Origin of the sequence: Acinetobacter sp. NIPH 817, from assembly GCF_000368405.1 — a bacterium.
In the GTDB taxonomy this organism is placed as follows: domain Bacteria; phylum Pseudomonadota; class Gammaproteobacteria; order Pseudomonadales; family Moraxellaceae; genus Acinetobacter.
Map to the genome: position 1 here is coordinate 3,129,845 of NZ_KB849420.1, position 57,671 is coordinate 3,187,515.

A 57,671-nucleotide genomic window follows, 5' to 3' on the forward strand; every position below is an offset into this window, starting at 1 on the left:
TCCAGAACACAAAACAACAATAATAGGTTCATGCACTAGGAGCGTGAGATACGACAGGAGTCATATCTAGCAACCAAATACGAAAAAGCCCGACAGGATGTCGGGCTTTTTTTATAAGAAATACCTACATTCAGACTCTTAATTATCACTTACATTTAATTCACTTTCTTTATTAGCATTTTAAGCTCATGAATTTCTAATAATGGTTGACCTTTATGTAGCATTCTATGGCAATTTGAACAAACTACAGCCAAATCCTCTAATTTGGTTTTAACTATACTTTCTGCTTGGCTTAATGGAATCAAATGATGAACTTCACAAAATTCTTTACCAATTTCTCCATAGTTCTTTTCAAAATCAAAATGACAAACTTCACATTCTAATTTTCCAAAATCAGCTAATATTTTCTGCTTTTTTTGTTTAATGATACTTAAATTTCTTTCTCGAACTAAGTGCTTCCTGATTTTAAGATTTCCTTCACGGACTCCTAAGTCATCAATATCAGGTAAAGCGTTAAATAGACAGTATTTTTCAATGTACTTTTTTACTTTTTCAACTAAAGGTTTTGCTTCTTCTCCCTTTGCATACCAAACATTACTTTGCCCTATACCACCTTTTACTCCACGAGGAATTCCAAACTCTCTTTCATCAATAGGTAGCAAATATGCATCTTCAAAATCAGCTTTTATTCGATAGAATTTAACACAGTTCTGCTTATGTAATTTTGAAGAAAATTCACAGTAGACTTCCTCTTTGTATACAGTAGCATTCTTATACCACCCAACAATAACTGTTCCGCCACTCTTAGAACTTGCTGTCCAGACAACTGTTACTCCATCAATATATTGATCATCCTGATTAGCTCCTAACTTTGTTATATTAATCTTTCCCGAAGAACGCACATATCCAAAAACAGAGCCATCCATATTCGTGAAATTACATACTTCATGACCAATCTGATTATCATTATATGACCCTCCTCTTTCTAAAATATCTCCATCCATTCCATTATATTTTCTCATCCAGCCAATGTTACAAAATAATATTCTCACTTTTATCTCCCCCTAAAATTGAAAAACCCCGTCATCAAGATAGGGCTATTTTGAATAAATTTCAATCAGTTGTAGACTAAATATTAAGCCACTTGGTCTTTTAAAAAGTCTTCCTCAATCTCACTTTGTACGTTTTAACCTACAAGCTTTTAGGGATTTTGCGGATTGGCGACTTCCCGCTTTTTTCCTATGATGAGTTCATACAGGAACAGGATGTTCCGGAACACAAAACAACAATAATAGGTTCATACACNAGGAGCGTGAGATACGACAGGAGTCATATCTAGCAACCAAATACGAAAAAGCCCGACAGGATGTCGGGCTTTTTTTATATTCTTATTTTTCTGCTAAATAACTTCTTACACGTGCATCATTGAGTAAAGTCATTACCCCTTCTGCAATACATCCATTTAAATCTTGTACTAACACACCACTTGTATGAGGAACGGTAAATGGAATAGTTTGTCCATTTCCTAAAGTTGCTTCGAATTTAATTTTACTGCGCCAGAAAAGCAGATTGGTGTAGGTACTACGTAATGAATTTACTTTAATCGCAATCGATTTCGATCCATTACCATCAACAGGTTGACCATTTTTCAATAGTTCCTTTTGAGTCTGTTGTACCATCGTTTCTGTAATTGCCTTAATGCTAGAGTCCAGTTTTGTGCCCATATAAGAATATACAATCACTCGTTCATCTGAAGTTTGAGCATTGGTCACATCTGCTTTGCCAATGACCTTCACAGGTTGAATTAAACCTGCACGCAGAGGGTACTCAGTACTTACATAAGGCATCGTCCCACAAGCAGTTAATATAAGAGAGCATATTGAAATAATGAATAAGTTACGCATTGATATTTTCCAAGAAATCTATTGTGATTTATATTTAAGTGTAAGCGCCGCGTATCTTAATGTAAGTTAAAGAGAATTTGATGACAAAAATAAAATAATTTTTAAAAATATAATATATTCAGTCCTTTTTTATAATTAATTATCTATATATAAACAAGTAAAAGCCCCACTCTAAAGTGGGGCTTTTAAAACCGTATCAATTATTTTTAACTCAATATTAAGCCACTTGGCCTTCTAAAAAGTCTTGTGCAAAACGCTGTAATACACCGCCCGCTTCATATACAGAAACTTCTTCTTCTGTATCTAAACGGCAAGTCACTGGCACTTCAAGAATCTCTTCTTTACCATCCGCTGTAGCACGTTCAATCACTAAAGTTAAAGTCGAACGCGGCGCGATATTACCAATCACGCTATAAAGCTCAGTACCATCTAGTTTTAAAGTCTTGCGGTTTACACCTACTTTAAACTCAAGTGGTAACACGCCCATACCCACCAAGTTAGTACGGTGAATACGCTCAAAACCTTCTGCCACAATCGCTTCAACACCTGCAAGGCGTACACCTTTCGCAGCCCAGTCACGGCTTGAGCCCTGACCATAGTCAGCACCCGCAACAATGATTAATGGCTGTTTACGGTTCATGTAGGTTTCAATTGCTTCCCACATACGCATCACTTCGCCTTCTGGCTCTACACGCGCTTTTGAACCTTGCTTAATCGTACCGTCTGAGCGAACCACCATTTCGTTATAGAGTTTCGGGTTGGCAAATGTTGCACGTTGTGCAGTCAAGTGGTCACCACGGTGCGTTGCATATGAGTTGAAGTCTTCTTCTGGTACGCCCATTTTGTGAAGATATTCACCCGCAGCCGAGTCCATCAAAATCGCATTTGAAGGCGATAAGTGGTCGGTGGTGATGTTGTCACCCAAAATTGCAAGCGGACGCATGTTCGCCAAAGTACGTGGTGCAGCCAATGCCCCCTCCCAATATGGCGGACGGCGGATGTAAGTACTTTGCGGACGCCAGTCGTAAAGTGGGCTTTCAGCTTCTTCAGTTACACCCAAGTCAAACATTGGAATGTAGACTTTACGGAACTGTTCAGGCTTCACGGCTTCTTTTACTAAGGCATCAATTTCAGCGTCAGATGGCCAAATGTCTTTCAGGTAAATCGGGTTACCTTCTTTGTCATGACCTAAAGCGTCTTTTTCGATGTCAAAACGGATCGTACCTGCAATCGCATACGCCACAACAAGCGGTGGAGATGCCAAGAATGCTTGTTTTGCATAAGGATGGATACGGCCATCGAAGTTACGGTTACCAGACAGTACTGCTGTTGCGTACAAGTCACGGTCAATAATTTCTTGTTGGATGACTGGATCTAACGCGCCCGACATACCGTTACAGGTCGTACAAGCGTAAGCCACAATACCAAAACCAAGTTGCTCTAAGTCTTTTAGAACGCCCGCTTCTTCAAGGTAAAGTGCAGCCGCTTTTGAACCCGGTGCAAATGATGATTTCACCCAAGGTTTACGAACTAAACCAAGTTCATTTGCTTTACGTGCCAACAAGCCTGCCGCCACAGTGTTACGTGGGTTAGAAGTATTGGTACATGAAGTAATTGCCGCAATAATGATCGCGCCATCTGGCATTAAACCGTCAGAGCGGTTTTCAACAACACCCGCAATGCCTTTTTCTTTTAGGTCGGCAGTTGAAACACGTGCATGTGGGTTCGATGGACCAGCAATGTTACGCGTTACTTTTGATAGGTCAAAACGAAGTACGCGTGGGTACTCTGCTTTGGTCATATCAGTCGCCCAAAGGCCGATTTCTTTTGCGTACTGTTCAACCAATGCCACTTGAGTATCTTCACGGCCTGTGAGGCGTAAGTAATCAATCGTGTTTTGGTCGATGTAGAACATTGCAGCCGTAGCGCCATATTCTGGTGTCATGTTCGAAATGGTTGCACGGTCGCCCACAGACATGCTGTCAGCACCTTCACCAAAGAACTCAAGGTAAGCACCAACCACACGCTCTTTACGCAAGAACTCGGTTAAAGCAAGTACGATATCTGTTGCAGTAATGCCTGCCTGACGCTGACCTACAAACTCAACACCAATAATGTCTGGCAGACGCATCCAAGATGCGCGGCCCAACATCACGTTTTCAGCTTCTAAACCACCCACACCCACAGAAATTACGCCCAAAGCGTCTGTATGTGGTGTATGTGAGTCTGTACCAACGCAAGTGTCTGGGAATGCCACGCCATCACGCGCCTGAATCACCGGAGACATTTTCTCTAGATTAATCTGGTGCATAATGCCGTTCCCCGCAGGGATCACATCGACATTTTTAAATGCTGTTTTAGTCCACTCAATAAAGTGGAAACGGTCTTCGTTACGACGGTCTTCAACAGCACGGTTTTTTGCAAAAGCGTCTGGGTCAGCACCACCGTATTCCACTGCTAAAGAGTGGTCGACAATGAGCTGAGTCGGCACAACTGGGTTAACTTTAGATGGGTCGCCGCCTTTGTCAGCAATCGCATCACGTAAGCCTGCAAGGTCAACCAAAGCTGTTTGACCCAAGATGTCATGACACACCACGCGCGCAGGATACCAAGGAAAGTCCAAGTCCTGACGGCGTTCAATTAACTGCGTTAAATAAGCAGTTAAGTTCTCGGCATCGGCACGACGTACCAATTGCTCTGCGAGTACTTTTGAGGTGTAAGGCAGTTTTTCGTATGCGCCTGGCTGAATATCTTCAACGGCTTGACGCACGTCGTAATATTCAAGCTGGGTACCTGCCAGCGGTTTACGGTATTTTGTATTCATTAACCACGCTCCGCCAATGGTTTAAATTCGAGGTTTTCAGGGCCTGTGTAGTTCGCGCTTGGACGAATGATTTTGCCGTCTTGGCGTTGTTCAATCACGTGTGCTGACCAGCCTGCTGTACGTGCAATCACGAATAACGGTGTGAACATTGCAGTTGGAACGCCCATTAAGTGATAGCTTACTGCACTGAACCAGTCGAGGTTCGGGAACATGTTTTTCACTTCTTTCATCACTGCTTCTAAACGCTCAGCGATAAGGTACATTTTGGTGTTCTCTTGCGCTTCAGCCAAGTCATGCGCCACTTTCTTGATCACTTCGTTACGTGGGTCAGAAACTGTATAGACAGGGTGACCAAAACCAATCACGACTTCTTTATTTTCAACACGTTTACGGATGTCAGCCTCTGCTTCGTCTGCGTTGTCGTAACGTTGTTGAATCACGAATGCAACTTCGTTCGCACCACCATGTTTAGGTCCGCGAAGCGCGCCAATACCGCCAGTAATTGCCGAGTACATGTCAGAGCCTGTACCTGCAACTACACGTGAGGTGAATGTAGATGCGTTGAACTCGTGCTCAGCATACAAAATAAGAGATGTATGCATTGCTTGAATCCATTCTTCAGATGGCTTTTCGCCATGAAGCAAATGTAAGAAATGCGCTGCAATTGAGTCGTCATCAGTTTCAACTTCAATACGACGACCGTTGTTGCTGAAGTGATACCAATAAAGCAGCATTGAACCTAAGCTTGCCATTAATTTGTCAGCAATGTCTTTTGCGCCAGCTTCGTTGTGATCTTCATGTTCTGGCGTTAAACAACCAAGAACTGAAACACCAGTACGCATTACGTCCATTGGGTGTGCAGACGGAGGAAGTTGTTCAAGTGCAGTTTTAAGTGCAGCTGGTAAGCCACGAAGTGCTTTTAATTTTGCTTTATACGCTTTAAGTTCAGCTTTGTTTGGTAGTTTGCCATGTACGAGCAAGTGAGCAACTTCTTCAAACTGGCTACCTGCTGCAAGATCAAGAATGTCATAGCCACGATAGTGTAAGTCGTTACCGCTACGTCCTACGGTACACAGTGCTGTATTGCCTGCAACTTGTCCACTAAGTGCAACTGATTTTTTTGGTTTGAAGCCTGTTGTTGTTTCATTTGAGCTCATAAGATTGTCCTTTCCTATCTATCTGAATTTATTTATTAAGCACGACGGAGTCGTACCATTTTCACTTCTTATTTCAGGATTAACCACTTCGTCTTGCGTCTCGACAAAGCTTTAATCGCTTTGACTTGCTCAGGTTCGACCTACCTTACGAAACGATGTTTCTCATTTCGGGAAAAGTAGGCAAAACCATTGTCATCTGCAAAACTCGTCCACAACCATCGAATATCCTATCTATCGCAGAACCAATTTTAAAAAATGTAGCCCTGTCTCAAACAGTTGCAGATGACGCCTCCGAGTATCAGATTCCAATTAATCAACTTTTTAATTTATTACTTCTTTTTAGCAAATGCGTTGTCTAAGTAGTCTTCAAACGCATAGTAATTAATGCGTTCATATAACTCTTTACGCGTTTGCATAATATCAACCACGTTCTTTTGAGTACCTTCTTTACGCAAGGTTTCATACACAGTTTCGGCTGCTTTGTTCATGGCACGGAAAGCAGAAAGCGGATAAAGCGCAAGGCTTACATCGGCAGATGCTAACTCTTCAGTGGTAAACAGTGGCGTAGAACCGAACTCGGTGATGTTTGCCAAAATTGGGGCACCAGTTGTCTGAGCAAATTGCTTGTACATATCAAGCTCGGTAATTGCTTCAGGGAATAACATGTCTGCACCCGCTTCAATGTAAGCACCCGCACGGTCAATTGCAGCTTGTAAGCCATCTACTGCCAATGCATCGGTACGTGCCATAATCACGAAGCTGTCATCACCACGTGCATCAACCGCAGCTTTAATACGGTCAACCATTTCTTCTTGAGTTACAATGGCTTTGTTCGGGCGGTGACCACAACGTTTTGCGCCCACTTGGTCTTCAATGTGCATTGCCGCAGCACCAAACTTGATCAGTGCTTTTGTAGTACGAGCAATGTTAAATGCAGAAGCACCAAAACCTGTGTCGGCATCAACCAATAATGGAAGATCACATACATCGGTAATACGGCGTACGTCGGTCAACACATCATCAAGGTTACTAATTCCCAAATCAGGTAAGCCTAAAGAACCAGCGGCTACACCACCACCTGATAAGTAAATCGCTTTATAACCTGCACGTTTTGCCAAAAGTGCATGATTGGCGTTGATGGTTCCAACCACTTGTAATGGCTTTTCTTGGGCTACTGCATCGCGAAATAGCTGACCTGCGGATTGTTTAGCCATTGTTATGTTCTCCTTGTGCTTGTAGCAGTGTTTGCTCAATAATTTTGTAAGAAGCATTGATATGTCGATGCATCAACAGCTCGGCAAGTTCACCATCGCCTTCTGCAATTGCATCTAAAATACGGATGTGTTCGTCCCAAGCTTTGCTCGGTCGATCGGGTGTGTTTGAAAACTGAATTCGGTACATGCGGATGAGGTGATAAAGCTCATCACATAGCATTTTTTCTAGGGTTTTATTGCCACTACTTTTGATAATGCAGTAGTGAAAATCGTCCTGCCCTTCTTGCAAGTAATATCCCTTACCTGCTTTAAAGTTTTCATCTTCAGCGTGCATACGCAAAACATCACGTAGAGCCAAGATTTGCTTTTTATCAATATGCTGTGCAGCAAGTTTGCAAGCCAAACCCTCTAAAGACGCACGAATTTGGTAAAGCTCTTTGAACTGTTGCAGTGAGAGCGAAACCACGCGCGCGCCCACATGTGCAGTTCGCTCAACCAAACGTTGCCCTTCAAGGCGATGAATCGCTTCACGCAAAGGCCCACGGCTAATCCCATAAGTGCGCGCCAGTTCAGGCTCAGAAATTTTGCTACCCGCCGGAATTTGACCCAAAACAATCGCCGTCTGTATTTGTTTAAATACATTCTCGGTCAGTGTTCTTCCCTGACTTTGTAATGGCTCTGGTGCGAAGGTCAAATCTTGCATATTGTCGACAATTTTTAATCAATTATGGCTTTTATAGCGGTATGAATGAAAAAAATCAAGGTGATTGTTGACACTTCAGAGAACCCATCAGGTCAATTTTTATCGTTTGACCGCTTATATCACCTTATATTTAAACCACTAAATCACTTGCTAATTAGTAGTTATAAAACAGATATTTAATATTATTTTACCTATAGATTTATGGCACTTTTTTAGCTGCTTTTCGACCTCTAATCTTTTGTTTCAAACTTTAGTCTACAACCAATGTATTACAGCAAGATTGTAGACAATCTGCTTGAATGAAAGCATGAGTTATAAATTAGTATCTATTTACCGTAATTTCTTTTAAATCTTTTTATCATTTTCATCCAGAAAATATCGATATTAGTGAAATTATCAGGTGCTTCACGGTAGCTTTATTGATACATTATTGAACATCGACATAGTTGTGGCGTATTTTTCGAGACAGAAAAAACCCAGCACTATGCATATTGTTGAATGAAAGGACTTTTTTGATGTTTCAACATATCCCCCCATACGCAGGCGACCCAATTTTATCTTTAATGGAACAGTTCAACGCTGATACTCGTTCTGGAAAAGTGAACTTGAGTATTGGTCTTTATTATAACGAAGACAGTATTGTTCCTCAGTTAGAGACCATTATTGAAGCGCAAAAGCGTATCGAGCCTAAAAACGGTAAAACCAAACTTTATTTGCCAATGGAAGGCTTCAAACCTTACCGTGAAGCAATTCAAGCACTTTTATTTGGTGCAAACAGCCCAGCAGTTAAAGCTGGCCGTGCTGTAACCATCCAAACACTTGGTGGTTCAGGTGCATTGAAAGTTGGTGCGGATTTCTTAAAAACTTATTTCCCAAATTCCGACGTTTGGGTAAGCCAACCAACTTGGGACAACCACGTTGCGATTTTCAATGGCGCTGGCATCAAGACTCATTTCTACCCATACTTCGATAACGAAACACGTGGTGTAGATTTTGACGGTATGCTTTCTACACTTAAAACTTTGCCTGAGCAAAGCATTGTGTTATTGCACCCATGCTGCCACAACCCAACGGGTGCTGACTTAAATCCAGCACAATGGGACCAAGTGATTGTAGTATTAAAAGATCGTAACCTTATTCCATTCCTAGACATCGCTTACCAAGGTTTCGGTGATGGTATGGAAGAAGATGCGTATGCAATTCGTGCTTTAGACCAAGCGGGTCTAAACTTCATCGTGAGCAACTCGTTCTCTAAAATCTTCTCTTTATATGGCGAGCGCGTTGGCGGTTTAACTTTCGTATGTGACGATGCAGAAGCTGCTCAGTGCACATTCGGTCAGTTAAAAGCGACTGTACGCCGTATTTACTCTAGCCCTCCTACAACAGGTGCTTGGTTAGTTGATGAAGTGTTAAATGACGCTGAACTTAACCAACAATGGCAAGGTGAAGTGAAAGAGATGCGTGAGCGTATTATTAAAATGCGTAGCATCTTGAAAGACGAACTTACTAAAGCATTACCAGACCGTGACTTTAGCTACCTTGTAAACCAAAAAGGTATGTTCAGCTACACAGGTCTAACTGCTGAGCAAGTTGATATCTTACGTGAAGAATATGCAATCTACTTAGTACGTAGTGGTCGTATTTGTGTTGCTGGTTTAAACATGAACAATGTTTACACCGTTGCTAAAGCAGTTGCAGAAGTGCTTGCTAAATCAACAGAAGCTGCATAAGACATTTATTAAAAAAGGCGCTTCGGCGCCTTTTTTTGTTTCTCGATATTAAGATTTAGCTTTGCCCCAATATTTCAGTTTTGAGGTGTGTCCAATACCCACATTAAAGCTATTGGTTGGGTCGAGTTTTTGATAGAAGTTCGCTAAGGCAGGTTTGGCAATGTAAAGATGCCCAACATTATGCTCTGCTGGATATTCAGCACGGCGCGTGTCTAGCAACTTCCACATTTGATGTTCCATTTCTAATGGGTCATGGCCCTTTTTAAGAATATAGTCCTGATGGAAAACATGACAAAAGAAATGCCCATAATAGAGTTTATGGAGAATTTTGTTTTCCATCTCGGCTGGCAGTTGCTCTACCCATTCGCGGTCATTACGACGTAACGCAATATCAAGCGCCACAATATCTTCAACTTCACTACGGTGCGTATCGCGGTAACGAATTGCCGCCCCTGCAATCGCAAAACGGTGTAAGAAAGCCTTTCGCCCTTCTTCTTCGCTACATACGAAATAGCTACCTGACGGATGCACTACAAAATATTCTTTTAAAAACTGCTCGGTTTGTGCTTTTGAATTATTTTCAACACGTAGCACTAAATGGTGCTCATAACGATCTCGATACTCGGTCATACGCTTAGGTAAATGACTCGGTAAAAAGAACGTAATCGCCTGTAAAATATGATCCGTTAAGCCTTTAATTTTAAATCTTTCTAAGAAACCATCGACTTTATCTTTCATCGCAAAAGCTTTGGGAACATTGGCTGTGCCAAATTTTTCAATAAATAAGAACGTATCTTTTCCGTACTTTTCACCAATCGAGTAAGCATCTCGGTGGATATATTCACCTGCAATCGGCAAGCTTGGTAGTGAGGTCAGTAAATAACGGCGAATTGCTGTTAAATCATCGGCATCATTAGTACCAATATAGAAGACATTACTTTCTACTTTTTCATAGGTATCTAGGCGTACAGCAAACACACAGACTTTACCGGCCGAACCCGATGCTTCAAACAGACGTGATGGGTCTGCATTAAAACGGGCAGGCGTATCTTCATCGACTTGAGTCACATCGTGCGCATAGCGATGATCCGACGCCTGCTTTTCGCCATCATCTAAAATATCTATGGCTTGATATTTCTGTTTCTCTAAACGAGTCAAAATTTCTTCAGGAGTCGAGCCTAAATTCACCCCTAAATGATTCACCAGTTCTAATTGACCGGCAGCATTCACTTGAGCATATAACGCCAGTTCAGTATACGCAGGACCACGGCGTACCAATGCACCACCAGAGTTATTACATACACCGCCAAGTACCGATGCACCAATACAGGATGAACCAATTACTGAATGCGGCTCACGGTCATAGCCTTTTAAAATTTGTTCTAAATTATCTAAAGTCGCGCCGGGTAAACAAATCACTTGCTTACCGTCATGAATGACTTGAATGCCCTTTAAACGACGCGTACTCATGACTAAAACAGGACGGTCATAGTCATCGCCATACGGAGTTGAACCACCAGTGAGTCCCGTATTGGCCGCCTGCATAATCACAATACAATCTGCATCAATGGCAGCTTGAAGCACCTGCCATTGCTCTAGTAAAGTGCCCGGCACCACCACAGCCAGCACTTTCCCCTCACCAAAACGGCGGCCTTGACGGTACTGACGCGTGCTTTGATCATCAGTTAAAACATGCGAACGCCCTACAATATTCTGTAAACGTTCGATCACTGCTTGAGGAGAAAATGTTTGCATGATGGTTTCCTTTTGGTCATCCCTACCACATAGTTTTTTTTAAATTTAGAGCAACACGACGGAGTCTTACAGGGAAAAATTCGATGTAAGCAGCTCATTCTGTTACTTTGGTTTTGCCCAAAGTAACCAAAGGCACTGTCACTTACAGAACCTGTTCGCTATATCCATTTTTCAATTTATATTGCAAAAACAAATTCTTGCTCATACCACGCAGGCTATAAGTGACGCTTAGCACCAGTAGCTAATTTCTTAAACCAATTGGCGACGCGTTGGCGGCAGGGATGCCGCCTGTTGAGCAACCGCACAAGGAAGTGCGGTTTGCTCAACAAAAGGTTTTTGGTTACTTTTGACCTTTCAAAAGTGACAAATGCCTATACATAAAACATTAGCAAATCATCAAATTTTGAGGCTGTGCTTACTGCTTCACTTAAAAATTATTTCTTAAAAACCTTGCTTCATCGCCTGTACTAAACAATCCGCATTAATATCCGAAATCGACTTAGCACCCGTAAGCGTCATCGCAACACGCATTTCTTTATCAATCAAATCAAGCAAGTTCGACACCCCTTGCCCACCTGCTGCTGCCAAGGCATACACAAACGCACGGCCAAGTAAAACCGTATCAGCGCCGAGCGCCAACATACGCACCACATCAAGGCCATTACGAATGCCTGAGTCAGCCAAAATCGCTAAATCACCTTTAACAGCATCGGCAATTGCAGGCAATGCGCGAGCAGATGACATCACGCCATCTAACTGACGACCACCGTGATTCGATACCACAATGCCATCCGCACCAAAACGTACAGCATCTTTGGCATCTTCAGGGTCTAAAATGCCCTTAATCACCATTGGGCCATCCCAAAACTCACGAATCCACTCCAGGTCTTTCCATGAAATTGATGGGTCAAAGTTCGAGCCTAACCAGCCAATATAGTCTTCAAGCCCAGTCGGTTTACCTAAATATTTAGAGATATTACCCAAGTCGTGCGGACGGCCCATTAAGCCGACATTCCACGACCAATGTGGATGGAATACAGACTGCATATAACGACGCATCGCAGCATTTGGCCCACTCATACCCGAATGAGCATCACGGTAACGCGCCCCTGGCACAGGCATATCTACGGTAAATACCAGTGTTGAACAACCTGCCGCTTTTGCACGTTCCAAAGCATTACGCATAAAACCACGGTCGCGTAATACATAAAGCTGGAACCACATAGGACGATTAATTGCAGGTGCGACTTCTTCAATTGGACATACAGAAACCGTTGAAAGCGTAAATGGAATGCCCTTTTTGTCGGCTGCCATCGCCGCCTGAACTTCACCACGGCGCGCATACATACCAGTTAAACCTACAGGCGCTAACGCAACCGGCATCGACAATGTTTCATTAAACAGTTTTGTCTCTAAACTTAACGCTGACATGTCATTCAGCACACGTTGACGCAATGCAATTTCTGACAAATCTTGTACGTTACGCTTTAAGGTATATTCCGAATACGCCCCACCATCAATGTAATGAAATAAAAATGGCGGTAAGCGACGTTGTGCCGCCGCACGATAATCATTGCCAGAAGAAATAATCATTTTGAATCAACTCTATTTAAACGATTTGCACGTTTCTGGCGAGCTTCGTCTTCATCCAGAGAACGCACATGATTAATCACAAATTCAATATGACCGCAGACAGCTTGGCGTGCGGCCTCAGGATCTTTACGATCAATAGCATCCATGACCTGAAAATGCTGCTCGCTCAGCAAGTCACCATTTACGGGGTCGTTATAAACTTTTTTACGTCCCAACAAGACGTTGTATTGCAACAAATCAAACAAGCTGCGCATCATCTGAATCAGCACCACATTGTGAGATGCTTCAGCAATTGCTAAGTGAAATTCAGCATCTGCCACCGCGGCCTGTGCTGAGTCACCCACATTTTGGTGGCGACTAATTTCATTAAAATAATGATGGATTTTGGCGCGATCTTCAGGCGTTGAGCGCAATGCGGCATACCATGCCGTGCCACCTTCAAGTAGTAACCGCGCCTCTTGCACATCAAAACGGTACAGCGGATCTTCTTCAATCAGGTTACTAATTGGGTTCACAATGAGTTGCTGTGGCCACTGTTCAGGTAACTGCTGAATATAAGTCCCATCGCCACGGCGGCTACTGAGCACACCTTGACTATTAAGCTGCTGAATCGCTTCACGCAAAGACGGACGAGAAACTCCTAAGCTTGTTGCAAGCTGGCGTTCGGCAGGCAAACGGTCACCTTTTTTCATGTGACGCTCTTCAATTAATGCCTGCAATTTCATGACCACTTGATCGGAGATTCTCATCGCGTTTCCTTCAATGGAGTTATGGAATCATCCACGGAACCAGATAAGCCTGAACCGTAATAATGATGCCAACAAAGACAGTGAATATGATGCTATGTTTTACCGTGAAACGGAACAAGTCAGACTCTTTTCCAACTAAGCCTACTGCTGCGCACGCAATCGCAATTGATTGCGGAGAAATCATCTTACCTGTCACACCACCGCTGGTATTGGCAGCAACCAATAATACTTCTGGAATACCAATCTGCTGCGCCGTAGTCGCCTGTAGTGCCGAGAACAAAGCATTTGAAGATGTATCTGAACCCGTAAGGAATACACCCAGCCAACCCAAAAATGGCGAGAAGAAAGTAAACGCATGACCCGTATGTGAAAGAGCCAAAGCCAAAGTTGCAGACAAACCTGAATAGTTCGCAATAAAAGCAAAAGCCAACACCATACCAATCGAGTAAATCGGTGTTTTTAACTCATTTACTGTTTCACCAAAAGTCGTTACTGCCTCACTCGCTTTCATTTTCAAGAAAATAGCGGTGATGATTGCAGCAATAAAAATTGCTGTCCCCGTTGCAGAGAACCAATCGAACTTATAAATCGCTTCGTATGGTTTTATCTCTGACACAATCGGTGGCATTTTTTCGACCAATTTATGTAAATACGGAACTTCAATTTTAAAAATTAAATGTTCCAGTGGACCGTCTTTTGCAAATAGTGCTTTAAATGGCTTAACACTCCAGATTGTGACCATGACAGTTAAGATCGCAAATGGAGACCATGCCTTAGCAATTTTTCCAATGCTATAACGCTGAATCGTTGTTGGTTGCTGAGTCAAAGTTTGCCCAGCTTCAGGCTCAAAACGGAAAATATGTTTTGGTTTCCAGAAACGGAACAACACAGTCAAGCTCACCAATGAAGCAATTGCAGCGGTAATATCTGGTAATTCAGGGCCAATAAAGTTAGATGTAAGATATTGGGCAATCGCAAAAGAACCACCACCAACCAATACAGCAGGCCAAGTTTCTTTAACACCACGCCAGCCGTCCATAATCGCCATAATCCAGAACAGTACAATCAGCGTTAAAAATGGCAACTGACGCCCAACCATCTGGCTGATTTCCATGGTATCTACACCAGAAACCTGCCCTGCTACAATAATTGGAATACCCATTGCACCGAATGCCACTGGCGCCGTATTTACAATCAAGCACAGACCCGCTGCGTAAAGTGGCTTAAAGCCTAAACCAACAAGGAGTGCAGCGGTAATTGCGACAGGAGCACCAAAGCCTGCTGCTCCTTCTAAGAAAGTACCAAAGGCAAAACCAACCAATAACATTTGTAGACGTTGGTCTTCGGTAATCGACAAAATACTTGAGCGAATAACTTCAAACTGGCCTGTTTTTACCGAAATTTTGTATAGAAAAACTGCCCCAATAATGATCCATGAAATTGGCCATAGACCGTAGAAGAAACCGTAAATAATAGATGCAAAGGCCATTTGACCAGGCATTTGATAGAAAAAGAGAGCAATCAATAATGCAATAATGACTGTGCCTGTACCCGCGATACTGCCTTTTAAACGAAAAACAGCCAATGCTAAAAAGAAGAAAATAATCGGGATTAATGCAACCGCGCTGGACAGCCAAATATTATTTAAAGGGTCATAAAGTTGTTGCCACATATTGAGCATTGTCATCTCCTTGAAATGCCGGGGCGAATTTTTGTACCTTAAATTCTTAAACATTTAACACAATTGGTATGACCAATTAAAATTTAAGTGCAAATGTTATTCCTTAAACCGCAGATCGCATCATAAACACAGTTATTTGTAAGATCAATCATTAAATAACCATAATAATTGGTAAGACCAATAGTACTGAATAAAATCAAGCTATTTCGAACTTCCAGTTTTATTTATTAGACTAAAGTCGTAAAAAGTATTCTTATAAATTTAAATCTGAGCTACACAAATGAAGCGTAAAAATTGAATATAAAAACTATAAACATAACCATTTATTAAGAAATGTATAATAATGCTCAAAACTCAAATCATTTGTATTGAACTGAATAATGACTACTTTAACGTGTTTTAAAGCCTATGATATCCGAGGCAAACTCGGCACCGAATTGAATGAAGAAATTGCCTATAAAATTGGCCGCGCTTACGGACAAATCTATAAACCAAAGACTGTAGTAGTCGGTTGTGATATTCGTCTAAGCAGTGAAGGTTTAAAACAAGCGACCATCCGTGGTTTAAATGATGCGGGTGTGAATGTTCTTGATTTGGGCATGACAGGTACTGAAGAAGTTTACTTCGCTGCTTTCCACTTAGATGTACAAGGTGGAATTGAAGTTACCGCTAGTCATAACCCAATGGACTATAACGGTATGAAATTAGTTCGAGAAAATGCTCGTCCAATTAGTGCAGATACCGGTTTAAAAGAGATTCAGGCTTTAGCAGAAACCAATAACTTTGAAGAAGTTAGCCAAAAAGGTACAACTCAAACCTATAACATTTTGCCCGAGTTCATTGATCACTTAATCACCTACATTGAACCTGCAAAAATCCGCCCACTTAAGTTAGTGGTAAACGCGGGTAATGGTGCAGCTGGCCATGTGATTGATGCGATTGAAGAAAAATTTAAAGTGCTTAACGTACCAATTGAATTTATTAAAATCCACCATGAAGCAGATGGTACTTTCCCAAACGGAATTCCTAACCCAATTTTAATTGAAAACCGTGACAGTACTCGAAATGCTGTAATTGAGCATAAAGCAGATATGGGAATCGCATGGGATGGCGACTTTGACCGCTGTTTCTTATTTGACGAAAAGGGACAGTTCATTGAAGGTTACTATATTGTTGGTTTATTGGCTCAAGCTTTCTTGATTAAACAGTCAGGCGAGAAAATTGTTCATGACCCACGTTTAGTCTGGAACACATTTGATATCGTGGATGAATATAAAGGTATTGCTGTCCAGTCAAAATCTGGTCATGCATTTATTAAAGATGTCATGCGCGAACACAATGCCATATATGGCGGAGAAATGAGTGCACACCACTATTTCCGTGACTTTGCTTACTGCGACAGCGGGATGATTCCATGGTTACTCACCGTTGCCCTACTTTCTGAAACAGGAAAATCTCTTTCAACGCTGGTTGAAAATATGATTACCAAGTTCCCTTGCAGTGGTGAAATCAACTTTAAAGTGGCTGACACACAAATCACCATTCAAAAGATTTTCGATTTTTATGCCCAGCAAAACCCAGAAATTGACCGTACCGATGGTGTAAGTCTAGACTTTGGTGCATGGCGCTTTAATGTACGCGCTTCAAATACTGAACCGTTATTACGTCTCAACATTGAAAGCCGTGCAGATCGCCAAGCTCAGCCAATGCAGCATTATGTAGATGAATTGACTGGGTTGATTCAGAACTAATTCATAATAAAAAAGGAGCTATAAGCTCCTTTTTTATTGCTATTTAATTATATCCATTAGGATTCTGCTTCTGCCAATTCCAGCTATCAGCAAGCATATCTTCTAAGCCATATTGAGGCTGCCAACCTAACTCAGCAACTGCACGGCTATTGTCTGCAAAAGAAGTCGCAACATCACCAGCTCGACGTGCTACAAACTCAAATGCTACAGGTATGCCATTAACTTGTTCAAAGGTGTCTTTAACTTGCAAAACAGATGAACCATTACCTGTACCAATATTCCATGCTCGACAACCTTTCGACTGTAAACGGTTATTCAAAGCACATAAATGTGCATTCGCTAAGTCAACCACATGAATATAGTCACGCACACCAGTACCATCTACCGTGTCATAGTCATTACCATAAATAGATAATTTCTCACGACGGCCAACAGCAACTTGAGTCACATATGGCATTAAATTATTTGGAATACCTTGTGGATCTTCACCAATACGGCCACTCTTATGTGCACCTACTGGATTAAAATAACGAAGTAATGCGATTGACCACTCTGGATTAGATGCCGACAACTTTTGCAATAATTGCTCAACAATCAATTTAGTATACCCATAGTTGTTACTCGGCATACCTGTTGGCATTTGTTCATTTAATGGCGATATATTACTTTCATCGTATACAGCAGCGGAAGAGCTAAACACTAGTGTATAAACCTTAGCTTTTACCATCGATTTAACCAGTTGAATGCTACCCGCGATATTATTATCAAAATAAATAAGCGGTTTTTCTTGGCTTTCACCGACCGCTTTTAAACCTGCGAAGTGAATAACAGCATCAATTGAATGATTTTCGAAAACACGATCAAGTTCATCCGCATTACGGATATCACCTTGCACAAAAGTTAAACTTTTTTGAGTGATATCTTGAACTCTATTTAAAGATTCTTCTGAGCTATTCGAAAGATTATCAAAAACAATGACTTCATATCCTGCATCTAATAACTCGATACAAGTATGGGAACCTATATAACCGGCCCCTCCAGTGACTAGAATTTTAGCCATCTACCTTTCCTAACAATATTTTAATTAACCCCCGAGTCGAGGCATCAAGTGTTGAAAAATCACTTTGAATACCATTTAAAATCGGAAGTAACTGATCAGCAATCTGTTTACCTTTTTCAACACCCCATTGATCAAATGGGTTAATGTTCCAAATCACAGACTGAACAAATACTTTATGTTCATATAAAGCGATCAGCATTCCTAGATTATACGGGTTTAGCTCATCTAATAATAATGTAGAACTGGGTTGATTACCTTCATATTGCTTATAAATTGGTAAATTCTCTAATTCAGCTGGGTCTAGAGCTTCATTACCAAAGGCTAATAATCTTGATTGCGCTAAACAGTTTGAAAGTGCAAGATGATGTTGTTCAACCAGAGCTTCTGCATTTTCAACATAGGTAAAATGATCTGCGTTATAACGTTGAATTGGCGCAATAAAATCACAGCTTACTGCTTGTGAACCTTGATGTAACAACTGATAGAAAGCATGCTGGGCATTTGGTCCAACCTCCCCCCATATAATAGGGCAAGTATCAAGCTCAGCTTTTAAGCCATTGCGCTGTACTGACTTCCCATTAGATTCCATTTCTAGCTGTTGCAGATAAGCTGCAAAATACTTTAATCGCCCATCATAGGGTAATACTGCATGGGTCTGAATATTTAAAAAGTTATTATTCCAGATTCCTAATAATGCCATCAAAACTGGGATATTTTGATCAAAACTCGTATTTTGAAAATGTTCATCGACGGCATGAGCCCCTGCTAAGAGTTGCTGGAAGCCTTCCACACCAATCGTCAAAGCAATAGGTAAACCGATACAAGACCATAAAGAATAACGCCCACCTACCCAGTCCCACAGTAGTAACTGGTTTTCAGGCGCGATTCCCCATTCAGACATTTTGTCAGATTTTGTAGATACACCAATAAAGTGACTTTTTAATACACGAGCATGTGTTCCTAATGCCTTTTCAAGCCACTGACGAACTGTTTGTGCATTTGATAAAGTATCAATCGTACCAAAAGACTTAGACGAAATAATAAACAAAGTTGTTTCGGGACGAAGTTGATGGAGTAACTCAGATAACTGACTACCATCCATAGTCGAAACAAAGTGAATATTTAAAGGCTTAGCTGTTTTTACCTTAAAATCAGATAAAGCATGCGTGACCATTTGTGGTCCTAAATCAGAACCACCGACCCCAATATTAACAACGTCTTGAATCACCTCACCAGTTGAACCCCGATATTGCCCTGCATGGATTTTTTCCACTAAGGTATACATGCGTTGTAACTGGCTATGAACTTGTTCTGTTAAATCGGGAAACTTTGAATAATCAGCTGGTAAACGCAATGCCCAGTGCATTGCTTCACGTTGCTCAGTACAATTAATTTTATTCTGTGAAAAAAGGCGATTAATCCATTCGGTTAAATTTTTAGTATTTGCAAGAGCTACTAATTGTCCCAAAATATCTTTGGTTAAGCGGTGCTTACTATAATCAAAAAATAATTGATCAAATTTTACAGAATAATTTTGAAAACGATCTGGCTCTAAAGCAAATAACTCTTTTATATGTAATTTTGAATTTTTTTCACCTAGAGTTTGAAGATGAGCTAAAGGTGAGGCTAATTCCTTTGGAAATTGCTCAATTGATTTACTCATAAGCGACCTACTCCTTCATAAGCAAAACCTTTCGCCTTTACATACGCAGGATCATAAATATTACGTCCATCTAAAATTAAAGGATGCTTCATTAACTGTTGTAGTTGCTTAAAGTCAGGACTCCAATATTGCTTCCATGCCGTGACTAGACATAGCGCATGAGCATCTCGTACCGCCTCATATTGGTCCGTACATAAAATTAAATCTTCACGATGTCCATAAGTTGCAGCTATTTCATCTAAAGCTTGAGGATCATGCAGACGTACTATTACACCCTGTGCCCATAATGCGGCTAATAAAATATGAATCGGTGAATTATGTATATTCGAAGTATTCTCTTTAAAGGAAGCACCCCAAATCGCAACTGTTTTGCCATTTAGACTACAGTGATAATAATTCCATAACTTACGAAATAAAATTTCTTTCTGCTGCTCATTAATCGCCCAAACCTGTTCCAAAAGGCGGCTTTTTGTTCCAGTTTCAGACACAGTACTCGAAAGTGTTAAAATATCATGCGAAAAGTTCTCACCGCCAAATCCGACACCCGGCGATAAATATGCAGCGCCAATACGTGTGTCAGCAGCGATACCATGCTTTACATTCGCAATATCAATACCTAACTTTTCAGCCACCATAGCCAAGTCATTCATATAACTAATGCGGGTAGCCAACATGCCTGAAATACTAAGTTTGGTGAACTCAGCATCTAAAATCGGCATAAATAAATATTGATAACTAAATTGAAAAAAAGGACGCAATAACTCCTGCATAGTTTCACTTGCGTCTCTAGATTCCACACCAACAATGACATGTTTTACATTCAATACACTGTTGATAGCATTACCTTCCTGAATCACATCAGGAAAATAAACCCACTCATCTTTTGGTAAATGCTGTTTTAATTTCTCTGTACCATGCAAACCAAAAGTAGAGCCATTAATCATTAATCGCGGATGAACAATAGGTCGTTCGCTCAACTTCTCAACTGTTTTTAATGCAAGTTCAATTTGTGTTGGACTAAAGCAAAATAAATAAACTTCAATATCTAAAGGAATCTCAGAAAAAGGGCTCTCTTTTAAAAAACCCGCTTTTCGCTGCTTATTTAAATAATTATTTACATCTTGATCTTGATACGAGAGTACAGAAATATTTTCTTCACAAGTGACACTGGTACACCAGTAAATTTGATTACCATATTCAGCTAATAACGCTGCCATCACACCGGCATGTAACGTTGTTCCAAATACTGCGATTTTCATTGCACACCTGATTTTTTCGTATTTTATAGAATTCTCTTCCCTTTACAGGAAGAGAATATACTGCCCAGCTGCTATATTCAGCAGTTTTTACAAATACTTAAGCAGAACTACAAAACTTTATAATTTAAGTTCTTGAATCAGCTGTTTAAATTCTAATCCTAACTTAGGGTGTGCAACACCATAGTGTAGTACAGCTTTCAAATAACCGAGCTTACTTCCACAGTCAAAAGTTTGGCCTTGCATCCGATAGGCTTCAACGGTATCTGTTTCTTGAAGCATCGCAATTGCATCAGTTAACTGAATTTCATTGCCCGCGCCTTTCGGAGTATTTTCTAAAAGCTGCATAATCTTAGCAGGTAAAATATAACGTCCTACGACAGATAAATTAGAAGGTGCAGAACCTATAGCAGGTTTTTCGATAATTCCCTGCATAGCAATACTTTCACCCTCATTCGGGCTCTGCTTTACATCAACAATTCCATACTGATCTACAAGATGATCTAGTACTGCTTCAACCATGATTTGAGCAGCTTGACTTGACTCATAGCGTGAAATCATACGCGATAAATCATTTTTCCCTGAGTTGTCTTGCACCAATACATCTGGCAATAACACAGCAAAGTCATCTTGCCCAACAATACTTTTTGCACATAAAACCGCATGTCCTAAACCTAAAGGCTGAGGTTGTCTTACACTTACCACACTTACATGAGATGGAATAATCTGCGTAATTTCTTCAAGTAAATCGAACTTTTTCTTTTGCTTTAGAGTCGTTTCTAGTTCAAAGTTTCGATCAAAATAATTTTCAATTGATGCCTTAGATGAATGAGTTACCAAAATAATTTGTTCAATACCAGCCTCTACAGCTTCACGCACTACATATTCAATTGCAGGACGATCAACTACCGTGACCATTTCTTTGGGAATTGACTTACTTGCTGGTAAAAAACGTGTACCTAATCCAGCTACCGGTAAAACTGCCTTTTTAATCATGTGAATATTTACTTATAGACTTGCTTTATCTTCATCGCGCGCTGAACCAGAAAAACGACTCGCACCTACCAATTGATCTGGCGCATTAATGCCTTCTTTTTTCAACATAACTAAAACTGTTCTCGCCATAATCTTAAAATCTAGAGATAGATTATGTGTTTCAACATATTCTATATCAAGCTCAAATTTTTCTTCCCAACTTAAGTTATTTCTTCCACTGATCTGAGCAAGGCCTGTCATTCCCGGTTTAACGTCATGACGACGCATTTGTCGAGAGGTGTAATGTTCTAAAAAATCAGCTAACTGAGGTCGGGGACCAACAATACTCATATCACCTTTTAAAACATTAATGAGCTGCGGCATTTCATCTAGAGTTGTAGAACGCAACTTATGCCCAAATGGGGTAATTCTCTCTTCATCTGGTAATGGATTACCTTCAGAATCGAACGCATCTTTCATAGAACGGAATTTAATCATTTTAAATAATTTTCCGTCTTTCCCCGGTCTTTCTTGATAAAAGAGAACTGGAGAACCTAAATTTTTACGAACCTTATATGCTACCCAAAAAAAGATTGGGGACAAAATGATTAATGCGGTTAAGGAAATTACGATGTCAACTATCCGTTTCATCATGTATTCACTCTTATTTTCAATTGATTTACAAAGAAAACTAAAAAATATGCTTTATTTAGCATTTGTCTCTCTCAAGACGATTTATGCAGAGCATACTATCATAGATTGGATGACGTAACTTTTACCCTGCTATAAATCGTACTTCAATATTACTTATTTGTTATCTAAAAAATCATCCATCTACCTTGCTAAATAACTATAACTTTTTGACTTTCAAAAATAAATAAAATATTGATATTTAAAATATTTTGAAACACTTCATCTCTTCAGTATCGACTACAAAATTATAGTTTTCATGTTTTAGATTTTAGTTCTGCATCAATTTCAAAACAAAAATAAACATTTCTCTTGAGAAGTAAGAGCCAAAGTTAATCTATGAATTTAGAAAAACTAAAAAAACTCTATATATAGTATTAGAAAAATTTATATAGCCCTATGAAAAATCATAAGTTTTATTCTGATTTCCCAGCTTTAAAATATAGAGCTAAAAATATTAAAGGAATGTAAGCAATGATTAAAGCAAATAATGGAGATATACTTTTATTTAATACAAAAAATGCACAAGGCATCAGCCAGACAAAATTAATTAATAAAATTGCTAAAGACACTACTGTATGACTAGAAAAATATCTAGCAGCATATTGATAAGCATGACTTCGGTGTGCCTGATAAATTTTTTCACCTCGGAAGATACGTCTCACGAGTGTAAATGTAGCATCTACAATAAAAATTCCTAAACAGATAATCCAAGCCAGAAATAAATTAAAATCTATTTTTAATGCATATAAAGCAAGAACTGCGAATAAAAATCCTAAAAAACTACTGCCTACATCTCCCATAAAAATTTTTGCTTTTGGAAAATTCCAAAATAGAAAACCACTCACTATAGAAGCTATTGCAAGTAATATAAAATTATTAGAACCATACCAGCCATATATCAAAGCTAAATTTATTCCTACAGATATTGCTTCAATACTCGCAATGCCATTAATGCCATCCATAAAATTATATAAATTTAACATCCAGACAAGAAATAAGACGGCCAAAATATTGGTAAAAAAGCCTAAACTTAAGCCATTAAAAACAGCAACTTGACTAAGATCACTCAAATTAAACACTATAAAAATTGCAGCAATAAAATGAATAGTTAAACGAAGCATAGAGTTGATATGAGTATGGTCATCACAAAAACCGAGAATAGCAATACATAAACACCCTCCACCTATGACGAAGAACTCATTAAAACTTATCAATTGATTTATAAAACAATAGAACAAAGCTAATATGAAAGTTAAGACAATTGCTAAACCACCACCACGCGGTGTTGGTGCAACATGTGAGCTTCTAAAATTAGGTAAATCAATAATATTTTTTTTTAAGGCATATCTGCGAACGCAATAAGTCAAAGTAAAAGAAAGAAGAAAAAAAAGAATGAGAGGGATCACAACATTCATACTAGCCTTAATTTTTTAAACATTAAATTTAAGCAGTCATCAACACTATAAGGTGCTTTCCAACCCAATAGTTCTACATTCTTTGATGTATCAACCACTAATGACGAACAAAGCCGTGAGGCAATAGCATCTTTATTAAAAAGTTTAGCTACATAGTTAATCAGTACTTTAGGTACAGGTAAGGCGATAAGCTTTTTACCTTGAACTTTAGCTAGCTTCATAAATAATTCTTTAACTGTTATATCATCTTGATCACTTATCAAAAAAATTTGATTTTTTGCTAAAGGATGTAATAAACAAATATGGATAAAATCAATTAAATTATAAATACTTACCATACTTCTTTGATTATCAAGACAGCCAACAGGTAAAGGAATTCCTTTTGCAGCCAGATTTACCATACTCTTAAAGTTTGCCTTAACATTTGGCCCATAAATTAATACGGGACGAATAATAACTACATCCATTTTAACGTTTTGAGCCAAATTTAATAAAGCTTGCTCAGCTTCAAATTTTGATAATCCATAAGGATCTTGAGGATTTGAAATACTTTCATTTGGTGTAAATGGCTTATTGGCAGTTACTTCACCATTTACCTTTATACTACTCATAAAGATAAAACGTTTCACGCCAGCTTTAGCAGCTTTTTTTGCTAAATTAAGTGTACCTTCTACATTTATCTGTCTATAAATGGAAAGTGGCTCACTCTCTACTTCTTTCATAATATGAGCACGTCCAGCACAATGCACGACAACATCTACTGAACTTAAATCAAGATTTGTTAGATCATCATTCAAATCAAAAATGATAGTCTCAATGGACGTACTTAAATTTTGTGTTTTTTTCCGAATTTGAGCAAGAACACTATATTCGGGAATTGTCGAAAAATATTCACATAAATGTGAACCCACAAAACCATTACTTCCTGTAATTAATATCTTCATTTTTAAAGTACAGTCTTAAGAAAGCTTTCTAATAATTTTTAGAATTTTATCCATTGCTACTCTTTCTGAATAAAATTCATTGAGTATTTTTCTTGACGAATTAAACGAATATTGATGTTTTTCTAACACAATTTTATCAAGTTGTTTGGCCAACAAATCTTCATTATTAGGTGGAACCACCCAACCAATATGGTGTGTATTAATCATATCTGCAACTTCTGATTCACTATCCATAATCGCGAGCAGAGGTTTATCAGCCGCCATAGAAAAATAGGATTTACTTGGAACACCTAAACCTAACATCCCATCAGCCAATGTAATTAATGCAACATCACACGCATTTAAACCCGTCGTTTTTTCTTTCTGATCTAAAGATCCATAGTAAAGAATATTTTGAGAACCTAAAGACTGAATTTGCTCTTTAAGACGAGCCACGTATGCACCATCACCAATAAAAATGAATTTTGCCAAATGTGCATATTCCATTTTCTGAATCGCATGCAGAATATTTTCTACACCTTGAACACGGCCAATATTTCCGAAGAATTGAAAAATCGTAGTTTCACTATCAAGCCAATTCAATTCTTTTAAAATTCGGTTATCAGTTTTAAGTTCTGTACCAATATCCGAAGAATCAATCCAGTTCTGCACTACAGTAATATTGTTATTTTGATTCGTTTTTTGATGCACTAATTCTTTCATGTCTTTGCCAATAACAATAACCTCATCAGCACTTGCATAAATCCTATCAAATAAACTTTTTAATATTTTAAATAGAAAATGATCATTTTTTAAAATTTTAGCCGCTGCCAAATTCTCTGGAAAAACATCATGAACTAACAATATCCATTTAAAATTTAGAAACTTTTTAATAATGAATAAAACAAAAAGGAGCAAAATAGGAGTCGTACCTGTAAAAACAATACTATCCTTTTTCACTACTCTCAGAGTTTTAGTTAAGAAACTAAAAGCAATAACTAACTCATATAAAAATCTTTTAAACAAACTCGCTTTATTAGGCTTTTTAGCTTTAATAAAATGTGCATTTGCATGTTGAGGACAATTCGTATCCTCTTTTGCAATAAGAACAAGGTCTATATCACTTTGTATATTCAACGTGTCATACAATTTTCCTAACAAGTAACCTGTCGTATTTTGATATGGGTGATAATATTCTGTGATTAAATAGACCTTCTTCTTCACTGCTTAAACCTCAATACTTTTTCCAAATCACTCGATTTACATAATCTGTGTAACTCATAATGATACGCACAACTTTTTCACTTACATTTGGCATGCTGTAGTCTTCAACTAAACGTAAAAGACGATTTTCGCCTCTAGACTGCCCTTCTAAAATTGCCAAACCTTGTAAAATGCGTTCCGCTTTTAAACCCACCATCATTACAGCAGCTTCTTCCATTCCTTCTGGACGCTCGTGCGCTTGACGTAAGTTAAGTGCAGGGAAATTCAAGATTGATGATTCTTCATTAATCGTTCCACTATCAGACAATGCCGCTTTTGCTGAAAGCTGTAACTTATTGTAGTCGCTAAAACCCAATGGTTTTAATAATTGAATTAAAGGATGAAATTCAACATTTAACTCTTCAATACGCTTACGGGTACGAGGATGTGTCGATACAATCACAGGGTACTGATATTGCTCTGCAACTGCATTTAACATTCCAACCAAATCTAAGAAGTTCTGATCTGAGTTAATATTTTCTTCACGGTGAGCACTCACAATAAAGTATTCATGCTCTTTTAAATTTAAACGTTCAAGGACATCAGAAGCTTCTATTTTTGCTTTGTAATGATGAAGTACCTCAAACATTGGACTACCCGTTTTGATTACTAAGTCAGCTGGTAAGCCTTCTGCCAATAAATAATCGCGGGCAATCGTACTGTAAGTTAAATTAATATCAGCCGTATGATCGACAATTCGGCGGTTAATTTCTTCAGGAACTCGCATATCAAAACAACGGTTTCCAGCTTCCATGTGGAAAGTTGGAATCTTGCGGCGTTTTGCAGGTAGGACTGCCATACAGCTGTTAGTATCACCTAAAACAAGTAAAGCTTCAGGTTGCACTTCATCTAAAATTTTATCAACTGCAATAATTACATTACCAATCGTTTCTGCACCTGTCGCACCCGCTGCATTTAAGAAATGGTCAGGTTTACGAATTCCCAAATCAGTAAAGAAAATTTCATTCAATTCATAATCATAGTTTTGACCTGTATGAACAATAACATGATCAAAATACTCATCACACGCAGCCATTACACGAGATAAACGAATAATTTCTGGACGTGTGCCCACCACTGTCATTAACTTTAATTTTTTCACAAATCTATACTCTTAATTTGTTATTGGCATCGCATAAGTATCTGGCTTATCACGATCAAAAATTTCATTTGCCCATAGCATTACTACCATCTCATCTTCACCGATGTTAGTAATATCATGTGTCCAACCCGGTACGGTTTCTACAATTCGCGGTTCATCGCCTTGTGTTTCAAGCTCATAAAATTCACCTGTCACAACATGCTTAAACTTAAATAGTGCCTTACCCTTAATAACAAGGAACTTTTCAGTTTTTGTATGGTGATAATGACCACCACGGGTAATTCCTGGATGAGCAGTAAAGTAAGAAAACTGTCCTGCATCTGGGGTTTTCAGCATTTCAACAAATACGCCGCGAGCATCACCATATTTTGGAACACTGTAATCGAATTGCTCAGGCTTTAAAAAGCTTAAATAAGTTGAATAAAGTGCACGAGTTAGCCCAGTTCCCACCCGATCTGTGATAAGCGTATCTCGAGATGCTTTAAAGCCATTTAAAACTTTGGCTAAGTCGCCTACGGTAATTTGATATTCAGGTTCAACTTGAAAAAATTGTTCAACCTGTTGCCCATTGATAATATTCCAGAATGTCTCAACTACATCATCAACATAAACAAGACGAATCACAGCATTTTCATCATGAATTTGTAGCGGCAAATCATTTGCAACATTATGGCAAAAAGTTGCAACTGCAGAGTTATAGTTCGGACGTGACCATTTACCAAAAACGTTGGCTAAACGACAAATATAGACTGGATTATCTTGTGCTTGGTTGAGAGCTACCAATGCCTGCTCTCCACCTAACTTACTTTTACCATAAGGATTATCACGTTCGACCTGAATAGAAGACGATAAGATAATCGGAGTTTTCTTATTCGCTTGCTGCAAAATTTGACAGATCTTTTCTGTTAAAGTGGTATTACCTTCCGCAAATTCACTTTCATTTAAAGGGCGATTTACACCCGCTAAATGTACAATCCAGTCTGAAGCTAGAACCGATTGCTCTAACTCTTGATCTGTTGTTTCACGATGAGCTTTTAAAATCTCAACTTCAGGTTTCTCTGATAAAAACTGAATAAAGTTTTTTGCAATAAAACCATTAGAACCGGTAACTAAAACTTTCATGCTTACGCCTCTGGTGAAATGTATTCGCCTCTTGTTAATGCGCGAACAAAATCTAGTTTAAGCAATAATTGTTTCATACCTTCTACATCTAGACGAGTAGTGTTATGGGAGTTGTAATCTTCAAACTCAGTAATTTTTAAATCACCATCTTCTACATACTTTTCATAGTTTAAGTCGCGTTGGTCTGCTGGTACGCGGAAATAATCACCTTGATCAAAAGCATGCACCATTTCTTCGCGGCTTAATAAAGCTTCGAAAGCTTTTTCACCATGACGGGTACCCATAATAGAAATAGGATGATCTTCAACGTTTAGTAACTGTTTTAATGCTTCAGCTAATACTGAAATTGTAGCTGCAGGAGCTTTTTGTACAAAAATATCTCCGTTTTCACCATGCTCGAAAGCATAGAGAACTAAGTCTACCGCATCTTCTAAAGTCATCATAAAACGAGTCATATTCGGATCGGTAATAGTAAGAGGTTTACCCTGACGAATTTGATCAACAAATAAAGGAATTACCGAACCGCGTGATGCCATTACGTTACCATAACGAGTACCACAAATAACCGTATCTAAACCCTCTAGATTACGTGACTTTGCGACCATAACTTTTTCCATCATGGCTTTAGAAATACCCATTGCATTAATTGGGTAAACTGCTTTATCTGTGCTTAAACACACTACACGTTTAACATGGTTTTGAATGGCTGCTTCAAGTACATTTTCCGTACCCAATACATTGGTCTTTACAGCTTCTAGCGGATGAAACTCACAAGATGGAACTTGCTTTAAAGCTGCTGCATGGTAAATATAATCAACACCACGAGTAGCATTCAAAATACTATTATAGTCGCGTACATCACCTATATAAAATTTTAGCTTTGCTGAATGATATTTCTTACGCATATCATCTTGCTTTTTTTCGTCGCGACTAAAAATACGGATTTCTTTAATATCTGTTTCTAAAAAGCGTTTTAAAACAGCATTACCAAAAGATCCTGTACCACCAGTGATTAATAAAACTTTATCTTTAAACATATTTGTCCTCTCTCATAATTTTAGAAAATTCTTTGCTAATAGTATTTGCTGCATCATTCCAACTCTGAGGTAACATTTTAGCCTCTTGATATCCTTGCTGGATTAACTGCTGATATAAACTTGGATCATTGTATAAGGTAATTATTGCATCTTTCCATGCTTGTGGTGACTTATGGTCATTCACATAATATGCAGCCTCTTTACATAAATCTTTAGCGTATGCAAGATTAGATGTAATCTGCGGAATCCCCCAAAACATTGCTTCAATATGAGATGAGCTCAATGATTCAATTAAACTTGGCATAACCGCAATCTTCGAAGACTTATATAAAGATTCTAGATCTTTGGGCTGAACCCAACCTAGACAAATTAAAATTCCTTTACGATGTAACTCTGTCGTCAAGTCAAAATCGATATTTAAACATTGCTCATATGTTAGAGTAACAATTAATTTCAAATTAGGTATTTCATTATTAAATAAGTTTAAAGCTTTTAATAATAATAAATGTCTTTTATAGGGATAGTCGGTTGCAACATAAATAATATTAAAATCATGTGGATTTATTTTTTCGCAGATAGGATTTTTATCATTAGATAAATTATTACTAATACCTACTGATTTTTTCGCAATGACAGTTTTGGTATTATGAAAATTCTTTTTAACTAATTTTTCCATAAATGGTGTTTGCAATAGGGTTAAATTAGTATATCGCATACTAATTCTAAAAAAGAACCTTAAAAGATTAACTCTAAAAGAACCACTAGGATGAATTCCTAATAACTTAGAATCACAAACTTGGAAAGCATTATTTAAAGATAATACATGGCATGCCGATGTATTAACATATGGACCAACATTCATTGACCAAATAATATCAGCAGAATATTTTTCTACTATTTTTTTTAATTTAAAAGTAAAAAATAATAGCCTACTAATTTCACCTGGTAAGTTACTCTCTACTATATATTCATAAGTAAGATTATTATAAGGTGTTTCAATTTCACTAAGCATAGATGTTTTATTACAAACAATTACAAAATTCCAATTAGGATTTTGTAATATTATTGCTTCCAACATATGCTTAATATTAATTAAAGCTCCACCTGATCCTTTATAATACTGAAATACTATATTCATTTTCACTTTAATCTTCTGAAAAACTCTAATAATTGATTACTATAAACTTTATTACTAAGTTTTAGATCAATTGTTTTCTGGCATTGCTGTTGCATATATTTATATTGATTGTTTTTTAAAACATCATCTAGAAATTTTACAACATCAGTAATATCGTTAACAATACACGCATTTTCTCCGTGTTGAGCATACAAAGTAATATCACCAATAGGATTACAAATTACTGGCGTTGCCATAGACCAACTCTCAACTAACTTGGTAGGAAAACCAGCGTGGGCATAACGTTTATCGTCTCGAAACAACACTGAAAAATGAGATTTACTATATAAATCAATTACTTTATCTCTTGATAGCCGACCATGACAATTTATATATGTTTGAACTCTATCAAAGTTCTCACTTCCAAGAAGATCTCTCATTTGAGAGAATGTTACGCCTGCTATATTAAATAAAATCGGACAATTTAATTGTTGATGTAATGTTGGAAGATAGTTAATAAAATCAATGATATTATCCTTTTTTCCAAGATTACCAGCGTATATAAAGTTAATACCCTGGTCTATTGATGGCTTTTCAGCAACCAATTGACAATCCAATACAATTGGCAAAATTATTTGATTTATATCAGGCCTATAACTTTTCTTGGAATAATAATTATTTAAATAATGACTAATTGAAATAATATTAGAAATCTTAGGATATACATAATGCATACGTATAAAATTTTCAATTGCCGGAAGACCGAATCTACCCATAGGTAAATGACTACTATCATACCATTCTGTAGAATCTAAAATTAATTTGATATTATACTTTTTACACAAAGATATAAGCTGTAACGTAAATAAAGCTGGTGGATTATAAACTACTACAATTTCAATAGCATCCTTCTTAAGATAATTTTCAATCCAATTTAATGTTCTCTCACCTTTATATATAAAAGATCCAAATTTCTCCAATAGAGTAGTTGAATTATTATCCAATTCAGCTTGTGGAAAACATTTAATAGAGTTATGCAAATAAAATTGATTATCTATTAAAGATTTATTTTTTTGCTCCCATCCACAAACCAATATTTCATCATAATAAGGCTTAAGAATATTAATCATATTATTAAGCCTTAAAGAAGCTGCATCCCCATCAGGAAATCGAAATGCCCCAGTAAATAAAATTTTAGCCATGATTTGTTCCTTTATAGAACTTCTAAAATTGAGAGAAAAATATAAAATATCCTACTAAATATACCCCGAACCAAAATTAACAATATTAATTAAAAATTCAATAGATTTCATAGAGAAATATAATAAAATTAAAATCAATAAAGGATCAAGCGGTTTTTTATGATAAATAAATGCACCTATAAAAACAAAAAAAGCAAAGATAGCTACTCGTTCTACATCTAATACAAATGAAGCAGCTATTAAAGGAATTCCACATAATAGAACTTTAAAATCTTTACTATATAAATAACTTAAAACAATAAAGAAAATTGTTTTTATAATACTCCCTAAAGACCCCCCCTCTCCACTATATGCTTCAACTTTATGAGAAATATGCTCACTAAGAAAAAAGAGAAAAATTCCACCTATAACTAGCATCGAAATAATAATAGCAATTTTTAACCATAACTTTTTTAATTTTCTAACTTCAATTAAAAATACATAAAATGACAAGAAAAAAGACTGTATATGACCAACTATAGCTAGAAAATAATATAAAACTTTATATTTTGAAGTAGCAAGCAAATATAAAAGTACAAATATTACACCAAATTTAAGTCTTTCAGCAGCAAATAACAAAACTATAGAATAATAATTAGTTAATAATAAGATGCTTAAAATATTCCTAGTAAAGCTTACTTTATAATATTTAAAAATATTTGCACACAAAAGATAGGCAAATACAGCATTCGAAAAAATAATAAATATATTTCTATCAACTCCTAACTTATTCATAGCCCATACAAGTCCAAAATATAATGGCTCTTGGGTTCCTAATTTGGAGCTATAACACTCAAAAGAGTCAACACTCGGATAAAAACAATTATCATAAAAATCAATATAAAATTGTTGATCTCCATATATATAAAGAGGAACAAAATAACAAGAAATAATTAAGATTAAAAATGCATACAATAAAGAATACATTTTTCCCTTTTGCACCTTCACCATATAAACACCTGATTTAAAAATAACATATTTCAAATTTCATCCAAAATTCATTTAATAATATTTTGATTTTTTATTTCTTTTAAAACAAAAAATAAAATACCTAAAATTAATAAAAGACTATAAATAAAATATATAATAGTATAACTTTTAAGAATTTCAAACACGTCAGATACACCTATTTTCTCTCGAAAATAAAGAATTAAAGCCACGATTGTTATAAAAAAAACATCTATTATTAATTGATATTTTTGAAGATGTTTATATCTTATTACAACTCTAACATATATAGTTCCCATAAATATTAAAGCTAAAGTTATAGTATAAAAGCCGAAATCAGCGACTAGATTCCATGTGGGAGTTTTTATTAAAAAATTAATTATATACTGACCACACCATCCTAGAAAAGGAGCAATAGCTATTATAAAACTACCTAATGCCGTTGCTTTTAAAGTTAATGACTTTACTTCTAAACTATTAATTTTAGTAATATGAAAATATAAAGCATTAGCACAGGATGTAGATATTAAAATTATTGGAGGCCAAACAAGGCGAGATATAAAACTATATTGCCCTATATAATTATTATTTCCATTAAATATATAAGAGAATATAACTATAGGTCCATAAAAAATAAATACTGACGTTAGCTCTAATATTGAGCCGTATAAGCTAAATGCTCTATATTTCGTAAATATATTTTTTATGGGAACTTTAAATAAAGAATGCAAACTAAAACTTGGTAAATCAATACTTTTTTTAATAAAATAATGTAACAATCCACTATATATTATTTCACCTAGTAATAAACCATAAATTAATCCATTTATAGCAGTGTTTAAAGACATTACAGCTTGAGATAGAACTATTACAATAGCTCGGATCACATAACTAGTCGATAATCTAGTGAAATTCCCTGAGTAAACAATTAAACTACGTAATGTATTAGTTACAGCAGTAATACTTGCTAAAAAAACTGCTAAGATTGAAAAGTAATCAATATTAAATAGACCATATAATATTAATAAAAAAGTTGTAACAGCAAAAATACACTTAAAGTTTAAAACTATTAAATCATTTAATGAAAATTGATTTTTTTCAAAAGGAATTGCTACATATAGTTGAAGACTAATAAAAACTGTAAGAGCTGTACTATAAGCCTGTATCGTACCAAAAACACCAAATTGATCAGGTGTATATAAAAAAGCAGAAAGTGGAAGGAACGCAAATTGTATTAATTGTGCAGCTCCATTCCCTAGTAGAATTTTTTTTATATTATTAAATAACGACACAAGTTATTTACCAAATTCTACTTTATTAAATTCTGCTACATACCATGATACAGCTTCTTTTAATCCATCTCTCACACTATATGTTGGTTGATAGTGTAATGCGTTTCTAGCTTTAGTAATATCGGCTAAAGAGTGACGAACATCTCCTGTTCTAAAATCTCTATATTGTGGCTGAGTTTCCTCAAGTTTAGCTATTGATTTTAAATTATTAGAAATTTCCTGATAGAGTTGATTTAAACTAATCCTTTCACCGAAAGCAATATTATAAACAGCTGACTCCTGCACATTTGAAGCAGTTGCAGCCAAAATATTTGCTTGCACAGCATTTTGAATATAGCAAAAATCTCTACTTGTCTCACCATCACCGTTGATAAAGACCTGTTCTTTTTGCAAAAGTAGGGATGTCCATGTAGGGATTACTGCTGCGTAAGCACCCTTTGGATTTTGTCTTTTACCAAATACATTGAAATATCTTAATCCTATACTATGAAAATTATATGTTCTTGAAAATACATTAGCATATAACTCATTCACGTATTTAGTAATTGCATAAGGTGATAATGGTTGGCCAATATTTTCTTCAACTTTCGGTAAAGCTGGATGATCGCCATAAGTTGAACTACTAGCAGCATACGTAAAGCTTTTTACCTGCGCATCTCTAGCGGCCACCAATATATTTAAGAATCCAGTAATATTTGCGCTATTTGTCATTATGGGATCAGCAATAGAACGCGGGACTGAACCCAATGCCGCTTGATGCAATACGTAATCCACACCTGTACAAACTTTTTGGCAATCTTCTAAATTTCGAATATCACCCTCAACAAAAGCAAAGTTTCTCCATTGCTCTTCCGAGACTAAACTTTGCACATCATTTAAATTATGTTGAAATCCAGTTGCAAAATTATCTAATCCTATAACTTTTTGATTCAATTTTAATAACGTTTCTAATAAATTAGAACCGATAAAACCTGCAACGCCAGTTATTAACCATGTTTTAGGATTGCTCTTAAGCCTTTCCAATACTTGTTCATATTGATTCATATTACTTCTCAACAAATATTATTTTATAGACGGATATCTGACTCAGATTGAGTTAAGACATATTTCAGATCATAAAGAACATGAGATGCTTTACCTAAAGATCGAATTGCCTCTATACCCATTTCTCTAAACTCGTTATGAGCAACTGCTAATATTACAGCATCATATTGACCCGCTGTAGGTTGCTTAACTGGAGTAATACCATATTCGTGTTGAGTTTCTTCACTATCAATCCAAGGATCATATACATCAACATCCATATGATATTCTTCTAATTCTTTTACGATATCAATAACTTTAGTATTGCGGATATCAGGGCAATTTTCTTTAAAGCTTAAACCTAAAACTAAAACCTTAGCACCTTCAACTTGAATTTTCTTTTTTATCATTCCTTTTACAAGTTGAGTAACAACATATGCTCCCATTGAATCATTCAATCGGCGCCCTGCTAAAATAATTTCTGGATGATACCCAATCGCTTGGGCTTTATGAGTTAAATAATATGGATCAACTCCAATACAATGGCCGCCCACTAAGCCTGGGCGGAATGGCAAGAAGTTCCATTTTGTACCAGCAGCTTTAAGCACCTGTTCTGTATCAATACCAAGTTTGTTAAAAATAAGTGCTAATTCATTAATTAAGGCAATATTAACATCACGTTGGGTGTTTTCAATGACCTTTGCCGCTTCAGCAACTTTTATGCTAGCTGCTTTATGTGTTCCTGCCTCAATAATCAGATTATATACTTCATCAACATAGTCAGCGACTTCAGGTGTAGAACCTGAAGTAATTTTTAAAATATTAGTAACACGATGAAGCTTATCACCAGGGTTAATGCGCTCAGGGCTATAGCCTGCAAAAAAGTCTTGATTAAATTTTAAACCAGATACTTTTTCTAAAACAGGAATACATACTTCTTCTGTTGCACCTGGGTACACAGTAGATTCATATACAACAATATCGCCTTTTTTTAATACTTGTCCGATACTCGTAGAAGCTTTAATTAATGGCGTTAAATCAGGCTGTTTAAAATCATCAATTGGTGTTGGAACTGTTACAATATAAAAATTACAATCTTTTAATTCTTCCAAATTTGCTGTGTAGCTTAAATGAGATGCTTGTTGTAATTCTTCTGGTGTAACTTCTAAAGTGTGATCTTGACCACTTTTCAATTCATCTATGCGTTTTTGATAGATATCAAAACCAACAACTGGTACTTTTTTCCCAAACTCAACTGCCAATGGCAAGCCTACATACCCTAAACCAATAATTGCTATTCTTAACTCGGCAAGTTGCATAAAAATTAGCCTTATTCCTTACAAATTGTATATTTAAATAATGATACATGTTGACTGGAGATCGTCGAGCGTAACTATAGCAGTTTTTTTTTAGTCTCCGTACTTCAATTGTATAAAAGTGTTTACAGCACTTATAAGTAGAATTTATCAGTTTAGCTAAAATAGTACATTTTTAATATTGCTGATGAATTAATACCTTTCAAATAATCCGATCAGATAAACTAAACATACAAAGCTCTACGATTTTTCGATGTTTTTTAATTTTTTTTCGGCTAGAATCGGTACATCCTGCGTTTAATAGACACTTGTTACTATGCAGTGGACAATATCAATTAAAGATAAATACACAAAGGGTTGCGTGTGAAGTATTGCCAGTTTTTTTCTGTTCTTGCCTTGAGTTTAAGTGCTGCCAGTTGTGCGGTGACTTCCGGTTTACAAACTTACGATATTCCCAATGAAGGTGTATATAAAACTGACCTTGGAACTACGGTTAATGTCGTTAAAATTTCTCAAGAAACATTGCCAGCAATACAACCTGCTCAGATCGACTACCAACGTGACTATGCAGCTTTATTTAAAAATCAACAACCTATATATCGCCTAAGTCCAGGCGATGTTCTTTCTATTCAACTTTGGGCATATCCTGAAATTACGCCGCCTGTAAACAGTATTAGTAACGAGCAATCAATTCAGGCCAATGGTTATCCAATTGATCAAAGCGGTTACATTCAGTTCCCTTTAGTAGGTCGATATAAGGCTTCCGGTAAAACCCTAGCTCAAGTAAATCGTGAGTTACATAGTCAACTGGCTCGTTTTTTAAAAAATCCAGATGTCGTAGTGAGAGTACTATCTTATGAAGGTCAGCGTTATTCCGTACAAGGAAGCGTAACTAAAGGTGGTCAGTTCTACTTAAGTGATCAACCTGTAAGTGTTTATTCAGCACTTGGTATGGCTGGCGGTGTCACTACAATGGGTGATAACACGTATGTTCAACTCATTCGAGATGGCAAAACTTATAATCTAAATACGATTGATTTAGAAAAAGCAGGTTATTCACTCCATAAGCTTTTAATACAACCGAACGATACAATTTATGTCAGCACTCGAGAAAATCAGAAAATTTATGTAATGGGTGAAGCAGGTAAAAACCAAGCTTTACCCATGCGTGATCAAGGTATGACATTAAGTGATGCTTTAGGTGAAAGTTTAGGCTTAAATCCTTTATCTGCTAGCGCTAGTAAAATCTATGTTTTACGCACCAATCCAAATGATCGATCAACTGAGCTCTACCATTTAAACTTGATAAGCATTGGGGACTTTGGTTTAGCGAATCAGTTTAGATTACGTAGTAATGATATTGTCTATGTTGATGCGACTGGCTTGACTCGCTGGCAACGTGTGGTCAACCAAATTATTCCATTCTCAAGTGCGTTATATAACATAGACCGTTTGGGACAGTAATATCATGCAGTTTAAAAATATTTTAGTCGTCTGTATTGGAAATATCTGTCGAAGTCCTATGGCTGAGTATTTCTTAAAACAGCAATATCCTCAGTTGAGTATCGAGTCTGCAGGTATTTCTGGTCTTGTAGGCCATCAAGCAGACAATAAAGCACAACTTTGCATGCAGCGCCTAGGCATCGACATGCAACCTCATATTGCAAGAAAGTTAAATGCTGAGCATATTAAAAAAGCTGACCTTATTTTGGTCATGAGTCACAACCAGCAAAAGCATATTGAACACACTTGGCCCTTTGCAAAAGGTAAAACTTATCGCCTGGGCCATTGGCAGAATAGAAATGTGCCTGACCCTTACCAGCACGATCAAGCTGTTTTTGATGAAACCTGCCAGCTTATTCAACAGTGTATTGCTGACTGGAAACCTTATATTTAACGCCAAGATTTTAAGCTTATGAACCAAAAGACCAATACCGAAGATTCTATTGATTTAAAAGAGTTATTTTTTTCACTAATTGCACAGTGGAAATTAATTGCTCTCTGCACTATTTTAAGTCTTGTATGCGCTCTGCTCTATTTACGTGTAACACCAGATACCTATTCAGTTGATGCTTTGGTTCAGGTTGAAGACAGTAAAGGGGCCTCTGCTGCTCTTTTAGGCGATTTATCACAAATGATTGAGCAAAAGTCCCCTGCTCAAGCTGAGATTGAGATTTTAAAGTCGCGATTGGTTTTAGGTTCAGTTATTAAAGATCTACATTTAAATGTACAAATTTCCAGTAGTGAAGACACGTTAACTCACCGTTTATTAAGCGATAATGACTATAAAACGGAATACACAAAAAAATCCGTTATTTTTAAAGATGGGCTCAAAAGCTTTGAGATCCGCCAGTTTGAGATTCCTGCTTACTATTTAGATAAAACTTTACATCTTAATTTTGATAAACAATCTTTAAATTTAATTGATCCTAGTACTGAAGAGACTATATTAACTATACCACTTAACCAGTCAAACCAAGTTGTAGGACCACATGGTACTTGGAAAGTTGCTATTTTCACAAAAGATCAATTCGATGCTACATATAATATTACCAATCTATCTGTACCTGCTGCTGTAAGCGCTATTAGTGCAAATTATTCGGTTGCAGAACGCGGTAAGCTCACAGGTGTATTAGGTTTAAATTATCAAGGTCAAGACAAAGAACAAATCACTAAAGTTCTAAATGCAATTTTAGCAACATATAGCGCACAAAATATTGAACGTCGATCTGCTGAGTCTGCACAAACTCTAAAGTTTTTAGATGAACAATTACCAGATTTGAAAAAACAACTTGATGATGCAGAGCGTCAATTCAATAAATTCCGTCAACAATACAACACTGTTGATGTTACAAAAGAATCTGAGCTTTATTTAACTCAAAGCATTACTTTAGAAACTAAAAAAGCTGAGCTCGAACAAAAGCAAGCTGAAATGGCGGCAAAATATACTGCTGACCATCCTGCAATGCGTGAAATTAATGGCCAGCTTTCAGCAATCAATAAGCAAATTGGTGAACTTAACAATACGTTAAAACAATTACCAGACGTACAACGCCAGTACTTACAGTTGTACCGTGAAGTAGAAGTTAAAACTCAACTCTACACTGCCCTTTTAAACTCTTACCAACAACTTCGTATTGCAAAAGCGGGCGAAATTGGTAATGTTCGTATTGTAGACACTGCGATTGAACCAATTAAACCTATTTCGCCTAAAAAGTTACTCATTTTACTTTTAGCAATTCTTGCTGGTGTTATTATTGGTTCAATTATTGCTCTATTACGTAATATGTTACGCTCAGGTATTAAAGATTCTGGTCAAATTGAAAATGAGCTAGATTTACCAGTTTATGCAACTGTTCCACGTTCCCCAATTCAAGAAAGTCGCGTTAAAATTTTAAAGAAAAAGAAGAATATTCCTATTCTTGCAGTTAAAAATAGTGATGATATTGCAATTGAGAGTTTGCGTAGTATTCGTACTGCGATTCACTTTGCGTTGGCAAGTGCGAAAAACAATATCATTATGATTGCAGGTCCTTCACCAGAAGTAGGTAAATCGTTTATTTCGACCAACCTTGCAACAATTTTTGCGCAAGGTGATAAACGTATATTACTGATTGATGCCGATATGCGTCGTGGTTATATGCATAAATACTTTGATGTCGATGTGAAGCCAGGTCTTTCTGAATTATTAAGTGGACAAGCTGATCTACAAAAAGTTTTGCACAAAACTCAAGTTGCTAACCTTGATGTGATTACCCGTGGTAAGAGTCCAACAAATCCTTCAGAGATTTTAAGCTCAAACCAATTTAAAGAATTACTTGAACAGCTACAAAGCCAATATGATCATATCATTATTGATACTCCGCCAGTTTTGGCAGTAACCGATGGTATTATTATTTCGCAATATACTGGTGTGAACTTAATTGTTGCCCGTTATGCTAAATCACAAATGAAAGAACTTGAATTAACACTTAATCGCTTTGAACAAGCAGGTGTTAAAGTCAATGGCTTTATTCTCAATGACATTCAACGTGCTAGCGCAGGCTACGGTTATGGTTATAACTATGCCTATGCTTATAAAGCACAAAAAGAAGATTAATCGTAAAGTGATAAGAGAACCGGATCAAATGATCCGGTTTTTTATTTAAGATTTTTTTAAGTATATCCCTACTAAAACTAACTAAAATATATAAAAAACCACTCGTTTTTTTTCTTAAACATTCTATGCTTAAGCATGCTAAGATCAAAAGCAGCCTTTTAGACTCAAATGATTATTTTTGGAACCTTTTATGAGTAAAGCCTTACCCATTGCTGTCGCTGTAGTTTTAGGCGGTGCTGCACTTGTACCAATATATTATGCAAGCCAACATCCGACCACAGAAGTCGGAAGCAAGGCAAATAAGAATGCCTCTCCAATTGAAAAAATCAGTTATGTTCTTGGATATGAAGTTGCTCAGCAAACTCCACCTGAGCTAGATACAAAAGCATTTGTGAAAGGGATTCATGATGCTCGTAGCAAGCAGCCAAGTGCTTACACTCAAGAAGAGTTAAAAGTTGCTGTAGCGGCTTATGAAAAAGAATTGCAACAAAAAATGCAGCAACAAAATAAACCGGAACAAGCTGCTGATGCTACTCCTGAATCTGCAGATGCGCAGTTCCTTGCAGAAAATAAATCAAAAGCTGGCGTAAAAACAACCGCTTCTGGTTTGCAATATATCATTACTAAAGAAGGTACTGGCAAACAGCCAACAGCTCAGTCAGTTGTTAAAGTACATTATGAAGGTCGTTTAATTAACGGTCAGGTTTTTGATAGTTCTTATAAACGCGGTGAGCCAGTTGAGTTCCCTCTTAATCAAGTAATTCCAGGTTGGACTGAGGGACTTCAATTGATGAAAGAAGGCGGTAAAGCGACTTTCTTCATTCCATCAAATCTTGCCTATGGTCCTCAGGAAGTTCCTGGCATTCCAGCAAACAGTACACTGATTTTTGATGTAGAACTTATTTCAGTGAAATAAAAACATTCAGGAGAGTAGAACATTACTCTCCTTTTTTTTTGGAAAACAGCATGAAAAAAATCGGTTTAATGATTGCAGCATCAACAATGAGTTTATCTATTTTTGCTGCAACTCCTATAACGAATAAAAGTCCAGCAAAAGAACAATTTAGTTATAGTTATGGCTATTTAATGGGTCGTAATAATACGGATGCACTAACAGATCTGAATCTTGATATTTTTTACCAAGGTCTCCAAGAAGGCGCTCAAAGTAAAACAGCACGCTTAACTGATGAAGAAATGGCAAAAGCGATTAATGACTATAAGAAAACATTAGAAGCCAAACAACTCGTCGAGTTTCAAAAAACAGGTCAACTAAATGCTCAAGCAGGTGCGGCATTTCTTGCTGACAATGCAAAAAAATCTGGTGTGATAACGACTAAATCTGGTCTCCAATACCAAGTGTTAAAAGAAGGTAATGGACAAAAACCGAAAGCTACCTCTCGCGTTAAAGTGAATTATGAAGGTCGTTTACTAGATGGAACCGTATTTGATAGTTCTATTGCTCGTAATCATCCAGTTGAGTTTCAGCTCAGCCAAGTCATTGCAGGTTGGACAGAAGGTCTACAAACCATGAAAGAAGGCGGAAAAACCCGTTTCTTTATTCCTGCCAATCTTGCTTATGGTGAAGTCGGTGCTGGTGACACGATTGGTCCAAATAGTACTTTAATTTTTGATATTGAATTACTACAAGTTTTACCAAAATAAATTTATTAGATATAAAAAAAGCGATCATTTAAGATCGCTTTTTTATTTTAGTGTTTTAAGTCTCTAGGACGAAAACCGGTGATGATTAAAACGACCAGATAAGCAACTACGCCGACAACACACAATCCCACTACTTCGGCAATACGTAACCACTGTGAAAGTTCACCGTTATACCAATTTAATGCAAACCAAAGTGCTGCAACCATGGCAAGGTTTGCCAAACCATATTGAAGCCCTAATTTTTTCCAATGCGAATCAAATCGGAAAATATTACGTTTGTGTAAATAGAAGTAGAGTAGACCCGCATTTACCAAAGCCGAGCCTGAAGATGCCAATGCAAGTGCCATATGCTCTGCCTGCCAATCAATCAGCTTAAAGAAACCAATAAATATAACGTTTAAAATAGCATTCGCTGCGACTGACATTAAACCGACACGTACGGGTGTTTTGGTATCCTGCTGCGCATAAAAACCTGGTGCAAAGACTTTAATCAGCATAAATGAAATCACGCCTGCACTCATACATTGCAATGCAAGCGCTGTCATTTGTGTATCATGGAGGTCAAACTCACCACGTTGGAATAATGCCTGAATAATCGGTGTAGAAAGCATAAATAAGGCAATACTTGCTGGTAAGCCAACTAATACAATAATTTTTGCAGCCCAGTCGATCATACCGCGGAACTTTGCTTGATCTTGCTCTGCATGACGGGCAGAAAGTGAAGGTAAAATCACTGTACCAATGGCAACACCAATTAAACCTAACGGCAACTCAGTCATACGCTCTGCACTATAGAGCCAAGACACTGAACCATCTTGCATGAAAGAGGCCCAAATCGTATTTAATAACAGGTTAATCTGAGTAACAGATACCCCAAATAATGCTGGAAGCATTAATTTCAAAATGCGTTCTACACCTTCATGTTTAAAATCAACTTTAGGTGGAATCAGTAGGTTTTTACGCCACAATTCAGGAATTTGTATAGCTAACTGTAATATCCCTGCCACCACCACTGACCAACCTAAGGCTTTGATGGGTTCAGCCATATACGGCGTAAGCCACCATGCGCCTGCGATCATCGCGACATTCAGTAAAACGGGTGAAAAAGCTGGTGAAGCAAATGAACCATAACTATTTAAAATACTGCTAGCAAAAGCAGTTAGTGACATAAATAATAAATAAGGGATGGTTAACCGGAACATGCTGACTGCTAAATCGAACTTTTCAGGATCACTATGGAAACCCGGTGCGTACATATAAATGATCGCGGGTGCTAAAACCATAGCCACGAAAGTCAGTAAGGTCATCACTGTTAGCAAGCAACCAAATACCCGACTAATCAAGATCTGTACTTCAGCGTGTGCTCGACCTGTTTTATATTCAGTTAATACTGGAATAAAGGCCTGAGAAAAGGCGCCTTCGGCAAACAATCGTCGAAAGAAGTTGGGAATACGAAAAGCGACGACGAAGGTATCAAAATCTTTACCCGCACCAAACACGTTGAGCAATACGACATCACGCACGAGCCCTAACACTCGTGACAACATCGTCATTGCACTGACAATAAAAGTCGATCGCCACAATGCCATCGTACTCACCTACAGCTATATTCGAAAGACGCTATTGTAATGAAACTAGAAAATCTTTTCGTTGTGAAATGATGAATGAACTCAACTTTTTTTCTGAACTAACAGTTGTCTAAAGTGCTGCCATTTAAAATAAGGTCCCGGATCAGTTTTTCGGCCGGGTGCAATGTCTGAATGCCCTGCTATATGGTTTTTAATTTCGGGATAAGCCTGACGAATAGCCTTAACCACATCGGTTAATACTTCGTATTGTACTTCGTCAAAAGGTAAATCATCACTTCCTTCAAGCTCTATCCCAATTGAATAATCATTGCATTCTACTTTGGCTAAATAGCTCGAACGTCCTGCATGCCATGCCCGATCATTAAAATTAACAAACTGTAGGACTTCACCTGTTCGTAAAATTAACAGATGTGTAGAAACTTGCATGCCTTCAATGGTCTGAAAATAAGGATGCACTGACCAATCTAATTTATTTTGAAAAAACTGCTCAATATATCCACCTCCGAATTGAGACGGTGGCAAGCTAATATTATGAACAACGATCATTTGAATTTCGGTACCAGTCGGCCGCTGGTTAAAATTTGGAGAAGGGATTTGTCTCGCCCCTTTTAATTGTCCATCTATAACTTCATACGGTGTGATTTGCTTCATTGAGATGCCAATAAATTGCTTGCCAATTGTTTTAGTTTAAAGCAGTTATCTACTTTTCAAAGCAGTAAATGCGATTGTTTATCACGATTAATCTCATAAAACAGCTTATTTTTAAAGTCGACGGTGCTAATATATCGCAAGTTTTAGGGTCATCTACAAAATGGAAACCGTATGAGCATACCTCAGTCTTTGCTTGAACAATCAATTCAAATCAATATTCAACAAGCATTACAAGAAGATATTGGGGACGGTGACATTACCGCGATGCTCACACCTGAAGATGAGCAGGCAACCGCGACCATTATTAGCCGTGAAGATATGGTTTTAGCTGGCCAGCCTTGGGTTAATGCACTCATCTCAGCTTATGACAATACTGTACAGGTAACTTGGTTAAAACAAGAAGGTGACCGTGTTGCTGCAAATGAAGCCTTTTTAAAACTTGTAGGTTCTGCACGTAGCTTACTTACTGTAGAGCGCCCTGCTTTAAACTTTATTCAAACTTTGTCTGCTGTTGCAACAAAAACTGCTGAATATGTTCAACATCTTGAAGGTTTAAATACAAAACTTCTCGATACGCGTAAAACCTTACCAGGCTTACGTATTGCACAGAAATATGCTGTGGCTATTGGTGGCGGACAGAACCATCGTCTCGGTTTATTTGATGCATTCTTAATTAAAGAAAATCATATTATGGCAGCGGGCGGTATTGCTCAGGCAATTGAAAAAGCACATCAAATTGCACCGGGTAAACCTGTTGAAGTCGAAGTTGAAACTTGGGATGAGCTAAATCAAGCGCTTGAAGCTGGTGCAGACATTGTTATGCTCGACAACTTCAGTCAACAGCAAATGATTGATGCTGTAAAACATGTTGCAGGCCGTTGTAAACTCGAAGCATCAGGCAATATCACGGTTGAAAACTTGCGCGAAGTTGCCACTACTGGTGTTGACTACATTTCTATGGGTGTATTGACTAAAGACGTTAGAGCTGTTGATTTATCAATGCGTTTTAATGCTTAGATAAAATCTGCATCATTATTGGTATTTTTTTGCGACTTGGTCATGTCTGCCGCTTGTGTTTTTTGCCATGCTGACTGAGTCGCTTGTGCCCCACTATCACGCGGGTCGGCAGCCATTAAAATAAATGTAACTACTGCTAATAATACAATAAAACCTTGTAGCATAAATTTTCCCCATTACTTTTAAAAAAACAGTGTTTCAAGGTAAAAGATAAATATGACGAGGCTTAGGAGATTCTGTTACAAAAGGTAAGCCTTTATTTTTATTATTCATCTATACGACAAGTTATTAACTCTCTTCATTTATATTTCCCAACATTAGATTGTGCGAGATGTCATCTACAACCTGAGCAAGACAAAGCGATTATAGCTTTGTCGCAGCGCAAGAATGTTATTAAGTCTGCCATTGCCCTTCGGTACGTAATAAAGATTAATTAATCTTTATTACGTACCTTGCTTTGGGCGAAACCAAAGTAACGAATTAGCTACTTCCACTGGATGAATAAATGATAAGACTCCGTCGTGCTAACTAATTTAAAATAATGATCGACCTAAGACTTCATCTTAACATTCATGCATTACAGCAACTTAAGACTCTAAATACCCCATATATGGATCAGAAATTGAATCTTCTTGGGTTTCAATACGTCCTGCAAAACGGCGGCTGAAAGTAGCATCATCAGCTAAAGTCACAGTGAAGTCGTACCAACCTCCAAATTCAGACATATCCCAAACTAATTCTTTTTCAGAACTATTCGTTTCTATAGTCCATGTCTTATTTGGAAGATAAGCATTTGCTTTGACGTTAAGCTTGACTGACTTATTACCATCGTGACGAACTTTTAAATACAAATTCGCGTCACACTCTTCCACACACACTCTAATTTCTGGTAATGCTTGAGTTTGATTGGCTTGGATCAGATTACCTTCAAACGCGCGGTGGAAACCATTTGGACCAAGTACCCATAAATCGTACTGGCCATTTATAGTATTCCACACGTCATCAAGCTGTTTACCCACCTCAACCATATAGCGACGAGGAGCTACCGTAAGATCTAATCGGTTATACACATGAAAAACAGCTGCCTGCTTACCCGTATTTGAGAACATCAGCTTTACAGTTTTTTGAGTGGCATCGACTTTGGCACTGGTGTGTAAAATATATGGCAAAGCACGCGATGGTCGAATTCCCATTTCCTGCTGAGGAAATTGTTGCTGACTCGGAACAGGAACTTGTGGCAATAAGGCTTGAGCAACACGAATCGCATCGGCTTCAGCTTTTGTTTTCTTCCCATCTAATTGGGCTATAGGCATGAGGTTTGGTGTTTTGAAGTTAAAAGCCGTCGTTAAGTCACCACATACGGCACGGCGATATGGGCTAATATTTGGCTCTTGCACACCAAAACGTTTTTCTAAGAACTGTAAAATAGACGTATGATCAAACACTTGTGAATTCACCCATCCCCCTCGGCTCCACGGTGAAATCACATACATTGGAACACGCACACCCGGCCCATACACTCGACCATCTGGCTTAGGTTGAGATTTTGAAGTCGCTACTGCTGGATGATTAAAGTACTCATAAGATATTTGCTGATCAGTTAAAGTCGTTTTTCCATATACAACACCGCTTATATCTTTAGACGGTGCACTTGGTGAAGGAACATGGTCGAAGAAACCATCATTCTCATCAAAGTTCACCAATAAAACGGTTTGGCTCCAGAGTTCAGGATTTTCAGTTAATGCATTTAATACTTCCTGAATATACCAAGCCCCCTGCACAGGACTAGATGGTCCTGGATGTTCACTGTAAGTTGCAGGAGCGACTAACCAACTCACTTGCGGCAATTTACCTTGTGCAATATCAGTTTTAAAGGTTCCCAAAAAACCACCATCCGGCATAGTGTTAGCAATACCTTTATAAAGTGGTTGAGTCGCATCGATTTTTTCATCGTATGCAGGGCATGTTGGCGTGTCGTTACTGACAGGCTGACCCGATTGTTCATTTGCACGGCGATATTGTTTAAAGCCTGCAAGCGGGTTATCAGTAAAGTTATCCGGCATGTTTTGATAAACTTTCCATGTTACGCCAGCCTGCTGTAAGCGCTCAGGATACGTCGTCCATTCATAACCTTCTGTTGATGGCCCAATCCCATCAAATTCATTTACCACACTGGCAACACCTGCACCTGTAGGGCCATTCGTTCCGGTCCAGATAAATTTACGGTTCGGGTTAGTTCCCGCATGCATGGCACAGTGGTAAGCATCACAAATCGTAAAAGCATTGGCTAAAGCAAACTGATATTCGACTTCCTGTTTTTTGTAGTAGCCCATCGACTGCGGTTTTTTATAAGCCACCCAGTCGCTCATGCGACCATTGTCCCAAGCTGCTTGGCCATCAGACCATGAGTGAGGAGTTCCTGAAACACGCTGAGCATTTCCTAAACGACTATCGAGATGGTACGGCAATACTTTATTTTTCTTGGCATCATATTGCTCCCAAACCTTTCGACTTTCCGTCATTGGAATAGTAAAGCGGTCACCGAACCCACGCACGCCTTTTAGTGTTCCGAAATAATTATCGAATGAGCGGTTTTCCTGAGTCAAAATCACGATGTGCTTAACATCTTGAATAGTTCCACTTTCAACTTTGGCATCAATAGCCAGCGCTTTTTGAATACTCAATGGGAAACTTGCCAAAGCAGCGGTCCCAAACATGGTTTTTGTAGAATTTAAAAGAAATTCGCGACGATTCATTAGTTCTATCCTAAGTTCTTATTATGGTGCGCAGTGCATTTTGCAATTACTGGTTGGCGGTGTTGTTGGCGATGAATTATCTAGGTCGTTATCATCGTTACAAGCACTCAGTAAAAGTGCTAAAGAAGTAATTAATAGAAGTGAAATTTTTCGCATTGGTTTTTTCCAAACGGTTTAAATGCGAACTACTAATAAAGTGAAAAAGTGACAGGCAAGTGATGTTTTTATGTCGATTTGATGAATACATAAAAAAACGCATCCGAAGATGCGTTTTTTAGAAAGGGTAAAATTACCAGCCTAAAGCTTCTTGTTGCTTTTTAATGAGCTCTGCAATCCCTTTTTCAGCCATTTCTAACATGTCATTGCTTTGTGCACGAGTAAATGGTTTATCTTCGGCAGTACCTTGAATTTCAATAAATTCGCCTGCTTGTGTCATTACGACATTTAAGTCAGTTTGACAGTTCGAATCTTCTTCATAGCAAAGATCAAGCAATACTTCGTCTTGATACATACCTACAGAAATTGCAGCAACTAACCCTTTAAGCGGATCATGCTTAATTTTCTTTTGAGATAACAAAACATTCATCGCATCAACTAACGCTACAGCCGCGCCAGTGATTGAAGCCGTACGCGTACCACCATCAGCTTGGATCACATCACAGTCGATGGTAATTGTGTTTTCTCCAAGCTTCTTCAAATCGACCATAGCACGTAAGCTACGACCAATCAGGCGCTGGATTTCCTGTGTGCGGCCCGACTGTTTACCACGCGCTGCTTCACGATCACAACGTGAGTGTGTTGAACGCGGTAACATGCCATATTCAGCAGTGACCCAGCCCTGTCCTTTCCCTTTTAAAAACCGTGGAACTGAATTATCGATACTTGCAGTACAAAGGACTTTGGTGTGACCAAATTCGACCAGCACAGAACCTTCAGCATAACGGGTGTAGTTTCGTGTAATTTTCACTTCACGTAATTGGTCTAATGCACGTTGGTCAATACGCATAATCCTTCCTAACTTCTCTTAAATACAAACTTGGGCATAGTATAGCAAAGGATTTTGACAGGTTGAGTTTATTCCCTACTTTCAAATGTAAGTCGGCACTTTTCATGACACAAAAATAAAAATAGCCCCTTAAAAAGGAGCTATTTGAAATGCCTAAAATAGTGCTCTATCTTTATTAAGCAGCTTTGCCAAACATGCCTTTCACCGCCTCAACAAAGTTCCGCTTGGTCGCCACCAAACGATCAACTACATTGTCAGGTAAAGAGTGAACAGCCAGACGTTTATACACACTCAAAATTTGAGATCCAAAGGGCGCGGTATTGTATTGTTGACCGAACTCTGCACAAACTTCACGTACTTTAGGTGCCATCTCTTGATAGCGGTTGGCAGGTACATCGGGAAACAAATGATGTTCAATTTGATGACTCAAGTTACCGCTCAAGAAATGCATAATTTTACCGCCAGTAAAGTTTGCTGAACCACGAATCTGGCGTAAGTACCACTCTGCTTTGGTTTCATTATCAATATTGTCAGTGATAATTTCAGAGTCTTCTGTGAAATGACCACAATAAATCACGGTCGATGCCCAGTAGTTACGGATCAAGTTAGCAAAAAAGTTACCAGCCAATACTGGCAGGAACATTGGTCCTGCAATGAGTGGGAACAGTACATAATCTTTACCAAACTGACGTACCATTTTTTTACGTAGATTTTTAGATTCTACATATACTTCTTTCCAAGTTTTGGTGCCATCAAACAACACTTTTTCCATTTCTAGACGTTGTAACGCCAGTAGCCATTCAAAACCCGTTGACAATACAAAACCCATTGGCACGTTGAATAAAAAACGGGTTTCCCACTTTTGCTCACGACTCATGCGCATCACACCATAACCGCTAATATCATGATCCATGCCAAACACATTGGTATAGGTATGATGCTTATAGTTATGGGTGTATTTCCAATCTTCACCAGTACACACCGTATCCCAGTCATAGGTTGCACCGTTAAGCGTCGGGTCATTTAACCAGTCAAACTGACCATGCATCACATTATGACCGAGTTCCATGTTTTCAACGATTTTAGATACGCCCAGCATAGCCGTACCCAACAACCATACTGGTGGAATCCAACCACCAAACATCAACATGCCACGTGATGCAATTTCGGTGTAGCGTACAAAATTACGTACTTTGTAAATATATTTTGAATCTTTTTCCCCGAGATCTTTCATCACTTCAAGACGAATTTCTTCAATACGGCGACCAAAAGCTTCTGTTTGCTCTGGAGTTAAATGTGCCGATTTTGATGTTGCTTTAAGTTCTACTGCCATATTCATAATGGTATCCTCAAATCTCTTTTATGTTTGTTTTTATAGATCAATAGTGACTGGGCTTAATGCCTGGTTCACGCATAACTTAATTGCACGATTTGGTTGATCGTCAATTTCGCCTGTTAATATATTCTGGGTGACACCACTGACTTTGGTACACGTACATTGGTTGCATACACCCATACGGCAACCATGCTGTGGACGTAAGCCAGCCTGCTCTGCACTGCTTAATAATGTTGTCGTGGCAATAAAGTTTTGTTGTGAACGACGAAATACGATGGGTTGTGCTTCATTAGACTGTTCGATTTGAACAGGCATGAAAAATTCTTGATGAAGTTGCGACTGGGCACTTTGTTGCGCATAAATTTCATTTGCCTGTTGCATCATGCCATGATGTCCACACACATACGTTGCAGTCTGTGCGTAATCAGGAACTAACTTTTGCAATAGGCCTTCAGTTAAATGCTGCTTTTGCTCAGCAGTATTAAAAAAATGATAGTGAAGCTCTGGATGCTTTTCTGACAAAGCTTTTAATTCAGCATGAAAAATTTCTGCACGATTAAAATAAATGACATGAATCTGTTTAAGCTGCTGCTTCAAAGCTTGCTGCAAAAGTGAATAAATTGCAGTAATACCACTACCTGATGCAATTAAAATTGCAGGCTGTTGGCCTTGGTGCAAAGTAAAATCACCCTGTGGCTGTGAAATCTCAATGCACTCTCCAACATGTAATCGTTGAGCTGCACTAGACACCAAGCCTTGTACTTTAATACCTAAAGAGATTTCACCTTGAGGAGTTACTTCAATAATTGAATAACTACGCTGTTGGTAAACTCCATCTATCAGTAGTGTTAATAGAATGCTTTGCCCAGCACGTACCTGATCGAACTTAAAATTACGATTCGGTTTAAGCTTGATAAGCACCATATCAGTATGTAGAGACTGAACAGTAGTAACTTCTGCAAGTACCCTTTTCCAAGCCCAAGTCACGTTAATTTTCTGCAAAACAAAATCAACGAAATCTTCTCGGACCAAATGTGGCTGATAACTAAGTGTTGCGTTCATACGTTCCTCTTTTGTATCTGGCTATTTATTTGAGTGAACACATGTTCGTATAGTGAACATATGTACACTATATTTATAACTGTTCACTCAGTCAACACTTGTTCACTATTTTTTTTATGAAAGTTTGCTCTTTTTTGTTAGACTCTGGCTCACGGTTTAAATAGGTTCTTTTAATGTCGATACGGGATGAACGAAAACAGCAAAGTCGTCAAGCACTTCTAGATGCAGCCTTGCATCTGAGCACGTCTGGGCGCTCGTTCAGTAGTATCAGTTTGCGTGAAGTTGCACGTGAAGTTGGTTTAGTACCGACAGCGTTCTATCGTCATTTTCAAGACATGGATGAACTCGGTAAAGAATTGGTTGACCAAGTTGCCCTACATTTAAAAAGTGTTTTGCACCAATTAGGTCAAAGTTATTTACAACATAAATCGACCAAAACTCAGACCAGCATTGAGCTATTTGTTCAGGCGGTAAATCATAGCCCTAAGCAGTGGCAATTTATGATTTCCGAGCGTTGGGGCGGCTCAGAAACGGTTCGTGCAGCCATTGCTAGAGAAATCGAATTTCTAATTGAAGATCTAACAACTGATCTTACTAAACTCGAAAATTTTAAACATATTCAAGAGCCTCAAGACTTAAATGTCTTATCTACCATTTTGACCAATATGTCATTTACATGGGCAATGACGTGGCTCAACCTATCAAAACAATATCAAGGTGAACAGCTCAAGCTGCAACAAGCTGCCTTTATTGAAAATGCTTCTACACAAGTTCGCCTACTCTTTAGAGGGATTGCAAACTGGGAACGGTAGAAGCGGCAAATGACAAAAAACAGGTTATGTGGTAATACGTAAAGAGAGAAAGAAAAAGGCTAAAAATTTCGAGAAAAGTCTTTTTCTTTTTACAGGAAGTAAATTATTAGTTAGGCCAAACTGGTGTGGGAATACCTATGAATCTTGATCGTCATACACAGTTTTTGATGCGCAAAGAAAAAATTCTGAGCGTGGCAGAAAAGTTGTTACTAGAAAACAATCAGGAAATTACTCTAGATGAGTTAGTGGCTGAGCTAGATATTGCTAAAGGCACACTTTATAAGCATTTTAGAAGCAAAAATGAGCTTCTACTTGAGCTCATTATTCAAAATGAAAAGCAAATTTTAGAAATTTCTAAAAAATATAATACAGATTTCAAAGAGTATGCCCCTCATTACATGCTTCACCATTTGCTTACGCCAGGAAAAACCATTTTATTGCACCAACTTGAAGAAAATCTGACAATGACAGAGTCTAAGTTGAAGCATCTTTTCGAAGAGCTTTATGAAATCCGCCAACAGCGTATTTTAGCAATTAAAGATATTACAGAAAATTATTTAAAATCATTAAATTATGATATGTCGATCCGTGATTATTTGTCTTATATCTGGTCACTGACTTATGGTGCATCACTGCTTTTAAATTCTACCTATTACCAGCGCTCTATTGGTTCTCGCCAAAAATTAATTAATTTATATATTAATCAGGCATTATCACTACCGACCCAAACAGCTAATTTTGATGTTTTAAATTTTCAAATTGAAGATGAAAACCCACAAAATTAATTGAAATATTTCGTGATAATTAACGATAAATTAAATATAAAAATGGGCTTCGTTTGAAGCCCATTTTTGAAGTAAAGCCTAAACAACTTATTTTGCTTTACGTTCTTTCTCAATTAAATAATTAAGAACTTGAGTAACTTTACCATCTTCACCCTGCACAACATATTTACCATTAACGACAACCGCAGGAACACCTGTTAATTGGTACTGTTGAGCAAGTTTATTTGACTCGGCAACTTTTGCAGTCACAGCAAATGAGTTGTAAGTGCTATTAAATTTCTGTTCAGGCACGCCATAACGAGTAAAGAACTTCGCAGCGGAAGCCTGATCAAAAATTTGCTGACCATTCACCTGAATCGCATGGAACAATGGTAAATGCGTGCGTTTACGTACACCTAATGCCTCAGATGTGTAATAGGTACGCGCCCCTTGTTCCCACATTTTATTCATTGCAGCTGGCGTACGTACAAAACGTATATCATTAGGAATCTGTTTTAACCACGTTTGCATATGCGGTTCAAGTTTAAAACAGTGTGGACATCCATACCAAAAGAACTCTCGAACTTCGATTTTCCCCGGAACTTCCACTTTGCCTGGATTGGCAATCACAGTGTAGTCTTTACCAGCAACAAAATCTGCTGCCATTACACTACCTGATACGGCCATAATTGCTGCGCTTAAACCACCCAAAACCAATTTTTTCATTGCTACAGCTTTTCCTCTAAGTTGTTATGCATTAGCTTATGCTCTAAATATAAAACAAATATGCTAAATTCGTTTTGCTTCTGTGAAGTTTTTTATTGGGTTTATCGCTTTTTTCCCAATAATCGCTACACTAACGGCGAACTATATCCAAAAAGATAACCCAAGTTTAGAGGTAGCACCATGTCGCAATTGAATGTTGATTTACAAGAAATCGCAAAGTTTGAAGCACTTGCTGCCAAATGGTGGGATCAACATTCTGAATTTCGCCCACTTCATCAAATTAATCCACTACGTTTAAACTGGATTGATGAGCGTGTAGGCGGCCTTGCTGGTAAAAAAGTACTTGATGTCGGTTGTGGTGGCGGTATTTTGGCAGAGAGCATGGCACGTCGTGGAGCAGATGTACTTGGTATTGATATGGGAGAAGCACCGCTAGCTGTTGGCCGTTTGCATGCTCAACAAGACAATGTTCAAAATATTGAATATCGTCAAATTCCTGTAGAAGAATTAGCACAAGAACAAGCCGGTCAATACGATGTGGTAACTTGCATGGAAATGATGGAGCACGTTCCAGATCCAGCATCTATTGTAAGAGCTTGTCAGGCTTTGGTTAAACCGGGTGGCCATGTGTTCTTCTCAACCATTAACCGTAACCCAAAATCTTATTTATTTGCCATTATTGGCGCAGAATACGTACTACGCATGTTGCCAAAAGGTACACATGATTATCATAAATTTATTCGACCATCTGAAATGGCACATGACATTCGTAATGCAGGTCTTACTTTAAAAGAAATGACAGGACTGCACTACAACCCACTGACTAAGCATTACTGGTTAGCACCAAATGTTGACGTTAATTATATGGTTCACACGATAAATACAGGTGCATGATGAAAGCTGTTTTATTTGATTTAGACGGTACTCTTATCGATACGGCTGCCGACTTCATTCGGATTATTCAGCAAATGTGCCGTGATGAAAGACGCCCAGTTGTTGATGCAGATCTCATTCGCACTCAGGTTTCTGAAGGTGCACGTGCGATGGTTAAATTGGTCTATCCAGAACTGGATGTGGCCAATCCAATTTTCTTGGCACATCGTCAAAACTTTTTAGATATTTACGGCAATAATATTGTGGTTGATACAGACCTATTTGAAGGCATGTATCCACTTTTAGAAGAGTTAGAAGCTCAGCAAATTACGTGGGGTATTGTGACCAATAAACCACGCGGATTAAGTGAATCTCTTTTAGAAAAGTTAAATCTGACAGAACGCTGTGCGGTTTTGGTGTGTCCTGAAGATGTCAGTAAAACCAAGCCAGATCCAGAACCAATGTATTTGGCGGCTAAACAGTTAAATATCCCAGCAAATGAAATTATTTATGTGGGTGACCATCCACGTGATATTGATGCTGGTCGCAATGCCGATATGTATACTATTTTGGCTGCATATGGCTATTTACCAATCGAACATCGTGATGATCTCGCTGCATGGCAGGCCGATTCGATTGTAAATACGGTGACAGAATTACACCATATGTTACGTCAAAAGCTTCCTGCTCTACAGGAAAATCAGCGTATGATAAGTTAACATAAGAGTTTTATAGGCTTTTTTTAACAGTTCTTTGTTTTATCAATATAAAAAGAAGGAGGTTTACCAATGAAATATTCAGAATACCAACCTCGTCCGGATCTACTCAAAGATCGAATTATTTTAATCACCGGTGCTGGCGATGGCATTGGGCGAGCTGCCGCTCTGACTTATGCCCTACATGGTGCAACTGTTGTACTGCATGGTAGAACCTTAAATAAACTTGAAGTTATTTATGATGAAATTGAAAGTCTGGGTGCGCCGCAACCAGCAATTTTACCATTACAACTTTCGAGTGCTTCTGACCGTGATTATGACTTTTTAGTTGATACGCTCGAAAAGCAGTTTGGACGCCTAGACGGTATTTTGCATAATGCAGGTATTTTAGGTGAACGCGTAGAGCTAGCACATTATCCAACCGAAACTTGGGATGATGTCATGGCAGTTAACCTACGCGCGCCTTTTGCTTTAACTCAAGCATTATTACCACTTTTGCAAAAATCAGAAAATGCCTCTGTTGTATTTACCAGTTCGGGTGTAGGCCGTGAAGCACGTGCTTTATGGGGCGCATATTCTGTCTCAAAAATTGCAATTGAAGCGGTGAGCAAAATTTTTGCAGCGGAACATACTTATCCGAATATCCGTTTTAACTGCATTAATCCAGGTGCAACGCGTACTGCAATGCGTGCTAAAGCCTATCCACAAGAAGATCCGAAAACACTACCTACACCAGAGTCGATCTTGCCTGCTTATCTCTATTTAATGGGTGAAGATAGCTTGGCGCTCAATGGTCAAAGTATTGATGCACAGGATTAAAAGTTAAAGATGAAAAGCTAAAGAAAATTACAGCCGATCATCAAATCTGGCTTGCCTATACCTGAAAAGATATATTCAAGCCTTTTTTATGATTGATAAAAACTCTTGATCTATCCGTAATTTTAATTGAACCATTAAATGATCTTCACAGTTTCTCTGCATTTTGCGCGTAGAGTATTCAACATGAGAGACATCAGATGTAAACGAGGATGCATCATGAAAAAGTTGTTCACAATCTTAACCCTTTCCATAGCCGTACTCACCACAAGTATGGCGAGCTTTGCTGATCCTCCTTTTGACCGAGGCCATGGCCCCAAAGGTCCTAAAGGTGGAGGACCACGCGGTGAATGGAATGATCGTGGGCCAGGATTTGGACGTGATCATGATGAAGATCGTGTCCGTGACGAGCGCCGTATGCGCGAAGAACGTGGTTTTGAACGGCTTAAACAACATCGCTGGCAACCTGGCTATGTTATGCCACAGCACTATCGTGGCAATGGCTATAAAGTCGACTATAAAGATAGTAACTTGCCAAAACCAGACCGTAATCAGCAATGGTACAAAATCAACAATGACTATATTTTAGTCGATACTGATTCTAATAGTATTGTGAGTATTCGTGGTTTTTAAAGCGATAGAACCTCGCTATCGCTGAGCAAAAAGGATAAAGCCTTATGGTTTTATCCTTTTTTTATTAATTATATATTTAAAAAATAAATAGATTTTTATATTCTAATATTTCGTATTTTCTTAATTTCTTCTTATTTCATCGTTAGTTTTCACATTTATTCTTCGTAGCCTCCACGATTTATCTGTAATTATTCACTAATCTTTAGTTATTGAAATTTAATTCATCACTCGAGGTTTACAATGAAAAAATTAACAACAGCGATTGTTCTTTCACTTAGTGGTTTAGTTGCAACAACAGCAATGGCAGCACCAAATGATCATAATCACCATGGCAACTACCAAAACCATGAAGTAAAAACAGTTAAAGTGATCAAAAAAGACGACCATCGTAATGTTTGGCGAGCAGGTCAAGTTGTACCCCGTGAATATCAACACTCACGTTACGTGATTGACTATCGTCAGCATCAAAAATTAACGAAACCAGGTCGCTACCAAAAATGGTACAAGGTGAACGGAAATTATGTGTTGGTAAACGAGCAAAGCCATAAAATCATTAGAGTGGTTCACTAATTTAAAAAAATTTAAACACCCAAACTTAGATTTGGGTGTTTTTTTATCTAAAACATGCGGCTTTAATCTTTTTTGT

Annotated in this window: 52 protein-coding genes; 16 read left to right on the forward strand and 36 right to left on the reverse strand. The window is 37.8% G+C overall.

From position 1 onward, the window contains the following. Positions 1-155: 155 nt before the first annotated feature. From F968_RS18350 to F968_RS18375, 6 genes are all read right to left on the reverse strand, one after another. Positions 156-1,052 carry an HNH endonuclease gene (locus tag F968_RS18350; protein ID WP_004795423.1) on the reverse strand — a complete coding sequence of 299 codons (897 nt, stop codon included), beginning with the start codon at positions 1,050-1,052 and terminating at the stop codon, positions 156-158. A gap of 336 nt (positions 1,053-1,388) precedes the next feature. Next, the gene (locus F968_RS18355; RefSeq protein ID WP_004795425.1) at positions 1,389-1,904 is read right to left on the reverse strand and encodes a hypothetical protein; all 516 of its coding nucleotides are present in this window, start codon (positions 1,902-1,904) and stop codon (positions 1,389-1,391) included. 217 nt (positions 1,905-2,121) lie between these two features. Beyond that, on the reverse strand, positions 2,122-4,728 hold the full coding sequence (acnD, locus tag F968_RS18360) for a Fe/S-dependent 2-methylisocitrate dehydratase AcnD (RefSeq protein WP_004795427.1): 2,607 nt from the start codon (positions 4,726-4,728) through the stop codon (positions 2,122-2,124). Continuing rightward, positions 4,728-5,885 (reverse strand): bifunctional 2-methylcitrate synthase/citrate synthase, encoded by a 1,158-nt coding sequence (prpC, locus tag F968_RS18365; protein WP_004795430.1) that lies wholly within the window; start codon positions 5,883-5,885, stop codon positions 4,728-4,730. The genes acnD and prpC overlap by 1 nt, the downstream gene beginning before the upstream one ends. A 329-nt stretch (positions 5,886-6,214) precedes the next feature. After that, complete coding sequence (prpB, locus tag F968_RS18370) at positions 6,215-7,099, reverse strand: methylisocitrate lyase (RefSeq protein WP_003655707.1); 885 nt, start codon at positions 7,097-7,099, stop codon at positions 6,215-6,217. Continuing rightward, complete coding sequence (locus F968_RS18375; protein WP_001153627.1) at positions 7,092-7,802, reverse strand: GntR family transcriptional regulator; 711 nt, start codon at positions 7,800-7,802, stop codon at positions 7,092-7,094. The genes prpB and F968_RS18375 overlap by 8 nt, the downstream gene beginning before the upstream one ends. Before the next feature lie 45 nt (positions 7,803-7,847). Here F968_RS18375 and F968_RS20070 point away from each other — a divergent pair, with 45 nt between their 5' ends. After that, positions 7,848-7,982, forward strand: a complete 135-nt coding sequence (locus tag F968_RS20070) for a hypothetical protein (protein ID WP_081399584.1) — start codon at positions 7,848-7,850, stop codon at positions 7,980-7,982. A 335-nt stretch (positions 7,983-8,317) separates the two neighbouring features. Next, on the forward strand, positions 8,318-9,532 hold the full coding sequence (locus F968_RS18380; RefSeq protein WP_004795433.1) for an amino acid aminotransferase: 1,215 nt from the start codon (positions 8,318-8,320) through the stop codon (positions 9,530-9,532). A 48-nt stretch (positions 9,533-9,580) separates the two neighbouring features. Here the strand turns inward: F968_RS18380 and dld are convergent, their stop codons facing one another. The 4 genes from dld to lldP all read right to left on the reverse strand — a co-directional run bounded on the left by dld (position 9,581) and on the right by lldP (position 15,316). Next, entirely contained in the window at positions 9,581-11,287 is a 1,707-nt protein-coding gene (gene dld / locus F968_RS18385) for a D-lactate dehydrogenase (protein WP_004795434.1), read from the reverse strand. Positions 11,288-11,728: 441 nt separating this feature from the next. Next, positions 11,729-12,880 (reverse strand): FMN-dependent L-lactate dehydrogenase LldD, encoded by a 1,152-nt coding sequence (gene lldD, locus F968_RS18390; protein WP_002009553.1) that lies wholly within the window; start codon positions 12,878-12,880, stop codon positions 11,729-11,731. Continuing rightward, entirely contained in the window at positions 12,877-13,629 is a 753-nt protein-coding gene (gene lldR / locus F968_RS18395; RefSeq protein WP_004795436.1) for a transcriptional regulator LldR, read from the reverse strand. The genes lldD and lldR overlap by 4 nt, the downstream gene beginning before the upstream one ends. Positions 13,630-13,648: 19 nt before the next feature. Beyond that, positions 13,649-15,316, reverse strand: a complete 1,668-nt coding sequence (gene lldP / locus F968_RS18400) for an L-lactate permease (RefSeq protein ID WP_171065157.1) — start codon at positions 15,314-15,316, stop codon at positions 13,649-13,651. A gap of 374 nt (positions 15,317-15,690) precedes the next feature. Here lldP and F968_RS18405 point away from each other — a divergent pair, with 374 nt between their 5' ends. After that, entirely contained in the window at positions 15,691-17,061 is a 1,371-nt protein-coding gene (locus tag F968_RS18405) for a phosphohexomutase domain-containing protein (RefSeq protein ID WP_004795439.1), read from the forward strand. A gap of 43 nt (positions 17,062-17,104) precedes the next feature. Here F968_RS18405 and galE read toward each other — a convergent pair whose 3' ends face one another. The 17 genes from galE to tviB form a co-directional block, all read right to left on the reverse strand. Then, complete coding sequence (gene galE / locus F968_RS18410; RefSeq protein WP_004795440.1) at positions 17,105-18,121, reverse strand: UDP-glucose 4-epimerase GalE; 1,017 nt, start codon at positions 18,119-18,121, stop codon at positions 17,105-17,107. After that, positions 18,114-19,784 carry a glucose-6-phosphate isomerase gene (pgi, locus tag F968_RS18415; RefSeq protein ID WP_004795441.1) on the reverse strand — a complete coding sequence of 557 codons (1,671 nt, stop codon included), beginning with the start codon at positions 19,782-19,784 and terminating at the stop codon, positions 18,114-18,116. The genes galE and pgi overlap by 8 nt, the downstream gene beginning before the upstream one ends. Then, positions 19,781-21,043 (reverse strand): nucleotide sugar dehydrogenase, encoded by a 1,263-nt coding sequence (locus tag F968_RS18420; protein WP_004795442.1) that lies wholly within the window; start codon positions 21,041-21,043, stop codon positions 19,781-19,783. Before F968_RS18420 ends, pgi begins: the two co-directional genes overlap by 4 nt. 117 nt (positions 21,044-21,160) lie before the next feature. After that, a complete protein-coding gene (gene galU / locus F968_RS18425; protein ID WP_004795443.1) occupies positions 21,161-22,036 on the reverse strand; it encodes a UTP--glucose-1-phosphate uridylyltransferase GalU in 876 nt (291 codons plus the stop codon). Between the two features lie 12 nt (positions 22,037-22,048). Then, the gene (locus F968_RS18430) at positions 22,049-22,669 is read right to left on the reverse strand and encodes a sugar transferase (RefSeq protein WP_004795444.1); all 621 of its coding nucleotides are present in this window, start codon (positions 22,667-22,669) and stop codon (positions 22,049-22,051) included. Between the two features lie 452 nt (positions 22,670-23,121). Beyond that, the gene (locus F968_RS18435; protein WP_004795445.1) at positions 23,122-24,123 is read right to left on the reverse strand and encodes an MraY family glycosyltransferase; all 1,002 of its coding nucleotides are present in this window, start codon (positions 24,121-24,123) and stop codon (positions 23,122-23,124) included. Continuing rightward, positions 24,120-25,067, reverse strand: coding sequence for an NAD-dependent epimerase/dehydratase family protein (locus F968_RS18440; RefSeq protein WP_004795447.1), 948 nt, complete (start codon positions 25,065-25,067; stop codon positions 24,120-24,122). Before F968_RS18440 ends, F968_RS18435 begins: the two co-directional genes overlap by 4 nt. Before the next feature lie 15 nt (positions 25,068-25,082). Beyond that, the gene (locus tag F968_RS18445) at positions 25,083-26,270 is read right to left on the reverse strand and encodes a glycosyltransferase family 4 protein (RefSeq protein ID WP_004795449.1); all 1,188 of its coding nucleotides are present in this window, start codon (positions 26,268-26,270) and stop codon (positions 25,083-25,085) included. 10 nt (positions 26,271-26,280) lie between these two features. Next, the gene (wecB, locus tag F968_RS18450) at positions 26,281-27,411 is read right to left on the reverse strand and encodes a non-hydrolyzing UDP-N-acetylglucosamine 2-epimerase (protein ID WP_004795451.1); all 1,131 of its coding nucleotides are present in this window, start codon (positions 27,409-27,411) and stop codon (positions 26,281-26,283) included. Between the two features lie 12 nt (positions 27,412-27,423). Next, positions 27,424-28,533: a UDP-2-acetamido-2,6-beta-L-arabino-hexul-4-ose reductase gene (wbjC, locus tag F968_RS18455; RefSeq protein ID WP_004795453.1), complete on the reverse strand. Its 1,110-nt coding sequence runs from the start codon at positions 28,531-28,533 to the stop codon at positions 27,424-27,426. Between the two features lie 2 nt (positions 28,534-28,535). Then, positions 28,536-29,570, reverse strand: coding sequence for a polysaccharide biosynthesis protein (locus F968_RS18460; protein ID WP_004795455.1), 1,035 nt, complete (start codon positions 29,568-29,570; stop codon positions 28,536-28,538). Beyond that, positions 29,563-30,708 (reverse strand): glycosyltransferase, encoded by a 1,146-nt coding sequence (locus tag F968_RS18465; RefSeq protein ID WP_004795457.1) that lies wholly within the window; start codon positions 30,706-30,708, stop codon positions 29,563-29,565. Before F968_RS18465 ends, F968_RS18460 begins: the two co-directional genes overlap by 8 nt. Before the next feature lie 2 nt (positions 30,709-30,710). Then, entirely contained in the window at positions 30,711-31,889 is a 1,179-nt protein-coding gene (locus F968_RS18470) for a glycosyltransferase (RefSeq protein ID WP_004795459.1), read from the reverse strand. Positions 31,890-31,943: 54 nt separating this feature from the next. Next, positions 31,944-32,879: a hypothetical protein gene (locus F968_RS18475; RefSeq protein WP_004795461.1), complete on the reverse strand. Its 936-nt coding sequence runs from the start codon at positions 32,877-32,879 to the stop codon at positions 31,944-31,946. A 47-nt stretch (positions 32,880-32,926) separates the two neighbouring features. Beyond that, entirely contained in the window at positions 32,927-34,168 is a 1,242-nt protein-coding gene (locus F968_RS18480) for a hypothetical protein (protein WP_004795463.1), read from the reverse strand. A gap of 3 nt (positions 34,169-34,171) precedes the next feature. Further along, positions 34,172-35,212, reverse strand: coding sequence for an NAD-dependent epimerase/dehydratase family protein (locus tag F968_RS18485; RefSeq protein WP_004795464.1), 1,041 nt, complete (start codon positions 35,210-35,212; stop codon positions 34,172-34,174). A 23-nt stretch (positions 35,213-35,235) separates the two neighbouring features. Next, on the reverse strand, positions 35,236-36,510 hold the full coding sequence (gene tviB, locus F968_RS18490) for a Vi polysaccharide biosynthesis UDP-N-acetylglucosamine C-6 dehydrogenase TviB (protein ID WP_004795466.1): 1,275 nt from the start codon (positions 36,508-36,510) through the stop codon (positions 35,236-35,238). 360 nt (positions 36,511-36,870) lie between these two features. Here tviB and F968_RS18495 point away from each other — a divergent pair, with 360 nt between their 5' ends. The 5 genes from F968_RS18495 (at position 36,871) to F968_RS18515 (ending at position 42,268) form a co-directional block, all read left to right on the forward strand. Beyond that, complete coding sequence (locus tag F968_RS18495) at positions 36,871-37,971, forward strand: polysaccharide biosynthesis/export family protein (protein WP_004795468.1); 1,101 nt, start codon at positions 36,871-36,873, stop codon at positions 37,969-37,971. A 4-nt stretch (positions 37,972-37,975) separates the two neighbouring features. Beyond that, on the forward strand, positions 37,976-38,404 hold the full coding sequence (locus F968_RS18500; RefSeq protein WP_004795470.1) for a low molecular weight protein-tyrosine-phosphatase: 429 nt from the start codon (positions 37,976-37,978) through the stop codon (positions 38,402-38,404). A gap of 18 nt (positions 38,405-38,422) precedes the next feature. Next, on the forward strand, positions 38,423-40,606 hold the full coding sequence (locus F968_RS18505; protein WP_004795472.1) for a polysaccharide biosynthesis tyrosine autokinase: 2,184 nt from the start codon (positions 38,423-38,425) through the stop codon (positions 40,604-40,606). Positions 40,607-40,796: 190 nt separating this feature from the next. Beyond that, positions 40,797-41,522 carry a BamJ family beta-barrel-assembly machinery protein gene (locus F968_RS18510; protein WP_004795474.1) on the forward strand — a complete coding sequence of 242 codons (726 nt, stop codon included), beginning with the start codon at positions 40,797-40,799 and terminating at the stop codon, positions 41,520-41,522. A gap of 50 nt (positions 41,523-41,572) precedes the next feature. Beyond that, positions 41,573-42,268, forward strand: a complete 696-nt coding sequence (locus F968_RS18515) for a BamJ family beta-barrel-assembly machinery protein (protein WP_004795475.1) — start codon at positions 41,573-41,575, stop codon at positions 42,266-42,268. 47 nt (positions 42,269-42,315) lie between these two features. Here F968_RS18515 and murJ read toward each other — a convergent pair whose 3' ends face one another. Beyond that, on the reverse strand, positions 42,316-43,866 hold the full coding sequence (gene murJ / locus F968_RS18520) for a murein biosynthesis integral membrane protein MurJ (RefSeq protein ID WP_171065158.1): 1,551 nt from the start codon (positions 43,864-43,866) through the stop codon (positions 42,316-42,318). Between the two features lie 72 nt (positions 43,867-43,938). Further along, on the reverse strand, positions 43,939-44,508 hold the full coding sequence (gene ampD / locus F968_RS18525) for a 1,6-anhydro-N-acetylmuramyl-L-alanine amidase AmpD (RefSeq protein ID WP_004795479.1): 570 nt from the start codon (positions 44,506-44,508) through the stop codon (positions 43,939-43,941). 171 nt (positions 44,509-44,679) lie between these two features. Here ampD and nadC point away from each other — a divergent pair, with 171 nt between their 5' ends. Beyond that, positions 44,680-45,525, forward strand: coding sequence for a carboxylating nicotinate-nucleotide diphosphorylase (gene nadC / locus F968_RS18530; protein WP_004795481.1), 846 nt, complete (start codon positions 44,680-44,682; stop codon positions 45,523-45,525). On the opposite strand, the gene F968_RS20075 is transcribed toward nadC, so the two are convergent. The 6 genes from F968_RS20075 to F968_RS18550 form a co-directional block, all read right to left on the reverse strand. After that, a complete protein-coding gene (locus F968_RS20075) occupies positions 45,522-45,689 on the reverse strand; it encodes an ABZJ_00068 family colistin stress protein (protein ID WP_004795483.1) in 168 nt (55 codons plus the stop codon). The genes nadC and F968_RS20075 overlap by 4 nt on opposite strands. 423 nt (positions 45,690-46,112) lie before the next feature. Then, positions 46,113-48,281: a phosphocholine-specific phospholipase C gene (locus tag F968_RS18535; RefSeq protein WP_004795485.1), complete on the reverse strand. Its 2,169-nt coding sequence runs from the start codon at positions 48,279-48,281 to the stop codon at positions 46,113-46,115. Between the two features lie 21 nt (positions 48,282-48,302). Further along, positions 48,303-48,437 (reverse strand): hypothetical protein, encoded by a 135-nt coding sequence (locus F968_RS20750; protein WP_262444575.1) that lies wholly within the window; start codon positions 48,435-48,437, stop codon positions 48,303-48,305. Positions 48,438-48,570: 133 nt separating this feature from the next. Beyond that, entirely contained in the window at positions 48,571-49,287 is a 717-nt protein-coding gene (gene rph / locus F968_RS18540; protein WP_004795487.1) for a ribonuclease PH, read from the reverse strand. Positions 49,288-49,462: 175 nt separating this feature from the next. Next, entirely contained in the window at positions 49,463-50,626 is a 1,164-nt protein-coding gene (locus tag F968_RS18545; RefSeq protein WP_004795488.1) for a fatty acid desaturase family protein, read from the reverse strand. A gap of 33 nt (positions 50,627-50,659) precedes the next feature. Continuing rightward, positions 50,660-51,685 carry a ferredoxin reductase gene (locus F968_RS18550; protein WP_004795490.1) on the reverse strand — a complete coding sequence of 342 codons (1,026 nt, stop codon included), beginning with the start codon at positions 51,683-51,685 and terminating at the stop codon, positions 50,660-50,662. Between the two features lie 173 nt (positions 51,686-51,858). Between F968_RS18550 and F968_RS18555 the strand changes: the two genes are divergently transcribed. Next, positions 51,859-52,497, forward strand: a complete 639-nt coding sequence (locus tag F968_RS18555; RefSeq protein WP_004795491.1) for a TetR family transcriptional regulator — start codon at positions 51,859-51,861, stop codon at positions 52,495-52,497. Positions 52,498-52,634: 137 nt separating this feature from the next. Further along, positions 52,635-53,282, forward strand: a complete 648-nt coding sequence (locus tag F968_RS18560) for a TetR/AcrR family transcriptional regulator (protein WP_004795493.1) — start codon at positions 52,635-52,637, stop codon at positions 53,280-53,282. A gap of 87 nt (positions 53,283-53,369) precedes the next feature. Here the strand turns inward: F968_RS18560 and F968_RS18565 are convergent, their stop codons facing one another. Next, complete coding sequence (locus tag F968_RS18565; protein ID WP_004795495.1) at positions 53,370-53,987, reverse strand: thiol:disulfide interchange protein DsbA/DsbL; 618 nt, start codon at positions 53,985-53,987, stop codon at positions 53,370-53,372. Positions 53,988-54,167: 180 nt separating this feature from the next. On the opposite strand from F968_RS18565, the gene ubiG reads away from it, so the two are divergent. The 5 genes from ubiG (at position 54,168) to F968_RS18590 (ending at position 57,595) form a co-directional block, all read left to right on the forward strand. Continuing rightward, positions 54,168-54,881 carry a bifunctional 2-polyprenyl-6-hydroxyphenol methylase/3-demethylubiquinol 3-O-methyltransferase UbiG gene (ubiG, locus tag F968_RS18570; protein ID WP_003655787.1) on the forward strand — a complete coding sequence of 238 codons (714 nt, stop codon included), beginning with the start codon at positions 54,168-54,170 and terminating at the stop codon, positions 54,879-54,881. After that, complete coding sequence (locus tag F968_RS18575) at positions 54,878-55,579, forward strand: HAD family hydrolase (protein ID WP_081399587.1); 702 nt, start codon at positions 54,878-54,880, stop codon at positions 55,577-55,579. The genes ubiG and F968_RS18575 overlap by 4 nt, the downstream gene beginning before the upstream one ends. Before the next feature lie 69 nt (positions 55,580-55,648). Then, positions 55,649-56,395 carry a YciK family oxidoreductase gene (locus F968_RS18580; RefSeq protein ID WP_004795498.1) on the forward strand — a complete coding sequence of 249 codons (747 nt, stop codon included), beginning with the start codon at positions 55,649-55,651 and terminating at the stop codon, positions 56,393-56,395. Between the two features lie 216 nt (positions 56,396-56,611). After that, on the forward strand, positions 56,612-57,025 hold the full coding sequence (locus F968_RS18585; protein ID WP_004795500.1) for an RcnB family protein: 414 nt from the start codon (positions 56,612-56,614) through the stop codon (positions 57,023-57,025). A 240-nt stretch (positions 57,026-57,265) separates the two neighbouring features. Continuing rightward, positions 57,266-57,595, forward strand: a complete 330-nt coding sequence (locus F968_RS18590; RefSeq protein WP_004640333.1) for an RcnB family protein — start codon at positions 57,266-57,268, stop codon at positions 57,593-57,595. Positions 57,596-57,671: the final 76 nt, after the last annotated feature.

Coding starts and splice junctions, on each gene's coding strand:
- F968_RS18510 (WP_004795474.1), top strand. CDS start 40,797: ATGAGTAAAGCCTTACCCATTGCTGTCGCTGTAGTTTTAGGCGGTGCT.
- F968_RS18440 (WP_004795447.1), bottom strand. CDS start 25,067: ATGAAGATATTAATTACAGGAAGTAATGGTTTTGTGGGTTCACATTTA.
- rph (WP_004795487.1), bottom strand. CDS start 49,287: ATGCGTATTGACCAACGTGCATTAGACCAATTACGTGAAGTGAAAATT.
- F968_RS18460 (WP_004795455.1), bottom strand. CDS start 29,570: ATGTTTAAAGATAAAGTTTTATTAATCACTGGTGGTACAGGATCTTTT.
- F968_RS18545 (WP_004795488.1), bottom strand. CDS start 50,626: ATGAATATGGCAGTAGAACTTAAAGCAACATCAAAATCGGCACATTTA.
- lldR (WP_004795436.1), bottom strand. CDS start 13,629: ATGAGAATCTCCGATCAAGTGGTCATGAAATTGCAGGCATTAATTGAA.
- F968_RS18505 (WP_004795472.1), top strand. CDS start 38,423: ATGAACCAAAAGACCAATACCGAAGATTCTATTGATTTAAAAGAGTTA.
- wbjC (WP_004795453.1), bottom strand. CDS start 28,533: ATGAAAGTTTTAGTTACCGGTTCTAATGGTTTTATTGCAAAAAACTTT.
- pgi (WP_004795441.1), bottom strand. CDS start 19,784: ATGAGTAAATCAATTGAGCAATTTCCAAAGGAATTAGCCTCACCTTTA.
- F968_RS18550 (WP_004795490.1), bottom strand. CDS start 51,685: ATGAACGCAACACTTAGTTATCAGCCACATTTGGTCCGAGAAGATTTC.
- galE (WP_004795440.1), bottom strand. CDS start 18,121: ATGGCTAAAATTCTAGTCACTGGAGGGGCCGGTTATATAGGTTCCCAT.
- lldP (WP_171065157.1), bottom strand. CDS start 15,316: ATGACAATGCTCAATATGTGGCAACAACTTTATGACCCTTTAAATAAT.
- dld (WP_004795434.1), bottom strand. CDS start 11,287: ATGCAAACATTTTCTCCTCAAGCAGTGATCGAACGTTTACAGAATATT.
- F968_RS18560 (WP_004795493.1), top strand. CDS start 52,635: ATGAATCTTGATCGTCATACACAGTTTTTGATGCGCAAAGAAAAAATT.
- F968_RS18580 (WP_004795498.1), top strand. CDS start 55,649: ATGAAATATTCAGAATACCAACCTCGTCCGGATCTACTCAAAGATCGA.
- acnD (WP_004795427.1), bottom strand. CDS start 4,728: ATGAATACAAAATACCGTAAACCGCTGGCAGGTACCCAGCTTGAATAT.
- F968_RS20070 (WP_081399584.1), top strand. CDS start 7,848: ATGAAAAAAATCAAGGTGATTGTTGACACTTCAGAGAACCCATCAGGT.
- F968_RS18405 (WP_004795439.1), top strand. CDS start 15,691: ATGACTACTTTAACGTGTTTTAAAGCCTATGATATCCGAGGCAAACTC.
- F968_RS18435 (WP_004795445.1), bottom strand. CDS start 24,123: ATGAATGTTGTGATCCCTCTCATTCTTTTTTTTCTTCTTTCTTTTACT.
- prpB (WP_003655707.1), bottom strand. CDS start 7,099: ATGGCTAAACAATCCGCAGGTCAGCTATTTCGCGATGCAGTAGCCCAA.
- galU (WP_004795443.1), bottom strand. CDS start 22,036: ATGATTAAAAAGGCAGTTTTACCGGTAGCTGGATTAGGTACACGTTTT.
- F968_RS18420 (WP_004795442.1), bottom strand. CDS start 21,043: ATGAAAATCGCAGTATTTGGAACAACGTTACATGCCGGTGTGATGGCA.
- F968_RS18585 (WP_004795500.1), top strand. CDS start 56,612: ATGAAAAAGTTGTTCACAATCTTAACCCTTTCCATAGCCGTACTCACC.
- ubiG (WP_003655787.1), top strand. CDS start 54,168: ATGTCGCAATTGAATGTTGATTTACAAGAAATCGCAAAGTTTGAAGCA.
- F968_RS18465 (WP_004795457.1), bottom strand. CDS start 30,708: ATGAATATAGTATTTCAGTATTATAAAGGATCAGGTGGAGCTTTAATT.
- F968_RS20075 (WP_004795483.1), bottom strand. CDS start 45,689: ATGCTACAAGGTTTTATTGTATTATTAGCAGTAGTTACATTTATTTTA.
- F968_RS18500 (WP_004795470.1), top strand. CDS start 37,976: ATGCAGTTTAAAAATATTTTAGTCGTCTGTATTGGAAATATCTGTCGA.
- F968_RS18515 (WP_004795475.1), top strand. CDS start 41,573: ATGAAAAAAATCGGTTTAATGATTGCAGCATCAACAATGAGTTTATCT.
- ampD (WP_004795479.1), bottom strand. CDS start 44,508: ATGAAGCAAATCACACCGTATGAAGTTATAGATGGACAATTAAAAGGG.
- F968_RS18590 (WP_004640333.1), top strand. CDS start 57,266: ATGAAAAAATTAACAACAGCGATTGTTCTTTCACTTAGTGGTTTAGTT.
- tviB (WP_004795466.1), bottom strand. CDS start 36,510: ATGCAACTTGCCGAGTTAAGAATAGCAATTATTGGTTTAGGGTATGTA.
- nadC (WP_004795481.1), top strand. CDS start 44,680: ATGAGCATACCTCAGTCTTTGCTTGAACAATCAATTCAAATCAATATT.
- F968_RS18535 (WP_004795485.1), bottom strand. CDS start 48,281: ATGAATCGTCGCGAATTTCTTTTAAATTCTACAAAAACCATGTTTGGG.
- F968_RS18475 (WP_004795461.1), bottom strand. CDS start 32,879: ATGGTGAAGGTGCAAAAGGGAAAAATGTATTCTTTATTGTATGCATTT.
- F968_RS18485 (WP_004795464.1), bottom strand. CDS start 35,212: ATGAATCAATATGAACAAGTATTGGAAAGGCTTAAGAGCAATCCTAAA.
- F968_RS18430 (WP_004795444.1), bottom strand. CDS start 22,669: ATGATGAAACGGATAGTTGACATCGTAATTTCCTTAACCGCATTAATC.
- F968_RS18565 (WP_004795495.1), bottom strand. CDS start 53,987: ATGAAAAAATTGGTTTTGGGTGGTTTAAGCGCAGCAATTATGGCCGTA.
- F968_RS18380 (WP_004795433.1), top strand. CDS start 8,318: ATGTTTCAACATATCCCCCCATACGCAGGCGACCCAATTTTATCTTTA.
- F968_RS20750 (WP_262444575.1), bottom strand. CDS start 48,437: ATGCGAAAAATTTCACTTCTATTAATTACTTCTTTAGCACTTTTACTG.
- F968_RS18355 (WP_004795425.1), bottom strand. CDS start 1,904: ATGCGTAACTTATTCATTATTTCAATATGCTCTCTTATATTAACTGCT.
- prpC (WP_004795430.1), bottom strand. CDS start 5,885: ATGAGCTCAAATGAAACAACAACAGGCTTCAAACCAAAAAAATCAGTT.
- F968_RS18575 (WP_081399587.1), top strand. CDS start 54,878: ATGATGAAAGCTGTTTTATTTGATTTAGACGGTACTCTTATCGATACG.
- lldD (WP_002009553.1), bottom strand. CDS start 12,880: ATGATTATTTCTTCTGGCAATGATTATCGTGCGGCGGCACAACGTCGC.
- F968_RS18470 (WP_004795459.1), bottom strand. CDS start 31,889: ATGGCTAAAATTTTATTTACTGGGGCATTTCGATTTCCTGATGGGGAT.
- F968_RS18375 (WP_001153627.1), bottom strand. CDS start 7,802: ATGCAAGATTTGACCTTCGCACCAGAGCCATTACAAAGTCAGGGAAGA.
- F968_RS18555 (WP_004795491.1), top strand. CDS start 51,859: ATGTCGATACGGGATGAACGAAAACAGCAAAGTCGTCAAGCACTTCTA.